This window comes from Streptomyces albireticuli (genome assembly GCF_021228125.1).
GTDB classification, from domain to species: domain Bacteria; phylum Actinomycetota; class Actinomycetes; order Streptomycetales; family Streptomycetaceae; genus Streptomyces; species Streptomyces albireticuli.
This window is the reverse complement of record NZ_JAJQQS010000007.1, coordinates 253,966-311,636: the sequence shown is the minus strand read 5'-3', so window position 1 is coordinate 311,636 and position 57,671 is coordinate 253,966. Positions and strand designations below refer to the sequence as shown.

46 protein-coding genes (2 of these 46 only partly in view) are annotated in these 57,671 nt (G+C 71.4%); 17 read left to right on the top strand and 29 right to left on the bottom strand.

Translation table 11 applies throughout. The annotated features are described in order from the left end of the window. Positions 1 to 160, bottom strand: partial view of a peroxiredoxin gene (locus LUZ64_RS16335; RefSeq protein WP_095584897.1) — the 5' portion only. Its footprint begins 395 nt before the window's first position; the window shows 160 of its 555 coding nt (coding positions 1-160); the start codon lies at positions 158 to 160; the stop codon falls past the left edge of the window. A gap of 133 nt (positions 161 to 293) precedes the next feature. On the opposite strand from LUZ64_RS16335, the gene LUZ64_RS16330 reads away from it, so the two are divergent. Then, positions 294 to 1,298: a hydrogen peroxide-inducible genes activator gene (locus LUZ64_RS16330; protein WP_095584898.1), complete on the top strand. Its 1,005-nt coding sequence runs from the start codon at positions 294 to 296 to the stop codon at positions 1,296 to 1,298. 76 nt (positions 1,299 to 1,374) lie between these two features. Here the strand turns inward: LUZ64_RS16330 and LUZ64_RS16325 are convergent, their stop codons facing one another. The 3 genes from LUZ64_RS16325 to LUZ64_RS16315 form a co-directional block, all read right to left on the bottom strand. Beyond that, positions 1,375 to 3,744, bottom strand: coding sequence for an ABC transporter permease (locus LUZ64_RS16325; RefSeq protein ID WP_095584899.1), 2,370 nt, complete (start codon positions 3,742 to 3,744; stop codon positions 1,375 to 1,377). A gap of 129 nt (positions 3,745 to 3,873) precedes the next feature. Next, positions 3,874 to 4,122 carry a type II toxin-antitoxin system antitoxin gene (locus tag LUZ64_RS16320; protein ID WP_095584900.1) on the bottom strand — a complete coding sequence of 83 codons (249 nt, stop codon included), beginning with the start codon at positions 4,120 to 4,122 and terminating at the stop codon, positions 3,874 to 3,876. Continuing rightward, complete coding sequence (locus tag LUZ64_RS16315; protein ID WP_095584901.1) at positions 4,119 to 5,075, bottom strand: SPFH domain-containing protein; 957 nt, start codon at positions 5,073 to 5,075, stop codon at positions 4,119 to 4,121. The genes LUZ64_RS16320 and LUZ64_RS16315 overlap by 4 nt, the downstream gene beginning before the upstream one ends. Positions 5,076 to 5,335: 260 nt before the next feature. Here LUZ64_RS16315 and LUZ64_RS16310 point away from each other — a divergent pair, with 260 nt between their 5' ends. Further along, positions 5,336 to 7,603: a transglycosylase domain-containing protein gene (locus tag LUZ64_RS16310; RefSeq protein ID WP_095584902.1), complete on the top strand. Its 2,268-nt coding sequence runs from the start codon at positions 5,336 to 5,338 to the stop codon at positions 7,601 to 7,603. A 94-nt stretch (positions 7,604 to 7,697) separates the two neighbouring features. Here the strand turns inward: LUZ64_RS16310 and LUZ64_RS16305 are convergent, their stop codons facing one another. From LUZ64_RS16305 to LUZ64_RS16285, 5 genes are all read right to left on the bottom strand, one after another. Continuing rightward, the gene (locus LUZ64_RS16305) at positions 7,698 to 9,161 is read right to left on the bottom strand and encodes a catalase (RefSeq protein WP_095584903.1); all 1,464 of its coding nucleotides are present in this window, start codon (positions 9,159 to 9,161) and stop codon (positions 7,698 to 7,700) included. Between the two features lie 172 nt (positions 9,162 to 9,333). Next, a complete protein-coding gene (locus LUZ64_RS16300) occupies positions 9,334 to 11,538 on the bottom strand; it encodes an ATP-binding SpoIIE family protein phosphatase (RefSeq protein WP_232390260.1) in 2,205 nt (734 codons plus the stop codon). A gap of 56 nt (positions 11,539 to 11,594) precedes the next feature. Continuing rightward, complete coding sequence (locus LUZ64_RS16295) at positions 11,595 to 12,269, bottom strand: class I SAM-dependent DNA methyltransferase (protein WP_095581083.1); 675 nt, start codon at positions 12,267 to 12,269, stop codon at positions 11,595 to 11,597. 137 nt (positions 12,270 to 12,406) lie between these two features. Then, the gene (gene fomD, locus LUZ64_RS16290) at positions 12,407 to 13,093 is read right to left on the bottom strand and encodes a cytidylyl-2-hydroxypropylphosphonate hydrolase (protein ID WP_095581082.1); all 687 of its coding nucleotides are present in this window, start codon (positions 13,091 to 13,093) and stop codon (positions 12,407 to 12,409) included. A 139-nt stretch (positions 13,094 to 13,232) separates the two neighbouring features. Next, positions 13,233 to 14,627 (bottom strand): class II fumarate hydratase, encoded by a 1,395-nt coding sequence (locus LUZ64_RS16285; RefSeq protein WP_095583552.1) that lies wholly within the window; start codon positions 14,625 to 14,627, stop codon positions 13,233 to 13,235. Positions 14,628 to 14,736: 109 nt separating this feature from the next. Here LUZ64_RS16285 and LUZ64_RS16280 point away from each other — a divergent pair, with 109 nt between their 5' ends. Next, positions 14,737 to 16,263, top strand: coding sequence for a ricin-type beta-trefoil lectin domain protein (locus LUZ64_RS16280; protein WP_095583551.1), 1,527 nt, complete (start codon positions 14,737 to 14,739; stop codon positions 16,261 to 16,263). Between the two features lie 168 nt (positions 16,264 to 16,431). On the opposite strand, the gene LUZ64_RS16275 is transcribed toward LUZ64_RS16280, so the two are convergent. Further along, positions 16,432 to 18,108: a fumarate hydratase gene (locus LUZ64_RS16275; RefSeq protein ID WP_095583550.1), complete on the bottom strand. Its 1,677-nt coding sequence runs from the start codon at positions 18,106 to 18,108 to the stop codon at positions 16,432 to 16,434. 157 nt (positions 18,109 to 18,265) lie between these two features. Between LUZ64_RS16275 and LUZ64_RS16270 the strand changes: the two genes are divergently transcribed. Together LUZ64_RS16270 and LUZ64_RS16265 are read left to right on the top strand one after the other, a co-directional pair. After that, positions 18,266 to 18,958, top strand: a complete 693-nt coding sequence (locus tag LUZ64_RS16270) for a DUF1707 SHOCT-like domain-containing protein (protein ID WP_095583549.1) — start codon at positions 18,266 to 18,268, stop codon at positions 18,956 to 18,958. A 180-nt stretch (positions 18,959 to 19,138) separates the two neighbouring features. Further along, positions 19,139 to 19,495: a WhiB family transcriptional regulator gene (locus LUZ64_RS16265; protein ID WP_087926479.1), complete on the top strand. Its 357-nt coding sequence runs from the start codon at positions 19,139 to 19,141 to the stop codon at positions 19,493 to 19,495. A 156-nt stretch (positions 19,496 to 19,651) separates the two neighbouring features. Here LUZ64_RS16265 and glpX read toward each other — a convergent pair whose 3' ends face one another. Further along, on the bottom strand, positions 19,652 to 20,683 hold the full coding sequence (gene glpX, locus LUZ64_RS16260) for a class II fructose-bisphosphatase (protein ID WP_095583548.1): 1,032 nt from the start codon (positions 20,681 to 20,683) through the stop codon (positions 19,652 to 19,654). Positions 20,684 to 20,882: 199 nt separating this feature from the next. On the opposite strand from glpX, the gene LUZ64_RS16255 reads away from it, so the two are divergent. After that, the gene (locus LUZ64_RS16255; protein ID WP_232390273.1) at positions 20,883 to 21,488 is read left to right on the top strand and encodes a DUF4245 domain-containing protein; all 606 of its coding nucleotides are present in this window, start codon (positions 20,883 to 20,885) and stop codon (positions 21,486 to 21,488) included. Positions 21,489 to 21,593: 105 nt separating this feature from the next. Here LUZ64_RS16255 and LUZ64_RS16250 read toward each other — a convergent pair whose 3' ends face one another. From LUZ64_RS16250 to LUZ64_RS16235, 4 genes are all read right to left on the bottom strand, one after another. Further along, positions 21,594 to 22,184 (bottom strand): malonic semialdehyde reductase, encoded by a 591-nt coding sequence (locus tag LUZ64_RS16250; protein WP_095583547.1) that lies wholly within the window; start codon positions 22,182 to 22,184, stop codon positions 21,594 to 21,596. A gap of 660 nt (positions 22,185 to 22,844) precedes the next feature. Further along, positions 22,845 to 23,093, bottom strand: a complete 249-nt coding sequence (locus tag LUZ64_RS16245; protein WP_095578432.1) for an exodeoxyribonuclease VII small subunit — start codon at positions 23,091 to 23,093, stop codon at positions 22,845 to 22,847. Positions 23,094 to 23,103: 10 nt separating this feature from the next. Further along, entirely contained in the window at positions 23,104 to 24,369 is a 1,266-nt protein-coding gene (gene xseA, locus LUZ64_RS16240; protein WP_095578431.1) for an exodeoxyribonuclease VII large subunit, read from the bottom strand. A 395-nt stretch (positions 24,370 to 24,764) separates the two neighbouring features. Next, entirely contained in the window at positions 24,765 to 26,126 is a 1,362-nt protein-coding gene (locus LUZ64_RS16235; protein WP_095581478.1) for an APC family permease, read from the bottom strand. A gap of 114 nt (positions 26,127 to 26,240) precedes the next feature. On the opposite strand from LUZ64_RS16235, the gene LUZ64_RS16230 reads away from it, so the two are divergent. Beyond that, complete coding sequence (locus LUZ64_RS16230) at positions 26,241 to 27,254, top strand: 4-hydroxy-3-methylbut-2-enyl diphosphate reductase (protein WP_095581477.1); 1,014 nt, start codon at positions 26,241 to 26,243, stop codon at positions 27,252 to 27,254. A gap of 30 nt (positions 27,255 to 27,284) precedes the next feature. Further along, the gene (gene ppgK, locus LUZ64_RS16225) at positions 27,285 to 28,046 is read left to right on the top strand and encodes a polyphosphate--glucose phosphotransferase (RefSeq protein WP_095581480.1); all 762 of its coding nucleotides are present in this window, start codon (positions 27,285 to 27,287) and stop codon (positions 28,044 to 28,046) included. Here ppgK and LUZ64_RS16220 read toward each other — a convergent pair. Next, the gene (locus LUZ64_RS16220; protein WP_095581476.1) at positions 27,943 to 28,542 is read right to left on the bottom strand and encodes a DUF6542 domain-containing protein; all 600 of its coding nucleotides are present in this window, start codon (positions 28,540 to 28,542) and stop codon (positions 27,943 to 27,945) included. The two genes, ppgK and LUZ64_RS16220, sit on opposite strands and share 104 nt — an antisense overlap. Positions 28,543 to 28,724: 182 nt before the next feature. Here LUZ64_RS16220 and ychF point away from each other — a divergent pair, with 182 nt between their 5' ends. Then, positions 28,725 to 29,813, top strand: a complete 1,089-nt coding sequence (gene ychF, locus LUZ64_RS16215; protein ID WP_087926471.1) for a redox-regulated ATPase YchF — start codon at positions 28,725 to 28,727, stop codon at positions 29,811 to 29,813. A gap of 63 nt (positions 29,814 to 29,876) precedes the next feature. On the opposite strand, the gene LUZ64_RS16210 is transcribed toward ychF, so the two are convergent. The 13 genes from LUZ64_RS16210 to LUZ64_RS16150 form a co-directional block, all read right to left on the bottom strand. Beyond that, positions 29,877 to 30,458 carry a Uma2 family endonuclease gene (locus LUZ64_RS16210; RefSeq protein WP_095581475.1) on the bottom strand — a complete coding sequence of 194 codons (582 nt, stop codon included), beginning with the start codon at positions 30,456 to 30,458 and terminating at the stop codon, positions 29,877 to 29,879. Between the two features lie 153 nt (positions 30,459 to 30,611). Next, a complete protein-coding gene (locus LUZ64_RS16205; RefSeq protein WP_095581474.1) occupies positions 30,612 to 31,553 on the bottom strand; it encodes an alpha/beta fold hydrolase in 942 nt (313 codons plus the stop codon). A 111-nt stretch (positions 31,554 to 31,664) separates the two neighbouring features. Next, positions 31,665 to 34,193, bottom strand: coding sequence for a SpoIIE family protein phosphatase (locus LUZ64_RS16200; protein ID WP_095581473.1), 2,529 nt, complete (start codon positions 34,191 to 34,193; stop codon positions 31,665 to 31,667). Positions 34,194 to 34,384: 191 nt separating this feature from the next. Continuing rightward, positions 34,385 to 34,804 (bottom strand): ATP-binding protein, encoded by a 420-nt coding sequence (locus LUZ64_RS16195; protein WP_107426620.1) that lies wholly within the window; start codon positions 34,802 to 34,804, stop codon positions 34,385 to 34,387. Between the two features lie 396 nt (positions 34,805 to 35,200). Next, complete coding sequence (locus LUZ64_RS16190) at positions 35,201 to 35,614, bottom strand: (deoxy)nucleoside triphosphate pyrophosphohydrolase (protein ID WP_095581424.1); 414 nt, start codon at positions 35,612 to 35,614, stop codon at positions 35,201 to 35,203. Positions 35,615 to 35,820: 206 nt separating this feature from the next. After that, positions 35,821 to 36,000 (bottom strand): SPOR domain-containing protein, encoded by a 180-nt coding sequence (locus LUZ64_RS16185; RefSeq protein ID WP_095581425.1) that lies wholly within the window; start codon positions 35,998 to 36,000, stop codon positions 35,821 to 35,823. 246 nt (positions 36,001 to 36,246) lie between these two features. After that, entirely contained in the window at positions 36,247 to 37,911 is a 1,665-nt protein-coding gene (locus LUZ64_RS16180) for an APC family permease (protein ID WP_232390259.1), read from the bottom strand. 344 nt (positions 37,912 to 38,255) lie between these two features. Next, on the bottom strand, positions 38,256 to 39,008 hold the full coding sequence (locus LUZ64_RS16175; protein WP_095581429.1) for a GntR family transcriptional regulator: 753 nt from the start codon (positions 39,006 to 39,008) through the stop codon (positions 38,256 to 38,258). 316 nt (positions 39,009 to 39,324) lie between these two features. After that, positions 39,325 to 41,454, bottom strand: coding sequence for a TPM domain-containing protein (locus tag LUZ64_RS16170; RefSeq protein WP_232390258.1), 2,130 nt, complete (start codon positions 41,452 to 41,454; stop codon positions 39,325 to 39,327). A 101-nt stretch (positions 41,455 to 41,555) separates the two neighbouring features. Then, on the bottom strand, positions 41,556 to 42,323 hold the full coding sequence (locus LUZ64_RS16165) for a succinate dehydrogenase/fumarate reductase iron-sulfur subunit (RefSeq protein ID WP_095581428.1): 768 nt from the start codon (positions 42,321 to 42,323) through the stop codon (positions 41,556 to 41,558). Continuing rightward, positions 42,320 to 44,275: a fumarate reductase/succinate dehydrogenase flavoprotein subunit gene (locus LUZ64_RS16160; RefSeq protein ID WP_232390257.1), complete on the bottom strand. Its 1,956-nt coding sequence runs from the start codon at positions 44,273 to 44,275 to the stop codon at positions 42,320 to 42,322. The genes LUZ64_RS16165 and LUZ64_RS16160 overlap by 4 nt, the downstream gene beginning before the upstream one ends. A gap of 12 nt (positions 44,276 to 44,287) precedes the next feature. Beyond that, on the bottom strand, positions 44,288 to 45,142 hold the full coding sequence (gene sdhC / locus LUZ64_RS16155) for a succinate dehydrogenase subunit SdhC (protein ID WP_095579384.1): 855 nt from the start codon (positions 45,140 to 45,142) through the stop codon (positions 44,288 to 44,290). Between the two features lie 60 nt (positions 45,143 to 45,202). After that, entirely contained in the window at positions 45,203 to 45,487 is a 285-nt protein-coding gene (locus LUZ64_RS16150) for an Rv0250c family protein (RefSeq protein WP_095579385.1), read from the bottom strand. Between the two features lie 307 nt (positions 45,488 to 45,794). On the opposite strand from LUZ64_RS16150, the gene LUZ64_RS16145 reads away from it, so the two are divergent. The 8 genes from LUZ64_RS16145 to LUZ64_RS16110 all read left to right on the top strand — a co-directional run. Then, a complete protein-coding gene (locus LUZ64_RS16145; RefSeq protein WP_095579386.1) occupies positions 45,795 to 47,657 on the top strand; it encodes an ABC transporter family substrate-binding protein in 1,863 nt (620 codons plus the stop codon). 239 nt (positions 47,658 to 47,896) lie between these two features. Further along, on the top strand, positions 47,897 to 49,801 hold the full coding sequence (typA, locus tag LUZ64_RS16140) for a translational GTPase TypA (RefSeq protein WP_095579387.1): 1,905 nt from the start codon (positions 47,897 to 47,899) through the stop codon (positions 49,799 to 49,801). Positions 49,802 to 50,432: 631 nt separating this feature from the next. After that, positions 50,433 to 51,923 carry a peptide ABC transporter substrate-binding protein gene (locus LUZ64_RS16135; protein WP_308251433.1) on the top strand — a complete coding sequence of 497 codons (1,491 nt, stop codon included), beginning with the start codon at positions 50,433 to 50,435 and terminating at the stop codon, positions 51,921 to 51,923. A 94-nt stretch (positions 51,924 to 52,017) separates the two neighbouring features. Continuing rightward, complete coding sequence (locus LUZ64_RS16130) at positions 52,018 to 52,944, top strand: ABC transporter permease (protein WP_087926455.1); 927 nt, start codon at positions 52,018 to 52,020, stop codon at positions 52,942 to 52,944. Further along, entirely contained in the window at positions 52,937 to 53,875 is a 939-nt protein-coding gene (locus LUZ64_RS16125) for an ABC transporter permease (RefSeq protein ID WP_095579389.1), read from the top strand. Before LUZ64_RS16130 ends, LUZ64_RS16125 begins: the two co-directional genes overlap by 8 nt. 11 nt (positions 53,876 to 53,886) lie before the next feature. Beyond that, positions 53,887 to 54,945, top strand: coding sequence for an ABC transporter ATP-binding protein (locus LUZ64_RS16120; RefSeq protein ID WP_095579390.1), 1,059 nt, complete (start codon positions 53,887 to 53,889; stop codon positions 54,943 to 54,945). Next, complete coding sequence (locus tag LUZ64_RS16115; RefSeq protein WP_095579391.1) at positions 54,938 to 56,065, top strand: ABC transporter ATP-binding protein; 1,128 nt, start codon at positions 54,938 to 54,940, stop codon at positions 56,063 to 56,065. The genes LUZ64_RS16120 and LUZ64_RS16115 overlap by 8 nt, the downstream gene beginning before the upstream one ends. A 247-nt stretch (positions 56,066 to 56,312) precedes the next feature. Beyond that, on the top strand, positions 56,313 to 57,671 hold the 5' portion of the coding sequence (locus LUZ64_RS16110; protein ID WP_095579392.1) for a peptide ABC transporter substrate-binding protein. The gene runs 264 nt beyond the window's last position; 1,359 of the gene's 1,623 nt are visible here — the first part of the coding sequence; its start codon is at positions 56,313 to 56,315; its stop codon lies beyond the right edge, outside the window.

Genomic DNA, 57,671 nt, shown 5'->3' with positions numbered 1-57,671 from the left:
CGGTCGGGCACACGAAGGTGAAGTCCTTGGGCCAGAAGAAGACGACCTTCCACTTGCCCTCGTAGGTCTTGTTGTCGATCTGCGCGAAGGCCTTGTCCGCGTCGAGGTCGACGCAGGCGGTCAGGTCGAACTCGGGGAACTTGTCACCGACAGTGAGCACGCGCTCTCCTTGTAACGAGAAACGTCCCATTTCGGGAGCTTCCTTCGGGTTGGACAGACCAACCCTGCCACAGGAGCCATTGATAACGGAAATAGCTAGACTGATGGAAGTTGATCGGAGGTGGTTATCAGTCATGTCTCCCATAGCCCCGGGGAAGGACCCCGGCCAGAGCCCCGCGGGGGGTGCCACGAAGGCCGCGCCGGCCCGGCCGCGCCAGCTCAGCCTCGCCCAGCTGCGTGCCTTCGCCGCCGTCGCGGAGCACCTGCACTTCCGCGACGCCGCGTCCGCGATAGGGATGAGCCAGCCCGCGCTCTCCGGCGCCGTCTCGGCGCTGGAGGAGGTGCTCGATGTCCAGCTTCTTGAGCGTACGACAAGAAAAGTGCTGCTCAGCCCGGCAGGCGAGCGGCTCGCCGCCCGTGCCCGTACCGTCCTCGACGCCGTCGGCGAGCTGCTGGAGGAGGCCGACGCGGCCCGCGCGCCCTTCACCGGAGTGCTCCGGCTCGGGGTGATCCCGACCGTGGCGCCCTATCTGCTGCCCACGGTCCTGCGACTGGTCCACGACGCCTATCCGGCCCTCGACCTCCAGGTGCACGAGGAGCAGACCGCGTCCCTGCTGGACGGGCTCTCCCAGGGCCGGCTGGACCTCCTGCTGCTCGCCGTGCCCCTCGGCGCGCCCGGGGTGACGGAGCTCCCGCTCTTCGACGAGGACTTCGTGCTCGTCACTCCGAGTGACCACTGGCTGGCCGGGCGCGGGGACATCCCGCGCGCCGCGCTGCGCGAGCTGGACCTGCTGCTCCTGGACGAGGGCCACTGCCTGCGCGACCAGGCGCTCGACATCTGCCGGGAGGCGGGCCGCACGGCCGGGCTGCCCGTGACGACCAGCGCCGCCGGGCTGTCGACCCTGGTCCAGCTGGTCGGCGGCGGCATGGGCGTCACGCTGCTGCCGCGTACGGCGCTGCGCGTCGAGGCCGACCGCAACGAGGACCTGGCCACGGGCTATTTCGCCGACCCCGCGCCCTCGCGCAGGGTCGCCCTGGCGATGCGCGCGGGCGCGGCGCGGCAGGAGGAGTTCGAGCAGTTCGCCGAGGCGCTGCGGGCCGCCATGCGCGGCCTTCCGGTGCGGATGCTCCGGGGCTGACGCGAGGCCATGGACGTACGTGCGTACGGGTGGGGGCGGTGCTTTGTCGCACCGCCCCCACCCGTACGTCGTCCGCCTACTCCGTGTGGAGCCCGTCCGGCCGCATCAGCCGCCACATGGGCGGCAGGCTGGCGAGCGTCACCAGCACGATGAGGCCCGCGCCCGCCCCGACCAGCGGCAGGAAGGCGGTCCAGTCCGTCACCGTGCGGCCGATCAGCGCGAGGGTCGCCCGGCCCAGTGCCAGGCCGCCCGCGACGGCGAGGGCCAGGCCCAGGGTGACGGGGATCGCGGTCTGCCAGAGCACCGACCAGCCCACGGTGGAGCGGGGGACCCCGGAGGCGACCAGGGCGGACAGCAGCCGCCTGCGCTCCCGCAGCTGCTCCACCGTGCTGACGAGCATGCTCGCGCCGATCAGGGCCAGGACGAGGACCGCCCCGATCAGCAGGCCCTGCCGCACGGCCGCGTAGTGGTCGTCCTTCACCACGCCGCCCGCCCGCCAGATCCGCAGGGCGGGGTCGATGGCGGCCGCGGTGTTGCGGACCCGCTCGATGGCGTCCAGGTCACCGGGCCGGACCTTCACTCCGAACGTGGTCTCCGCGTCCGGGATCTTCGCGATGTCGACGGCCGACGGCGTGGCCAGCACGCCGAACCGGTGCTCACCGATCGCGTCGGGGCGGGTCGGCACGACGCGTGCCGTGGTGGGGACCGTCCAGCGGAACGTGCGCGCGGACGGCCCCTCCGCCCACTCCTTGATGGTCAGCTCGGTGCCCGGCGGGAACCGGCGGGCCGTGTCGACGTCGCCGTCCGGCTCCTGGGCGACGAAGGTGTCGCCGTCCCGGCACTCCCCGATGTCGGCCAGCTCCCGCAGGGTGGCGCAGTCGCCGATCGTGAGCGTGGTGACGGAGAAGGGCCCTCCGTTCTCCTTGTCGGCGTAGCGCTCCACGAACCCGGTGACGCCCGTGACGCCCTCGGTGGCCTTCAGCCGGTCCACCCAGCCGTGCACCTCCGCGGCCGTGCCGGGGCGGAACTGCCCGTGCAACGCCGAGTGGCTGGGCTCCTCCGGCCTCGGGGGGCCGCTCTGGGTACCGGCGAGGAACATCTGGATCGCGATGGCCCCGGCCACGGCGACGGTGATGCCGCTGACCGCGCGGGCCGCCGGGCCGCTGTTGAGCTGGAGCCGCCGGACGGCCAGCTGCCAGGCCACCGGCCCGCCCCGCAGCCGGGCCACGCAGCGCTCGACGAGCCAGGGCAGCAGGGCCGTGACGCCGACCAGGAGGAGCGCCGCGCCCGCGACGACCCGGCAGGTGTCCACCGAGATCCCGTAGGTCATCGGGTCCGCGCCCGTGAACCCCGGCACCAGCAGCGCGACGCCCGCGGCCGGGACGAGCAGCCGCCACCACAGCCTGCGGCGCCGGGCCGCACCGCCGCGCGTGACGCCCAGCGGCTCCACGGCGACCCGGCGCAGCGCGAAAAGAGTGACGACCACGGCCACGGCGGGCACGCCGAGCGCGACGAGCGCGGTGAGGGGCGCGCTCGGGGCGAGGTCGGCGGGGAAGACCGCGGCCTCCCGGATGGTGACGTCGGCCGCGAAGCGGCGTACGAAGAGGAAGAGGCACGCGCCGACGGCCAGCCCGGCCAGCGCGCCGCACAGTGCCTCACCGGCGGCGATCCGCCGGATCGTCCTGACGTCCGCGCCGATCAGCCGCAGCGCGGCGAGCCGCCGGTCGCGCTCCCCGCCGCCGAAGCGCACGGCGGTGGCGAGGAAGACGGCGACCGGCATCAGCAGGACGACGCAGCCCAGGGCGCCCAGGACGAGGGCCGCCGGGTCCGGGGGCGGCAGGTCCGCGCCGTCGCCGAAGCGGTCGACGCGCACGGCGTGGGCGTCCGTGCCGAGCCGGTCGGAGCCGATGTAGTAGTAGAGCTCGTCGGGGCCGGCGAGACCGGCGTCGGAGATCGTGCCGACGAGCCGGTGGGCGAACCGGTCCCGCAGCAGCGCGCCCGCGTCGGACTTCAGCAGTCGCTCCAGGGCGGGGGAGAGCGCCATCTCGCCGGGGGCGGGCAGTCGGTCCAGGCCGGGCGGTACGGGCGCCTCCGGTCCGTCCGCCCGCACCAGCGTGCCGCGGACGGGCTTGTCCCGGAAGTCCGTCTCGACGGCGCGGACCAGCAGGGTGTCAGCGGCCGGATCCAGCCGTTCCGAAGCCTCGGTGGGCACCGCTCTCGCGGTCTCCCGGTGCGACCGCTGGGACAGCACCTCCGGGACGGACGCCGCGATCAGCAGCAGCGTCACCCCGAGGCCGACGCCCACCGCGGTGAGCGCGGTGCGCAGCCGGCCGTCCCGGCCGCCCGTAAGGGCGAAGCGGGCGCCCGTGGTGAGGTCCCGCAGCCAGGCGGCGACCCCGGTGGGGCCGGCGGGCCGGGGGTTGGTTCCTGTGGGTCCGATCGACATGCCGAGGAATGTACACGGTGTGTATACACGGCATGTATAGACGGAGTTTTGAGTTGTCTGAAAACATTCGCTCAGTAATCGAACGTAAAGGAGACGGAGACCCGGATCCCGGCTTCGGCTCGGTCGCCCTCAGTCCGTGTCGCGCTCCTGGCCGTCACCCTTCGGCGGGCGGCCCCGCCGGGGCAGCGCGCCCGTCCCCTTCGGCAGCCGCCCGGCCTCGGCGAGCGCCTTGCGCAGCAGGAACTCGATCTGTGCGTTGGCGCTGCGCAGCTCCTCGCCCGCCCAGCGCGTGAGCGCGTCGTGGACCAGCGGGTCGAGCCGCAGCAGCACCTGCTTGCGCCGCCGCGGCCCGCGCTCGGGCGGGAGGTCCTCCGTCACTGGTAGAGGGTGCCCGTGTTGAGGACCGGCTGCGCCGCGCGGTCCCCGCAGAGCACCACCATCAGATTGCTCACCATGGCCGCTTTCCGCTCCTCGTCCAGCTCCACGAAGCCCTGCTCGCTGATCCGCTCCAGGGCTTCCTCCACCATCCCGACCGCGCCCTCGACGATCAGCTTCCGGGCCGCGACGACCGCGCCCGCCTGCTGCCGCTGAAGCATCGCGGAGGCGATCTCCGGAGCGTAGGCCAGGTGCGTGAACCGCGACTCGATGATGTGCACACCGGCGGCCTCGACGCGGGCGTGCAGCTCGACGGCGAGCTTCTCGGTGATCTCCTCGGCGTTGCCGCGCAGGGAGAGCGCGTCGTCGTCGTGCGCGTCATAGGGGTACTCGATGGCGATGTGCCGCACGGCCGCCTCGGTCTGGGTGGAGACGAACTCCAGGAAGTCGTCCACCTCGAACAGCGCCTGCGCGGTGTCCTCCACCCGCCAGACCACCACGGCGGCCAGCTCGATGGGGTTGCCGTAGGCGTCGTTGACCTTCAGGACGGCGGTCTCGTGGTTGCGCACCCGGGTCGAGATCTTCTCGCGGCTGGTGAAGGGGTTCACCCAACGCAGGCCCTCGGTGCGGATCGTGCCGCGGTAGCGGCCGAAGAGCTGGACGACGCGGGCCTCGCCCGGGGCGACGGTGTTCAGCCCGCTCATCGCCGTGACGGAGGCGAGGCCGATCAGGATGCCGCAGGCCACGAGCACCGCGCACGGGACCGTACGCCCGGCGTTGCCGAGGGCGACCCCCCAGGCGATCGCGCCGCCGCCGGCCAGCAGTCCGGCCAGCCCCAGCAGCAGGGCGAGGCCGCCGCCGATGTCGTGGGCCGGCTTCTCCCGCACCTGTGGCGCGGGCATCTCCGGTACGTCCGCCGACGTCACGACGTCGGCCGCGCCGATGGTGTCCGGCATGGCGATCCCCCTGTTTCCTCGCTGATTTCACCTGTACCCGACGGCCGCGCGATGGTCGGCGCGCGGTGTCGGCTGTCTAGCAAAGTGATAGCACATTATCGCCCTGTACGGTTTTCCGCACTGCGCCGTACCCGGTTCCCGCCATCCGGGGTGCTGTATGTCACGTGCGTCAAAGCCTTGATCGATGGGCGTTTGGTGACAGTTGCGGTGTTAGCTTCGTGAGCTGGGTTGGGGGCGGACAGAGTGGAGCTACGGGAGAGATGGGCCGAGCGGAAGCGCGACGGGCGCAGAACAGCACCCGCACAACAAAGGGCAAGAAGCCCAAGAAGACAGGCATACGCCGCTTCTTCACGTGGAAGAAGCTGCTCGCCTACTTCGTGGGTCTGATAGCCCTCGGCGCGGGCGCCTTCGTGGCGCTCTATCTGTACGTCGACGTCCCCGACAGCAAGACGGCGACGAAGTTGCAGAGCAACATCTACAAGCTCAGCAACGGCACGGTGCTGGCCCGTACGGGCCAGGTCAACCGTGAGGAAGTCCCTCTGAGCAAGATCCCCAAGAACATCCAGGACGCCGTCGTCGCGGCGGAGAACAAGAACTTCTGGACCGACCCCGGCGTCGACGTCAAGGGCACCGCCCGAGGCATCCTCAACACCGTGATGGGCCGCGGCAAGCAGGGTGGCTCGACCATCACCCAGCAGTACGTCAAGAACTCCTACCTGAGCCAGGAGCAGACCGTCACCCGCAAGGTGAAGGAGCTGATCATCTCGCTCAAGGTGCAGCAGAAGGTCGACAAGAAGGACATCCTCGCCGGGTACCTGAACACCAGTTACTACGGCCGGAACGCCTACGGCATCCAGGCCGCCGCCCGCGCGTACTACAACAAGGACGTCGACAAGCTCACCCTCGAAGAGGGCGCCTACCTGGCCGCGCTGCTCCAGGCCCCGAGCCAGTACGACTGGACCGTGGCGACCGACGACGGCAAGAAGAACGCGCAGAACCGCTGGAACTACGTCCTCGACAAGATGGTCGAGATGAAGTGGCTCACCGCGGAGAAGCGCAAGGACATGAAGTTCGAGGTGCCGAAGGACCCCAAGCCCCCGAAGGGCATGAGCGGTCAGAACGGCTACCTCGTCAAGGCGGCGGAGCAGGAGATCGAGCGGGTGCTGCGCGCGCAGGGCCGCAGCGAGAGCGACCTGGCGGCCGGCGGCTGGACCATCACGCTCAGCATCGACCCGACGAAGCAGAAGGAGCTGGAGAAGGCGGTCTACCAGCAGGTGACCCGCAAGCTGGATCCCCAGGCCCGCAAGGTCGACGCGTACGCCCAGGTCGGCGCCGCATCGGTGGACCGCAAGACCGGCAGGGTCGTGGCCCTCTACGGCGGCCAGGACTACCTCAAGCACTTCAGCAACAACGCCACCCGCGAGGACTACCAGCCGGCCTCCACCTTCAAGCCGCTGATCTTCGCCTCCGCGCTGCAGAACGAGGCCAAGAACGAGAACGGCCAGCGCATCACGGCCGGCACGATCTACGACGGCACCAGCAAGCGGCCCGTCCGCGGCGGCGACACGGCCTTCGCCCCGGAGAACGAGGACGACGTCAGCTACGGCCCGGTGACCGTCCAGGAGTCGATGAACAAGTCCATCAACTCCGCGTTCGCGCAGATGGCGGTCGACGTGGGCCTCGGCAAGGTCAAGAAGACCGCCGTCGACATGGGCATGAACGGCAAGGCCGGCAACTTCGAGGAGGTGCCCGCCATGTCGCTGGGCTCCATGGGCGCGAGCCCCCTCCGGATGGCCGGTGCCTACGCCACTCTCGCCAACCACGGCAAGAAGGTCACCCCGACCCTCGTCGCCTCGGTCACCCGCAACGGCGGCCAGAAGCTGGACATGCCCGACCCGATCGGCAGCCAGGTCCTCGACCGCACCAACGCCGACAACGTCACGCAGATCCTCAAGGGCGTGGTCAACGACGGTACGGCCAAGGTCGTGCAGAACGCGACGTACGCGGTGGCGGGCAAGACCGGCACCTCCGACGACAACAAGTCGGCGTGGTTCTCGGGCTACACCCCCGGCCTGGTCACCACGGTCGGCATGTTCGGTGAGGGCCCCGGCGGCAAGCAGGTCCCGCTGACCAACACCGGCGGCCACGACGGCCGTATCAACGGTGGCGGCTACCCGGCCGAGATCTGGGCCGACTACATGAGCGAGGCCGCGGACGGCGACACCGAGTTCGACCTGGAGACGGACGAGGCGGCCGTGGTGCCCCCGCCGCCCGCCCCGCCGGCCTCCTCGCAGCCCTCCACGCAGCCCTCGCACACGCCGTCGGCCACGCCCTCGCGGCAGTCGCAGTCGCCGACGCCGAGCACCTCCAAGCCGCCGTCCCAGCAGCCTTCGTCCCCGCCGGCCTCGCAGTCCGCGAAGCCGCCGAAGCCGCCCACCCCGTCGAACAAGCCCTCGCCCAGCACGGGCGGCGGCGGTGCCGACGGCGGGACGGTGCCCAACGGCGGGCGCGAGGAACCGAAGAACTGACCCGGCCCGCACCGGACACGAGGGGCGGCCGCCCGCCGCGCGAGAAGCGCGGCGGGCGGCCGCCCCTTTTCCGTCGTTCCCGTCGTTCCCGCCGTCAGCCGCCGTTGACCTCGGTGGCGATGCGGTCGCCGATCTTCTTGTCGATGTTGCGCCAGTACTGGAGCGCCCGGTCGAGGACGGGCCTGCTGACGCCCTGCTTCAGATGGCCGGAGACGTTGCCCACCAGCCGGTCGCGCGCGGCGTCGTCCAGGACCTGGCGGACCATCGTGCCCGGCTGGCCCCAGTCGTCGTCCTCGCGGTGCAGTTTGTACGCCTCGCGGACCATCTCGCCCGCCGCCGCCCAGCCCGCCGGGTCGCCGAAGCGCCCGAAGTCCGCGGCCGGCCCGCCGTAGGAGTTCGGGGCGTACACCGCGCCCGTACGGGACGGCTCGTAGCGCATCGGGCCGTCCTTGGCGTAGGAGTACACCGGGGAGTGCGGCCGGTTCGGCGGCAGCTGGGCGTAGTTCGGGCCGATCCGGTAGCGGTGCGTGTCCGGGTAGGAGAAGAGCCGCCCGAGCAGCATCTTGTCCGGGGACGGGCCGATGCCCGGCACCAGGTTGGACGGCTCGAACGCGGCCTGCTCGATGTGGACGAAGAAGTCCTCGGGGTTCTTGTTCAGCGTCATCCGGCCGACCTCGATCAGCGGGTAGTCGCCGTGCGGCCACACCTTGGTGAGGTCGAAGGGGTTGAAGCGGTAGTCCGCCGCGTCCTCGAACGGCATGACCTGGACGTGCACCGTCCACGAGGGGGCGTTCCCGCTCTCGATGGACTCGTACAGGTCCCGGCGGTGCTTGTCGGCGTCCGAGCCCGCCAGCTCGTCCGCCTCCGCCTGGGTGAGGAAGTCGATGCCCTGGTCGGTCTTGATGTGGTACTTCACCCAGAACCGCTCGCCGCCGGCGTTCACCCACATATAGGTGTGCGAGCTGTAGCCGTTCATATGGCGCCAGGTCTTGGGGATGCCCCGGTCGCCCATCAGCCAGGTGACCTGGTGCGCCGACTCCGGGGACAGCGTCCAGAAGTCCCACTGCATGTCGTTGTTGCGCAGGCCGGTCCGCGGGTGGCGCTTCTGGCTGCGGATGAAGTCCTGGAACTTCTGCGGATCCCGGACGAAGAAGACCGGGGTGTTGTTGCCGACCAGGTCGTAGTTGCCGTGTTCGGTGTAGAACTTCAGGGCGAAGCCGCGCGGGTCGCGCCAGGTGTCGGGGCTGCCCTGCTCGCCGGCGACCGTCGAGAAGCGGGCCAGCATCTCGCAGCGCTTCCCGGGCTGGAAGAGATCGGCCCTGGTGAACTGGCTGACGTCGTTGGTGACCTCGAAGAAGCCGTAGGCGCCGCCGCCCTTGGCGTGCACCACCCGCTCGGGGACCCGTTCCCGGTTGAACTGGGCCATCTTCTCGATCAGGTAGTGGTCCTGGAGCAGGATGGGGCCGGTGTCACCGATGGTGAGCGAGTGTTCATCGCTTTCCACCGGGATTCCCGCGTTGTTCGTGGTGTAAGGAGTCTGCTGCGCCGAGTCGGTCATGGGACGCCTCCCGGAACGGGGGATGGGAGAGGGCGCGTCCGTACCGCCCTCCACCCGAGCCAGTGAACTCCGCCGACAGCGTGTCGGCAACAGGAGTCTGGACACTGTCCAGAATTTCACCTCGTACGGGCGAACGGGCCGCCCCGGACACCCTCGCCGGGCGCCCCGGACCTCACCGGGCGTGCGCGGGCAGCGCCAGCTCGAACCACACCACCTTCCCGGTGGACAGCCGGGTGGCCCCCCACCGCCTGGCCAGCCGGTTCACCAGATACAGCCCCCGCCCGCCCTCGTCCGAGGGCCGGGCCTGGCGCAGCCGGGGCAGCTGCGGCACATCGTCGCCGACCTCGCAGCGCAGGACGTCCGTCCGGAGCAAGCGCAGCGTTATCGGCCGTTCGGCGTACCGCACCGCATTGGTGATCACCTCGCTGACCAGCAGTTCCACACTGTCGGTCAGCTCCTCCAGGCCCCAGCGGGTCAGCGCCCGGCGGGCCAGCCGGCGCGCCTGCCGGGCCGTCTGCGGCCGCGGGTCGAGGAACCAGTACGCCACGTCGCTGGGCGCGATCCCCTCGAAGCGGGCCGCGAGCAGGGCGATGTCGTCGTCCCGGTCGCCCGGGCCGAGCATGCCGAGCACCTCGTCGCACAGCGGCTCCAGCGGCGGCGGGTTCGGGCCCGTCAGCCGGGCCGTCTCGATCAGCCGCTCGCGCAGCTGCTCTATGCCCGTCCACACGTCCCTTATCCGCGACTCCACCAGGCCGTCGGTGTACAGCAGCAGGGTCGCCCCGGCCGGCGCGTCCAGCTCCACCGCCTCGAAGTCCACCCCGCCCACGCCGATCGGCGCGCCCGGCGGGACGCGCAGCACCTCGGCGCGGCCGCCGCGGTGCAGCATGATGGGCGGCGGGTGCCCGGCGTTGGCGATCACGATGCGGTGCGCGACCGGGTCGTAGACCGCGTAGAGGCAGGTCGCCATGCGGTCCGAGCCCAGCCGCTGGGCCTGCTCGTCCAGGTGGTGCAGCACCTCGGCCGGCGGCAGGTCCAGGCCCGCGAGGGTCTGCGCGGTGGTGCGCAGCTGGCCCATGATCGCCGCGGAGGTCATGGAGTGGCCCATGACGTCACCGACCACGAGGGCGACCCGGTTGCCCGGCAGGGGGATGGCGTCGTACCAGTCGCCGCCCACCCGCGCGGTCTCGGCGGCCGGCAGATAGCGGCTGGCGAGCCGGACGCCGGTCGGCTGGGGGAGGGAGTCGGGGAGCATCGTGCGCTGGAGCTCGTCCGCGATGTAGACCTCGCGGCCGTAGAGCACCGCCTTGTCGACGCCGAGGGCCGTGTGCGTCGCCAGCTGCGCCGCGACCAGCAGGTCGTCGCCCTCGAAGGCGGGCCGGTCGGCACGGCGTATGAAGACCGCGGCCCCGATCACCCGGCGCCGCCCGCGCAGCGGCGCGAGGATCGTCCGGTGCCGGTCCGGGACGCACCGGCCCTCGCCCAGCAGTTCCGGGAGCGCCGCCCGCGCGGCGGAGGAGTCGCCGAAGACGGGTCTGACCCCTCGCAGCACCTCCGCGAGCGGCCCCCCTATGCGCACCTCGCAGCGCTCGGCCGCGGCGCCCGCCAGGTCGGTGGCCGGGTCGGAGCGGTCGGGCGCGGCCTCCGCGGGGGCCGCGAAGGCGCCGCCGACCGGCTCGCCCAGGCCGCGCACGTGCTCGGGCAGCTGGTCGGTGCGGCGCAGCCGCAGCACGACGGGGCCCACCGGTCGCTCGTCGCCCACCGGCAGCGGGTCACGGAGGTAGACCAGGATCGCGTCGGCGAAAGTGGGCACGGTGGCCCGGCACAGGCCGAGCACGATCTCGTCCAGGTCGATGCCGCGCGCGATCCGCCGGGTGGCCGCGCCGACGAAGCGCAGCCGCTCGCCGCCGGTGGCCCCGGCCGCCGTGGGGGACGTGGCGGCCGGCCCGCCGCCGTCCGCGCCGCCCGGGACGGAACCGTCCGTACGGCCCGCTGAGGCGGTCCCGGGGGTCGCCGGTGCCCCGGGGGCCCCGGGTGCGCCGTCGGCCTCACCGGCCCCGCCCACGGCCCCGGTGGCGCCCGCCTGACCGTCCGTCCGGCCCGTCCGTCCGGGGCCCTCGCGTGCCGGGGTGGCTCCGTGGGCGTCGCCGCCCGGGCGCCCGGCCGGTTCGGGGTGCGCCTCGGCGCGGCTCCGCTCGCGCGGGGCCTCGGCGCCGGGCGCGGCGCAGCCGCCACCGCCGCCGGGCTGCCGGGGCAGGCGGGCGGTGGCGGCGTCGGGTCCGGGCACGGGCGCGGGCACGCCGGGCACGGTGCCGGGCGGGGCGGGCTGTCGCACCGCCGCGGTCCGCTGTCGTCCGTGGGAGTTGGGATGCTCCGTCACGCGTGGGGTTCCATCCGTCGGGGCCGTACGCCCAGTCGCAGAGGGCGCACCGTGGGTCAGGCGCGTCGCAGATTGAGGAAGAGCTGGATCTCGGGTGGTACGTCCGTACTCGCCGGGGCGTACGCCAGCGAGTTCTCCCCGGCGATCTCGAAACCCGCTTCGCACACGACCTGGCGCAGTTCCTCCCGCAGATATCCGGATACCCGGATCGTGTTGCCCAGGAACGGGATCGCGAAGTCGTCCACGTCGGCCTCGACCATCGACAGGGCCAGCAGCCCCCCGGGTCTCAGCAGGTCGTGCAGCATCCGCAGCGCGTGCGGGATCTCCGCGCGGGGCAGCATCAGCAGGGCGAAGAACGCGGCGACGCCGTCGAAGACACCCAGCCGCCCGTCCCGCAGGTCGGCCAGGTCCGCCAGGCGGAACTCCGCCTTGGGGACGTTGCCGCGGGCCAGGTCGAGCATGCCGGGCGAGATGTCGACGCCCACGACCTGATGGCCCGCGTCGCTCAGCTGCAGGGCCGTCGGCAGGCCCGTACCGCAGCCGAGGTCGAGGATCCGGGAGCCGGGCGGCAGCGCGTCCGCGAGCCAGGAGCCCGCGTCGAGCTGGCCCTCCTTGTGCGGGAACGCCTCGTCGTAGCGGTCGCCGATGCTGTCGAAGGCCTCGGCCTGACCACTGCGGTCCAGCCCTAAGCGGGCGTAGCCGTCGTAGTCCCGCTGGTCGTCACCGCTCACGGCTCCGCCCTCTCTGTGACCTTCGGCTGTGAACGTGTGTCACATGCCGTGCTCTGTTCGTGCCGTGCTGCTGTGCAGTATCGCGGAGGCCGATCCTACGGTTGCCCCGTGGGGGGCCGCCAAGCGGTTCCGGAGGTTCAGCTCCGGACCCGGACCGGGACGCGGTCCCAGTCGGCCGGGAGGGCCGGCACGGCCCAGGCGGGATCCGGCCGCCAGTCCTCCCAGCCCGCGGCGAACGGAGCGGCCCATTCCTCGATGCGCCGGACGGCGTCGTGCCCGGCGGCCCGCACCCGCGCGGCCTGCTCGGCGGGCATCAGGCCGACGCGCTGCGCCTGGGCGAACTCGTCCTCGTCCTTCCACTCCCAACGGCGGTCCGGGTAGACGGCGATGTCGAGGTAGTGGTCCTCGGAGTCCACGCCGCCGGCCCAGCGGGCGAGGGGCTCCTCGAGGTTGACGTACCAGTTCTTGAAGCGCCAGCCCGCGTCCCAGAACAGCCAGACCGACCAGGCCTCGCCGGGCCGGGCGAGCTTGAGGACGCCCGTGCCGTGCCAGCGGTCGACGACGGTGGTGCGCGGCCGGGTGTAGCGGGTGGCGAGCGGCTCCTTGTGGATGGGGGTGCCATCGGCCAGCAGCGGCTTGACGCAGTCCGTGCCCGGGGCCATCCACACGGCCAGCAGGTCGTCGGTGTCCTGGACGACGGTGACGGGGCGGCAGATGTGCACCTGGTCGCTGCCATTGCCCCGGTAGCGCCAGAGGATATGGTCCCCCGGCGCCCAAGGGGCGGTGCCGGCCGTGCCCGTGGTGTCCACCGTGTCCGCTGTCATGCGCAGATCCTAGGTGCCCGGGCCGGGGATGCGCCGTGACGTGCGCCGCAAAAGGTACGGTCCAGGGCGCGTCCCCGGGCACGGGTGCCGAGGGGGCGCGCCCCGGCCGCGGGCGGCGTGGGGGTGGGCCGGGGGCGGGTTACGGGCGGGTCATCCGCAGCACGTCCAGCGCCTCGTCGAGCTGTTCCAGCGTCAGCAGCCCGCGGTCGACGTAGCCCGATTCGAGGACCACCTCGCGGATCGTCTTCCGCTCGGCGAGGGACTTCTTGGCCACCTTGGCGGCCTCCTCGTAGCCGATGTAGCGGTTGAGCGGGGTGACGACCGACGGCGAGGACTCCGCGTACTCGCGGGCGCGCTCGGCGTTGGCGGTGACGCCGTCGACGGTGCGGTCGGCGAGCAGCCGGGAGGCGTTGGCGAGCAGCCGCACCGATTCGAGGAGGTTCTTGGCCATCACCGGGAGCATCACATTGAGCTCGAAGTTCCCGGCCGCGCCCGCCGTGGCCACGGTCGCGTCGTTCCCGGTGACCTGGGCGGCCACCATCAGGACGGCCTCGGGGACGACCGGGTTGACCTTGCCGGGCATGATCGAGGAGCCCGGCTGGAGGTCGGGGAGGTTGATCTCGGCCAGGCCGGTGCGCGGGCCGGAGGACATCCAGCGCAGATCGTTGGCGATCTTGGTGAGGCCGACCGCGATCGTCCGCAGCTGGCCGCTGGTCTCCACCAGGCCGTCACGGGCGCCCTGGGCCTCGAAGTGATCGCGGGCCTCGGTCAGCGGCAGCCCGGTGGCGCGGGCCACCTCGGCGATGACGGCCGCCGGGAAGCCGGGCGGGGTGTTGATGCCGGTGCCCACGGCCGTACCACCGAGGGGCAGTTCGGCGAGCCGCGGCAGGGCGGAGCGCAGCCGCTCCACGCCGTAGCGGATCTGGGCCGCGTACCCGCCGAATTCCTGACCGAGCGTCACGGGCGTGGCGTCCATCAGGTGCGTACGACCGGACTTGACGACCTGTGAGAACTCCTCGGCCTTGCGCTCCAGGGACGCGGCCAGGTGCTCCAGGGCCGGGATCAGATCGCCGGTGACGGCCGCGGTGGCGGCGATGTGGATGCTGGACGGGAACACGTCGTTGGAGCTCTGCGAGGCGTTGACGTGGTCGTTGGGGTGCACGTCCCGGCCGAGGCGCTCGGTGGCGAGGGTGGCGAGGACCTCGTTGGTGTTCATGTTCGAGGACGTGCCGGAGCCGGTCTGGAAGACGTCGACGGGGAAGTGGTCGTCCCAGCGGCCCTCCGCGACCTCCTCGGCCGCGGCGGCGACGGCCTCCGCGATGTCCTTGTCGACCACGCCCAGCTCGGCGTTGACCTTGGCGGCGGCCCCCTTGATCCGGGCCAGTGCCGCGATGTGCGCGCGCTCCAGCCGCTGGCCGCTGATCGGGAAGTTCTCCACGGCCCGCTGGGTCTGGGCACGCCACTTGGCGTGGGCCGGGACCCGGACCTCACCCATCGAGTCGTGCTCGATCCGGTACTGCTCGCTGTCGGTCATCGTCACTTACCTCCTGACAAACAACAGCGTTTGTCTGGTTCACCGTGTTCCCAAAAGTACCTACCGACTAGTAAATACCGCGGGTAACAAAAGAAACCGGGGAGGCACCATGACACGCAGACCCACCCTGCGCTGTACCCTCGCCGCCGTCGCCGCGCTCGCCGCGGCGTTCGGCGGCACGGCCGCGATCGGCCCCACCGCCCAGGCCCAGACCCGCACCACCGCCTCACCCCCTCTCGCGCCCCTCACGCCCGAGCTGGAGAAGATCCGCGCCGCCGAGTCCGTCAAGCTCTACGGCGACGCCGCCGAACGCCCCCTCGACCAGCGCAAGACCTCCCTCGTCTCGCTCGGCGACAGCGAGATCTCCGGCGAGGGCGTCGGCACCTACGAACCCGGCACCAACGGGCCCGCCAACTGGTGCCACCGCTCGCCCGACGCCGCCATCCACCGCACCACCATCCCCGCCGACGTCACCTACAACGTGGCCTGTTCCGGCGCCGCCACCTACAACATCCGGGCCGGCGGCAGCAAGCAGTACGCGGACGAGCTGGTCCAGAGCGACAACCTCGCCGTCAAGGCCCGCAACACCCGCGTCAAGCTGGTGCTGCTCGTCGCCGGCGCCAACGACGACCTCCAGTTCGGCCCCGTGATGACCGACTGCGTCACCCGCTACCTCACCCTCCAGGGCACCTGCGAGCCCAAGTACGCCCCCGGCTGGCAGGCCCGCGTCGACGGCCTCGTGCCCAAGGTCGAGCAGACCGTGCGGGACCTACGGGCCGTCATGACCGGCGCGGGCTACGCCGACACCGACTACCGGCTCGTCGTCATGGGCTACCCCAGCCCCATCGGCCCCGACTTCGAGGACAACCCGAAGTTCCCGGGCAAGCTCGCCGGCGGCTGCGTCGGCTACACCTCCGACGCCGGCTGGGGCCGTAACACCGCCGTCCCCGCCTTCGAGCGCGGCATGCGCGAGGCGGCCCGCCGCACCGGCGCGACCTACCTCGACAACTCCCGCCTCTTCCACGGCCACGAGGTGTGCGCGGACGACACCTGGGCCCGCGGCCTCTACGTCGACGTGACGAACCCGTTCCCGCCGGACTCCAACTCCGTCCGCCAGTCCTTCCACCCCAACCAGCGCGGGCACGGGGCCTTCGCGTCCTGCCTCAGCCAGCTCTACCGCGCCGGCTACCGCGAGGCGGGCTGCGCCGACCCGGGCAGCACGGGGACGCCCGTACTGCGCGAGGGCGCCTGGGACGACTCCTTCCGCCCGCTGAAGGGCGGGGCGACGGGCACCTGCGTCGACGCGTACGGGGCGGCCAGCCGCAACGGCACCGCGATCGGCGGCTGGGACTGCACCGGGAACCGCAACCAGGAGTGGTCGTACGACACGGCCACGGGCGCGCTGCGCACGGCGCTCTCCCACGACCGGTGCGTCGACGTGCCGGAGGGGAAGTACGCGGCGGGGGCGGCTGTGGTGTTGTGGAACTGCCACGGCGGGGGGAACCAGAAGTTCGTGACGGCCGGTGGCGTGTTCCGGCCCGCCGCGGCGCAGGGACTCTGCCTGACGCTGGGGTCGGCGAAGGATCCCGTGCGGCTGCAGAAGTGTGACGGCTCGGCGTCGCAGCGCTTCGCGTAGCCCCCACCCCGCCCCTTCCCGAAACCGGGGGCTTCGCCCCCGGGCCCCCTTTTCCGCGCTGACGCGCGGTGTCCTCAATCGCCGGACGGGCTGAATTTCAGCCCGTCCGGCGATTGAGGACCGGGGTCCGGGGCGGAGCCCCGGTTCGGAAAGCCGCCCGCGGGGCTACTACCGCCGCACCGGAATGCTCGTGAACGTCGGCGCCGGCGCCGGATCCACGAAGAAGTCGTTCCCCTTGTCGTCCACCACGATGAACGCTGGGAAGTCCTCGACCTCGATCCGCCAGACCGCCTCCATGCCCAGCTCCTCGTACTCCAGGACCTCGACCTTCTTGATGCAGTCCTGCGCCAGCCGCGCCGCCGGGCCGCCGATCGAGCCCAGGTAGAAGCCGCCGTGCTCCTTGCACGCGCTGGTGACCTGCGAGGAGCGGTTGCCCTTGGCGAGCATCACCTTGGAGCCGCCCGCGGCCTGGAACTGCTCGACGTAGGAGTCCATGCGGCCGGCCGTCGTCGGGCCGAAGGAACCGGAGGCGTAGCCCTCGGGGGTCTTGGCCGGGCCCGCGTAGTAGACCGGGTGGTTCTTGAGGTAGTCGGGCATCGGAGCGCCCGAGTCCAGCAGCTCCTTGATCTTCGCATGTGCGATGTCACGGGCCACGACGAGCGTGCCGGTCAGCGAGAGCCGGGTCTTGACCGGGTGCTTGGTCAGCTCCGCGAGGATCTCGTCCATCGGCCGGTCCAGGTCGACGGCGACCGCGTCGAGGTCGGCGCCCGCGCCCTCGGTCAGCTGCTCGTCGGTGGTGTCCGGCAGGAAGCGCGCCGGGTCCGTCTCCAGCTGCTCCAGGAAGACGCCCTCGGGCGTGATCTTGGCGAGCGCCTGGCGGTCGGCGGAGCAGGAGACCGCGATGGCCACCGGGCAGGACGCGCCGTGCCGCGGCAGGCGGACCACGCGCACGTCGTGGCAGAAGTACTTGCCGCCGAACTGGGCGCCGATGCCGATCTTCTGCGTCAGCTCGAAGACCTTCTCCTCCAGCTCCTTGTCACGGAAGCCGTGGCCGAGCGGGGAGCCCTCCTCGGGCAGCTCGTCGAGGTAGTGCGCGGAGGCGTACTTGGCGGTCTTCAGGGCGTACTCGGCGGAGGTGCCGCCGACGACGATCGCCAGGTGGTACGGCGGGCACGCGGCGGTGCCCAGCGAGCGGATCTTCTCCTCCAGGAACTTCATCATGGAGCCCTCGTTGAGGACCGCCTTCGTCTCCTGGTAGAGGAAGGACTTGTTGGCCGAGCCGCCGCCCTTGGCCATGAAGAGGAATTTGTACGCGCCGCCGTCGGTGGCGTAGAGCTCGATCTGCGCGGGCAGGTTGGAGCCGGTGTTCTTCTCGTCCCACATGGTCAGCGGGGCCATCTGCGAGTAGCGCAGGTTGAGCTCGGTGTAGGCGTCGAAGATGCCGTGCGAGAGCGCCTTCTCGTCCTGGCCCTCGGTGAGGACGTTCTGGCCGCGCTTGCCCATCACGATGGCGGTGCCGGTGTCCTGGCACATCGGGAGCACGCCGGCGGCGGCGATGTTGGCGTTCTTCAGCAGGTCGAGGGCGACGAAGCGGTCGTTCGCGGACGCCTCGGGGTCGTCGAGGATGCGGCGCAGCTGCGCGAGGTGCGCGGGCCGCAGGTAGTGCGAGATGTCGTGCATCGCCTCGGCGGCCAGCTTCCGCAGCGCCTCCGGCTCGACCTTGAGGAACGTACGGCCGTCGGCCTCGAAGGTGGACACGCCCTCGGAGGTGACCAGGCGGTACGGAGTGTGGTCCTCGCCCAGGGGCAGGAGGTCGGTATAGGCGAACTCAGACGGGGCAGACATTGCGGCGATTCCTCACTCGACAGTGGCTTCGGCTGGCACCTTCGGCAGCGCGTCTCAAGCGTAGGCGGCCGCCGTGCGTCCGGGCTTGTGAGGTAAGGCTCAGTACATCTCGACTTTCCCCTGGTCGCGATCTATCGCGTTTCGCTACGCTGCTGTCGTGGACAAGCCATCGTTCGAGAAACGGCCCGTGGCGGGGTCCGGCGCGCCCGGGCTCCGCGCCTCCGACGCCGACCGCGACCGGATCGCGGACATCCTGCGCGAGGCCCTGGCCGAGGGCCGCCTCACCGCGGAGGAGCACGGCGAGCGGATCGGCGCCGCCTACGCGGCCCGGACGCTCGGGGAGCTGGAGCCGCTCGTCGCCGACCTGCCCCGCGCGGGCGGAGCCGGCCCGGACGTCGGCCGCGGGGCCGCCCCGGCCCACCCGCGCCCGTACGGGCACGACGCGGCCCGCCCCGGCGGCGCGGGCCCGGAGGGCCCCGGGAGCACGGAGAACCTGGTCGCCGTCTTCGGCGGCGCCGGCCGCAAGGGCCGCTGGCGGGTGCCGTGCCGGACCAACGCCCTCGCGCTGTTCGGCGGGGTCGAGATCGACCTGACGGAGGCGGTCTTCGAGCGCCGGGAGATCGTCGTCCACGCGGTCGCGGTGTTCGGCGGCGTCGACATCAAGGTCCCCGAGAACGTCACGCTGCGCACCACGGGAGGCGGCGTCTTCGGTGGCTTCGACGTCCGTACCCAGGAGGCGCCGGACCCCGACGCCCCGGTCGTCTCCGTCACCGGCTTCGCGTTCTTCGGCGGAGTGGAGGCCAAACCCCGGCGGGGCAAGCGGCTCAAGAACCTCCGCGCGGCGGGCTGATCGCGCCCGGCGGCGGCTGACGGCGTTCCGCTCATGGCAACGGTGTGAATAAGCACGCGCACAGCGGGTAAAGCTTGGTGCATCGTCTCTCGTACGGCTGCCGGTGCGAATGGCCGTGCGCAGTGGAGGCGGGCAAAGGTGACTCAATCGGCCCAGCAAAGCCGTCGTCAGGAGTAGACCGTGCTGCTACCGCATCAGCCCCTGCAGGAAGCCGCCGTACCGTCCCAGCGGATTTCCGCCAGGGATCAGGCCGGCCCCTGGCATTCGGAGGCGGTGTGCCGCCGGGATGAAGCCGGGCTGTTCTTCGCACCATCCAAGGAACCCACGGCCGCGCGGCTTTCCCGTGAGGAGGCCGCCAAGCGGGTCTGCGCCCGCTGCCCCGTGATGGTCGAATGCCGGGAGCACGCCCTGCTCCAGCCGGAGCCCTACGGGGTGTGGGGCGGTCTCACCGCGGCCGAGCGCCGGGTGGTGCTCGCCCGCCGGCGGCGCCGCGAGGCCGAGCTGGCGCGCACGACGCGTATCGCCGCAGCGGGCTGAGCCGTGCGGGCCCGGGTCCGTCCGGGGCGCACGGTTCCGCGCTCGCGGCACACGGACGGGCCGAGACCGGCCGGGACCGGCCGCTCCCGGCCCGTCCGGTGACCGAGGCCGGCCGGTCGGAGCCGGTGCGTGGAGCGGGAAAGGCGCCCCCGGGCGTCAGCTGGGGCGCTCGAAGTCCACCGTGCTGTACGCGCGCAGCTTGGACAGCCGGTGCGTGGAGTCGATCTGCCGGATCGTGCCCGACTTGGACCGCATGACGAGCGACTGCGTGGTCGCGGTCTCCGCGCGGTAGCGCACCCCGCGCAGCAGCTCGCCGTCGGTGATGCCGGTGGCGACGAAGAAGACGTTGTCACCGCGGACGAGGTCGTCGGTGTGCAGGACCTTGTCGAGGTCGTGACCGGCGGCCAGGGCGCGCTCGCGCTCCTCGTCGTCCTTGGGCCACAGCTTCGCCTGGATGGTGCCGCCGAGGCACTTGATCGCGCAGGCCGCGATGATGCCCTCGGGCGTACCGCCGACGCCGAGCAGCAGGTCGATGCCCGTGCCCTCGCGCACGGCCATGATCGCGCCGGCCACGTCACCGTCGGAGATGAACTTGATGCGGGCGCCGGCTTCGCGGATCTCCTTGACGATCCCGTCGTGGCGGGGACGGTCCAGGACGACGACCGTGACGTCCTCGGGGGAGGAGTGCTTGGCCTTCGCGACGCGCCGGATGTTGACGGCCACCGGGGCGTCGATGTCGACGTAGTCGGCGGCCTCGGGGCCGGTGACCAGCTTGTCCATGTAGAAGACCGCGGACGGGTCGAACATGGAGCCGCGGTCGGCGACGGCCATCACGGAGACCGCGTTGGCCATGCCCTTGGCGGTGAGGGTGGTGCCGTCCACCGGGTCCACGGCGACGTCGCACTCGGCGCCGGTCCCGTCGCCCACGCGCTCACCGTTGTAGAGCATGGGGGCGTTGTCCTTCTCGCCCTCGCCGATGACGACGACACCGTTCATGGAGACGGTGCCGATGAGGGCGCGCATGGCCTTGACCGCGGCGCCGTCCGCGCCGTTCTTGTCGCCGCGACCGACCCAGCGGCCCGACGCCATGGCGCCGGCCTCGGTGACCCGGACGAGCTCCAGGGCGAGGTTCCGGTCGGGGGCCTCGGGGCTGACTTCCAGCGGGGACGGCAGGTGATGATCGGTCATCGGAGCGCACCTTTCTGTACGGCGACGGCCGTGGGGCCCCTCGTCCCCTTGGCGGGGCAGAGGGTGAGGGTGCTGATGACTTTATCTGCTTACTGCGAGAGTGAGCAGGGCGCCCCACGCATGAGCGTCATCAAGGTTCACGGCGCCCGGGAGGCCCGTGCGCGGCGCACCCCCCTCCGGCGTCAAGATCGGACGGGCCATGGTGGACGATGGTGGGGTGGCAGCTAGGAGTGCAAAGGCGCAGACCGTTCGGAACATGATGCTCTCGCTCGCGGTGGTGGTCCCCGTGGCCTTCGTGAGCTATGTCTTCATTCCGCACGACGAAAGCAACGACCCGGTGAAGACGGTCGGCTACCGCGTGGAGCTCGACACGGCCCGGCGCGCCGCGCCGTACGCCGTCGCGGCGCCCGAGGGGCTGGCCGAGGGGTGGCGCGCGACCTCGGTCTCGTACCGGGCGGGCGGCAAGGAGGGCTCGCTCTGGCACCTGGGCTTCCTCGACCCGCAGAAGGAGTACGTGGCGGTCGAGCAGAGCGACGGCCCGGCGGCCGAGTTCATCGACGAGGTGAGTCAGCGGGCCGAGCGGACGAGCGGGACGCAGAAGGTGGGCGACTCCACCTGGCGCCGTTACGCGGGTGAGAAGTACAACGCTTTGGTGCGCGAGGAGCGCGGGGTGACGACGGTGGTCACCGGGACGGCCTCGTACGAGCGGCTCGGGGAGATGGCGGCGGCGCTGAAGGCGGAGAAGAAGGCCCTGCCGGAAGAAGCGGGTAAGAAGAACCAGCCGGAAGGGGCCGGGAAGGCCTGATCGGCCTCTGTGTTCCTGTGCTCGCGTGTTCACGGCGGAACGGCCCGTCCGCCCCGGTGCTCCGGGGTGGACGGGCCGTTCTCGTCGCTACGGGTGTCCCGTCCGTCAGACGGTCGTGACGACCTGCTCGTAGGAGAGGCGCGGCGAGCGGGGGAACCAGGGGTTCTCGCCCGGCTTGCCGATGTTCACGATCATCAGCGGGGTGTGGTCGCCGTCCAGGAACTCCTTCTGGACGCCCGCGAAGTCGAAGCCGGTCATCGGGCCCGCGGCCAGGCCGGCGGCGCGGACGCCCATGATGAAGTACGCGGCCTGGAGCGCGCCGTTGAGCGCGGCCGACTGCTCACGGACCGGACGCTCGGCGAAGAACACGTCCTTGGCCTGCGGGAAGTGCGGGAACAGCGCCGGCAGCTCCTCGTGGAACTCGTTGTCCGTGGCGAGGATCGCGACCAGCGGCGCGGTGCGGGTCTTGGCCTGGTTGCCCTCGGCCATGTGACCCACCAGGCGCTCGCGGGCCTCCTCGGAGCGGACGAGGACGACGCGCAGCGGCGACTGGTTGAAGGCGGTCGGGGCGTACTTGACCAGGTCGTAGACGGCCTGGATCTGCTCGTCGGTCACCGGTTCGGCGGAGAAGGTGTTGGCGGTGCGGGCCTCGCGGAAGAGGAGGTCCTGGGCGGTGGGGTCGAGGGCGAGAGTCATGAGGAAACACCTTCTATTACGTGCAGAGGGTTGTGCTGATGTCGTCCACTGTACGCGAGATAGATGAAAGTTCAACCAAAGGGGGTGTGGGGCGGCTCACGGGTGGGGTGGGTGCCGGGGTGAGCTGCCGGGGTGGGGGTGCCGCGGCGCGGGGCTCTGTCCCCTACCCGCCCCTTCCCGATGCCGGGGCTCCGCCCCGGACCCCGGTCCTCAATTGCCGGACGGGCTGATTGGTGCCCGGAGCCGGGCGGATTCAGCCCGGCCGGCGTTTGAGGCCACCGCGCGTCAGCGCGGAACGGGGGTCCGGGGAGCTCCCCGGTTTCGGGAAGGGGCGGGTAGGGGAAAGGCTCCGCCGGACGCGCGAACGCCGGACGCGCCGCAAGGGCCCGTCCGGCGTTCGTGGTCCGGGTTCGGGGCGGAGTCCCGCCACGCCACGTGGCGGAGCCGCGCATCGGATGCAGTGGGTGGGGGCAGGACTGGGGAACAGCCCCGCCGGATGCGCTGACGCGCTGACGCGCTGACGCCGGACTACGGGCAGGGGCTCGTCCGGCGTCCGTGGTCCGGGGTGGAGCCCCGCCCGAGGTGCCCTACGCGGCGGAGCCGCGCGTCGGACGCCGCGGGAAGGGGTGGGGCCGGGGCACAAGCCCACGCCCGCCCCCGTCAGCCTTCGGCCGCCGCGTCCTCGGAAGCCAACGCCGCGTCCAGCCGCGCCCGCGCCCCCTCGAGCCAGTGTCGGCACACCTTCGAAAGCTCCTCGCCGCGCTCCCACAAGGCGAGGGACTCCTCCAGCGTGGTGCCGCCCGCCTCCAGGCGGCGCACCACCTCGATCAGTTCGTCCCGCGCCTGCTCGTACCCCAGCACGCTCTCGCCGGAGCCGTTGTCCTCGCCCGCCGCACCCGTCTTCGCCATGTCGTCCAGCCTATGCGGGGGGAGTGACACCGGGCCGCACGTCCGCGGACGGCTCCGCGGGCGGTCCCGCGGACGTGACCCGCACCGCGAACTCGCCCTCCGCGACCCGCGCCCGCAGCTCCTCCTCGGCCGTCACCTCGGCCGCGTCCCGCACCACCGAGCCGTCCGCGTGCTGGAGCACCGCGTAGCCACGGCGCAGCGTCGCCGCCGGGGACAGCGCGACCACGCGCGCGTGGGTGTGCGACAGCTCGGACTCCGCCCGGTCCAGCAGATGGCCGAGCGTGCGCCGCGCCCGTTCCGCCAGCGCCGTGACCTGCGCCTCCCGCTCGTCCACCATCCGCTGCGGCCGCTCGACGCACGGGCGCGCCCGGACCGCCGCGAGCCCCCGCTCCTCGCGGTCCAGGAAGCCGGTGACGCAGCGCAGCGCGCGGTCGCGCAGCTGCCGCACCCGCAGCAGCTCCTCGCCGACGTCCGGCACCACGCGCTTGGCCGCGTCGGTGGGAGTGGAGGCCCGTAGGTCGGCGACCAGGTCCAGCAGCGGGGTGTCCGGCTCGTGCCCGATCGCCGACACCACCGGCGTACGGCACCCGGCCACCGCGCGTACGAGCCGCTCGTCCGAGAACGGCAGCAGGTCCTCCACGCTGCCGCCGCCCCGCGCCACGATGATCACGTCGACGCCGGGCATCCCGTCCAGCTCCGTGACCGCCTCGATGACGGACGGCACGGCGTGCACGCCCTGCACCGGGACGTTGCGCACCTCGAAGCGGACCGCCGGCCAGCGGTGCCGGGCGTTCTCCAGGACGTCCCGCTCGGCGGCGGAGGCGCGGCCGCAGACCAGCCCGATCAGCTGCGGCAGGAACGGCAGCGGCCGCTTGCGGTCGGCGGCGAACAGGCCCTCCGCCGTCAGCGACCTCTTCAGCTGCTCCAGCCGCGCCAGCAGCTCGCCGACGCCGACCGGCCGGATCTCGGTGGCCCGCAGGGACAGCTGGCCGCGCGGCGCGTACCACTCGGGTTTGGCGTGCACGACGACGCGCGCGCCCTCCGAGACGATGTCGGCGACCTGGTCGAAGACCGCGCGGTAGCAGGTCACGGACAGGGAGATGTCGTGCGACGGGTCGCGCAGCGTCAGGAACACCACCCCCGCGCCGGGCCGCCGGGACAGCTGGGTGATCTGCCCCTCGACCCATACGGCGCCCAGGCGGTCGATCCAGCCGCCGATCAGCCGGGACACCTGGCCGACGGGGATCGGGGTGTCGGGGGACGTGTTCAGAGCCATGGCGCGAGCGTAGTCGCGTGCGCTGACAGTGCGGGGGCCTCGGCGGCCGCGACGTTGCCGGGGGCGTCCGGCGGCGTGGGACGGGCACGTGGGCGGGTCTGCCCAGTCTGCCGTCTGCCCGGGCGCGTCGCGGGGGCGCGCCGGGCCCGCCCCGGTACGTCGTGGGGCGGGGCCGGGCCGTCCGGTACGTCGCGGGGCGGGGCCGGGCCGCTCCGGGGTGTCGCGGGGCTGCTTCGCTTTACGCCCCGCGACACCCCTGCGCGGCCCGGCCCCTCAGGCCGGTGGTCGCCGCCTCCGTACGGTGCGACGGGGGCCTCACCCGGCGCCCGCGCGGCAGCGGGGCGTGACGGCCCGCGCGGCCGATCGTGCGCCCCGCGTCGTGCCGGGCCGGGACCTCAACCCATGCCGGCGGCCCGCCCGCGGAAGCGTTGGGTGATCAGCACGCCCAAGCCCACCGCCAGCCACACCCCGCCCACGATCTGGGCCGTCGCCGCCGCCTTCACCACGACCGCGATCACCACGGCCAGGCCCAGCAGCGGCACCACCACGTGCCGTACGGGGCTCGCCGGCCCGCCCCGCTTCCGTACCGCGAACCAGCCGATCACCGACAGGTGCAGCAGCGCGAAGGCGACCAGCGCGCCCACGTTCACGACCGAGACCAGGCGGTCCAGGCCGTCGTCGCGGCGGGCCGCCCAGACCGCCGCCACCAGCGTCACCACCGCCGCGCCCAGGAGGGCCGGGCGGGGGACGCCGGAGCCGCTGTCGACCTTGGCCAGCGGGGCCGGCAGCCGGCGGTCGCGGGCCATCGCGAACAGGAGGCGGCCGGCCGCCGCCTGACCGGCCAGGGCGGCGAACGCGGCGCCGATCGCCTTGCTGGCGGCCACCAGGTCGTGCAGCCACGTGCCCGTCGCCGCGTCCACCGTGTCGTAGAACGCCGAGCCCTGGGCCGCCGGGTCCGCCGCCAGCTCGGCGGGGGTCATGGGGGCGAGCAGCGCCGCCAGGTACGTCTGGGCGACGAACAGCACGCCGGCCACCGCGAGGCACGTCATCACCGCCCGGGCCACCCGCGCCGAGCCGCCCGCGGACTCCTCCGCGAACGCGGCGATCGCGTCGAAGCCCAGGTACGACAGCACCGCCACGGACACCGCGGCGAAGACCGCCCCCGTGGTGAGCCCGCCGTCGCCGGTCAGGGGCGACAGCCAGTCGCGCCGGGTGCCCTTCTCGGCGAGCGCGAAGACGGCGGAGGCCACGAAGACCAGCAGGACGGCGATCTCCATGGCCAGCACCAGGAACCCCACGCGCGCGGCGGCCCGTACGCCCCACAGGTTCAGTCCGGTCGTGACGACCACCGCGACGGCCGTCCACACCCACCGGGAGACCTCGGGGACCAGCGCGTTCATGGCGATGCCGGAGAAGAGGTACGCGACCGCGGGGATCAGCAGGTAGTCGAGCATCGCCATCCAGCCGGCGACGAACCCCGGCCCCTCGCCGAGGCCCACCCGCGCGTAGGTGTAGACGGAACCGGCCTGCGGGGCGACCCGGACCATCTGCGCGTAGGAGAAGGCGGTGAACGCCATCGCGACCGTGGCCACCACGTAGACGAGGGCGACCGCGCCGTGCGACTTCGCGTCGAGGGTGCCGAAGACGCCGACCGGGGCCATGGGCGCGATGAAGAGGAGGCCGTAGACGACCAGGTCCCGGAAGGTGAGCGTGCGGCGGAGCCCGGTGCGGCCGCGCTCGTCGGCGGGCTGTGCCATGGAATGCCCCTCGCTGGTCCGTGCCGTCCGGCCCGTTCCGGCCTTGCCGACATCGTGCCCCAGCTACGGCCGGGACGCCGGTCAAGCGGAACGGGCGGGGCCCGGGCCCGTACGATGGACGGCATGACTGCAACGACCTCCCGCAAGGTTCTTCTCGCCGCCCCCCGTGGCTACTGCGCGGGTGTGGACCGTGCCGTGATCGCTGTCGAGAAGGCTCTGGAGCAGTACGGCGCGCCCGTCTACGTGCGCCATGAGATCGTCCACAACAAGTACGTGGTCAAGACCCTGGAGAAGAAGGGCGCCATCTTCGTCGAGGAGACGGAGGCGGTGCCCGAGGGCAACATCGTCATCTTCTCGGCGCACGGCGTCGCCCCGGTCGTCCACGAGGAGGCCGCGCGCGGCAAGCTCGCCACGATCGACGCGACCTGCCCGCTGGTCACCAAGGTCCACAAGGAAGCCGTCCGCTTCGCCAAGGAGGACTACGACATCCTCCTCATCGGCCACGAGGGCCACGAGGAGGTCATCGGCACGAGTGGTGAGGCGCCCGACCACATCACGCTGGTCGACGGCCCCGACGACGTGGCGGGCGTGACCGTCCGCGACGAGTCCAAGGTCGTCTGGCTCTCCCAGACCACCCTTTCCGTCGACGAGACGATGGAGACCGTCGACGCGCTCAAGGACCGCTTCCCACAGCTGATCAGCCCGCCGAGCGACGACATCTGCTACGCCACGCAGAACCGCCAGATCGCGGTGAAGCAGATGGGCGCGGAAGCCGATCTGGTGATCGTGGTGGGCTCGAAGAACTCCTCCAACTCCGTCCGCCTGGTCGAGGTCGCCCTCGGCGCGGGCGCCAAGGACGCCCACCTGGTGGACTACGCCGACGAGATCGATGAGGCGTGGCTGGAGGGTGTCCGGACGGTCGGTGTGACCTCGGGCGCCTCGGTGCCGGAGATCCTCGTCGAGGGAGTCCTGGACTGGCTGGCCGAGCGCGGTTACGACGACGTGGAGACCGTCACGGCGGCCAAGGAATCGATCACCTTCTCGCTGCCCAAGGAGCTCCGCCGCGATCTGCGCGCGGAGGCGGCAGAGCTGGCCGCGGGGCCGGAATCCGGCGCTGCGAACGGGTGACGCCGGGCCCGACCCCTTAGCGTGGTGGCCATGAACGTATTCGGCGTGGACATCGGCGGATCGGGCATCAAGGGCGCACCGGTGGACGTCGCGCGGGGCGAGCTCGTCGAGGAGCGGTTCAAGGTCCTCACCCCGCACCCGGCGACCCCGGACGCGGTCGCGGACCGCGTCCGGGAGGTCGCGGACCACTTCGGCTGGTCCGGGCCGGTCGGGGCGACCTTCCCCGGCGTGGTCGTCGGCGGTACGACGCGGACGGCCGCCAATGTCGACAAGGGCTGGATCGGGCGGGACGCCGCCGCGCTGCTCGGGGAGCGGCTCGGGGCGCCCGTGACCGTGCTGAACGACGCGGACGCGGCGGGGCTCGCCGAGATGGCGCACGGGGCCGGGCGCGGGCGGCGCGGCACGGTCGTCGTGCTCACCTTCGGCACGGGCATCGGCAGCGCCGTCTTCACGGACGGCAGGCTGGTGCCCAATACGGAGCTGGGCCATCTGGAGCTGCACGGCCATGACGCGGAGACCCGCGCCTCGACCCGTGCGAAGGAAGAAGAAGGCCTGAACTGGCAGCACTGGGCCCGCCGGGTGCAGCGCTACCTCGTCCATGTGGAGAAGCTGTTCTCGCCCGAGCTGTTCGTGATCGGCGGCGGGGTGAGCCGTAAGGCGGAGAAGTTCCTGCCGCTGATCGAGGGGGTCAGCGCCGAGATCGTGCCTGCTCTGCTCCAGAACGACGCGGGGATCGTGGGGGCCGCGATGGCCGCCTCCGCTGCCGGTTCCGCTGCTTCCGGCGCGCCCTGACCAGCATGATCCTGCGGACGAGCGCGAGCGCGCCGGCGAGCAGGGTGCCGGCGTAGAGCCACCCGGCGTTCAGCGACAGCAGGGTGATCATGCCCATGGCCTGGCCGGCGAAGCCGCCGTCGCCGTCGGTCAGGGGCACGGCTCCCGCGGTGAAGGCGATGGGTGCCGTCACGGGCGCGGTGACCAGGTCGGCGGGGCGCACCCACAGGGCGCAGGCCGCGGCGCCGAGCAGGAAGGCCATCCCGTAGAGGGTGGTCGAGCCGCCGGCCATGACGGAGTCCAGCCAGCCCGCCCCGATCATCGCCAGGATGGTCAGCAGGCCGCTGCCGAGGCCGGTCAGGCGGGTCCCCGGCCCGCCCGGCGGGGGAGAGGCCCGCCCGGACCGGCCGCGGAGGAGGAACGGGCTCTCACCGGGCCCCACGGGGGCCGAGGGCCGGGGTACCGGGGACGCGCGGCGGGCCTTGCGCTGCGGGATACGTGTGCTGGGTTGCTCCACCCGACCAAACTAGGTCGAGAAGTGGGAGGAATCCGACGTTGGACACGCCGTTTGGGCCACCTTGGGCGTGCGTTCGACTGATAGTCCGTCCGGGGCCGCCTCCGGGCGGGGACCCGTAGACTGGATGACCGGCCCCGCAGCGGGCCGCGAACCCTTCACATCTCGCTACGGGAAGTCGCCACGTGTCGCTCACGATCGGAATCGTCGGTCTGCCGAATGTCGGCAAGTCGACCCTGTTCAACGCCCTGACCAAGAACGACGTCCTGGCGGCCAACTACCCGTTCGCCACCATCGAGCCCAACGTGGGCGTCGTCGGCGTCCCCGACCCCCGGCTCCAGAAGCTGGCCGAGATCTTCGGTTCGCAGAAGATCCTTCCCGCCACGGTCGACTTCGTCGACATCGCCGGCATCGTCCGGGGCGCCTCGGAGGGTGAGGGCCTGGGCAACAAGTTCCTGGCGAACATCCGTGAGTCCGACGCGATCTGCCAGGTCATCCGGGCCTTCAAGGACGAGAACGTCGTCCACGTCGACGGCAAGGTCTCGCCGAAGGACGACATCGAGACGATCAACACCGAGCTGATCCTCGCGGACCTCCAGTCGGTCGAGAAGGCGGTCCCGCGCCTGACCAAGGAGTCCCGCCTCCAGAAGGAGAAGGTCGCCGTCCTGGCCGCCGTCGAGGCCGCCAAGGAGATCCTGGAGTCCGGCCAGACCCTGTTCTCCGCGGGCATCACCAAGGGCACCGAGCGCGGTGACCTCCTGCACGAGCTGCACCTGCTCACCACCAAGCCCTTCCTCTACGTCTTCAACGTCGACGAGGACGAGCTGGTCGACGAGGACTTCAAGAACGAGCAGCGCGCCCTGGTCGCCCCGGCCGAGGCGATCTTCCTCAACGCCAAGATCGAGTCCGAGCTGATCGAGCTGGACGACGAGGAGGCGCTGGAGCTCCTCCAGTCCATGGGCCAGGACGAGCCCGGCCTCGCCACCCTCGGCCGCGTCGGCTTCGACACCCTGGGCCTCCAGACCTACCTCACGGCAGGCCCCAAGGAGACCCGCGCCTGGACCATCAAGAAGGGCGCCACGGCCCCCGAGGCGGCCGGTGTCATCCACACCGACTTTCAGAAGGGCTTCATCAAGGCCGAGGTCATCTCCTTCGAGGACCTCGTCGCCACGGGCTCGGTCGCCGACGCCCGCGCCGCCGGCAAGGCGCGCATGGAGGGCAAGGACTATGTGATGGCGGACGGCGACGTGGTGGAGTTCCGCTTCAACGTCTGATCAGCGCGTGAGAGAGGGCCGCGCTCGTCGGAGCGCGGCCCTTTTCGCGTACCCGGGCCCGGGTCAGCCGCCCGTGCGTGGTGTGAGCTTGTCCAGGTCGAGGCCGATCTCGAAGGGGACCTCGCGCTGGAGGGCGTGGCGGAAGATGCCCGCGGGGGCGTAGGCGCCGGTCGGCTCGTCCAGCTCGTAGACGTGGACGACGGGGGAGCCGTCCTCGTCCTCGACGATCCAGTAGTGCGGGATGCCGGCCTGCGCGTACTTGCGCAGCTTGACCGTGCGGTCGCGGTGCGCGGACTCGGGGGAGACCACTTCGAGGACGAGTCGGACGTCCTTCGGCGCGAACCACGTCCGTTCGGGTACGTACGGGGCCGTGCTCACCAAGAGGTCGGGTTCGGGGCGGTTGCGCTCGTCGAGGCTGACGGTCATCTCACGCTCCACCTCGAACCCCTCCGGCGCCTGCTGCCTGATGGTGTAGGTCAGGGCGTCGAGGACACGGCCGTGCCAGGACCGCTGTGGCGACATCATGAAGACGAGGGCTCCATCGATCAGCTCGGTGTGGCGAGGGGCGTCCGGGAGGTTGTCCAGGTCCTCCGCCAGCCAGCCTTCCTCGCGAGGCGGCTGCATCCAGTCGGGCAGGGCGGTCATGTCTCCACCGTAGCGACCCGGATCCCTCGTGGTCATGGATTGGACCGGTCCGGGGGTGAACGTCCCACATGGAGGCTTCGGCTGTGCTAACGCGTGCCGACGTCCCTCCCCTGGAGCCGGGGAAGGGCACGGCGGCCCCCGCCCCGCCCCGCCTCAGGCGAAGAACGACAGCAGCTCCCGCGCCACCGCCTCCGGCTGTTCCTCGACCAGGTAGTTGCGGGTGTTCTCGATCTCGACGACGCGGACGTCCGTGCCCTGGGCCGGGAGGGCCTCGCGCATGTAGTCGTAGAAGGTGCCGTAGGCCAGGCCCAGCATGGGGGCCGTGACCGGGGCGTAGGCGTTGAAGTCCTCGATGTCCCGCTGGTACGCCTGGAACCAGGCCTTGCTGGCGCGGATCGCCTCCGCCGAGGAGTACGCCCGGGCGTAGACGTCGCGGTCGTACGGGGTGATCGCGTCCGGGTTCACCAGGCTGAGGTCGAACATGTAGTCGATCAGATGGCGGTAGCGGCCCTCCAGGAGTTGCTCCGGCAGGTCGTTGACCTGGTTGAAGGCCAGCCACCAGCGGTGCGGACCCTTGTCGCCGGGGCGCGGGACCATGGGGAAGTCGTAGTAGCTGTTGTCGATGTGGGTGGTGTTGAGGATGGCCACCTTCTCCGTGGCCTCCGGGTGGTTGTTGGCGTACGCGAAGGCGATCATCGCGCCGATGCCGTGGCCCGCGATGTTGATCCGGTCATGGCCGAGGTGGCGGGCCAGCTCGCGGATGTCGGCGGCCATCGTCTTCTTCTCGAAGCCGGACGCCGGCTTGTCCGAGCCGCCCATGCCGCGGAAGTCCACGGCCATCACGCGGTGGTGGGCCGCGAGGGCGGGCATGACCTTGCGGTACTCCCACCAGGTCTCCGGCCACCCGGGAAGCAGGACCAGCGGAGTGCCCCGGCCGCCCGTCACATAGTGCAGACGGACGCCGTTCACCTCCGCGTATTCGCTGCTGAAGGAGCCGTCCAGGGACGCCGCGAGCCGGGAGTCGAGCGACTCCCCGGTCCCGCTGTCCTCCAGGATTCCGCCCGGCGTCGGCGTCTGGATCCCGTTCGGCGGCATGCGCTTCCCCCTTCGTCGGCCGGAGGCCGCTACCGGCTGTAGTGGATTTGAATATCCAACCCTCCGGTTGCCGCGACGATAACAAGATCCAGTCCGCTCGGCCACCCTGGATCAGTAAAGGCTCAGCAGCGCCTCCACCGCGTCCGGAGCCGGGGAGTCCCCGTCGGGCAGGGCCAGTTCGAACCAGACGGTCTTGCCGTGCGGCGTGCGCCTGCTGCCCCACGCGGCGCTGAGCAGGCCGACGAGCTGGAGCCCCCGGCCGCCCTCGTCCGTATCGCGGGCACGGCGCCGGCGCGGCTGGACCAGGCCGCCGTCCCAGACCTCGCACACCAGCGTCCGGTCCAGCAGCAGCCGCAGCCGGATCTCCCCCTCGCCGTACCGCAGCGCATTGGTGACCAGCTCGCTGACCAGCAGCTCCGTCGTGTCCACCAGGCTCTCCAGGCCCCACGCGAGGAGCTGGTCGCGGGCCGTCTCCCGGGCGCGGGCGACCGAGCGGGGCTCCGGCGGCAGCGTCCAGTCGCCGACGCGGTCCTCGGGCAGGCCGCGCAGCCGCGCCATGAGCAGCGCGATGTCGTCCTCGCCGTGGTGGGTGTCCAGCGCGCCCAGGACGTGGTCGCAGACCTCCTCCAGCGGCCGCGCCGGGTCCGTCAGCGCCTCCCGGAAGGCGTTCAGGCCCTCGTCCAGCGGATGGTCGCGGGACTCCACCAGGCCGTCCGTGTAGAGGGCGAGGAGCGCGCCGTCCGGCAGATCGATCTCCGTCTCCTCGAACGGCTCGCCCCCGACGCCCAGCGGCATCCCCGGCGGCACGTCCAGCAGCGTCGCGGGCCGGCCCGCCTCGACCAGGACCGGCGGCAGGTGCCCGGCGTTGGCGACCGTGCAGCGGCGGGTGACCGGGTCGTAGACGGCGTAGACGCACGTCGCCAGATAGACCTCGGAGAGGTCCGCCGCCCGCACCCCGCCGCGGACCCCGCGCGACGCGGACTGCTTGCCGCCCGGCCTGCCGAGACCGTGGGCGATCTCGTCCAGCGCGGAGAGCACCTCGGCCGGCTCCAGATCCAGCATGGCCAGGGTACGGACGGCCGTGCGCAGCTCGCCCATGGCCACGGCGGCCCGCAGCCCACGGCCCATCACATCGCCGACGACCAGGGCCGTCCGGTGACCGGGCAGCTCGATCACATCGAACCAGTCGCCGCCCACCTCCGTCGCCGCGTTGGCCGGCAGATAGCGGCAGGCGATGTCGAGCCCGGCCGCCTCGGGGTCGCCCGGCGGCAGCAGGCTGCGCTGGAGGATCAGCGCCCGCTCGTGCTCCCTCCGGTAGAGCCGGGCGTTGTCGATGCAGACCGCCGCGCGCGCCGCCAGCTCCACGGCCAGGGCGGTGTCCCGCTCGCCGAAGGGCTCGCTGCCCTTCGTGCGGGAGAACTGGGCCAGCCCCACCACCACGTCCCGGGCGACCATCGGGACGGCGAGCGTCGACCGCACCACCGCGCCCAGCTCCGGCCCCTCCTCGCGCTCCCGGCGCGGCACCACCTGCGCCTGCGCGGTGCGCAGCGCCCCGGCGCACGGCGAGTGGAAGGGGTAGCGGTGCACCTCCCCCACCTGGATGGGCTTGTCACCGCCGTCGACCGGCGCCCCCGAGACCGCGCTGGCGTACGCGACGCGGCGCAGCTCCCCGCTGCCGTCCGCGAGGCCGGGCGGGGCCTCGTCGCCGGCGAGCAGGCCCTGATAGAGGTCCACGGAGGCCAGGTCGCAGAACTGCGGCACGGCGACGGCCAGCAGCTCCCGCGCCGTGGTCTCCAGGTCCAGGCTGTTGCCGATCCGGGCGCCCGCCTCGTTGAGCAGCGCCAGATTACGGCGTACGCCCGCGGCCTCCCGCTCGGCGCGGCGGCGGCCGGTGACATCGGTGGCGAGCGCGGCCACGCCGATCGGCCTCCCGCTGCCGCTGTGCAGCCGGTAGAGCGAGACCGACCAGCGGCGGCGCTCGTTCTGGCCGGGCACGGGCCCGACGAGCTGAATGTCCGACACCGGCTTGCCGGTGGCCAGGACTTGGCGCAGGGCGGCCGTCAGCCGCTCGGCCTCGCCGCGCGGCAGGAAGTCGTGCGGGGTACGGCCCCGGTGCCAGGCGGCCGGGCGGCCGAAGGTCTGGGCGAAGCTCTCGTTGACGCGCAGCAGGGTGAGATCGGTACCGAAGAAGAAGAAACCCAGCGGAGATTGGCCGAAAACGGCTTCGGACGCCGCGATGTCGGTCTCTATGCCGCGCAGCGCCCGGACGTCGACGGCGACGCAGAGCGCGGCGCGCTCCCCGCGGCCGGTCTCGGTGGGCATCACATAGATCTCGGCGAGCCCGGACGGCTGCCGGTGGTCGCGCGGGCCGCCGCGCCGGTCGCCGCGCTGGTACGGGACGATGCCGGTCCACTCCCGGCCGTCCGGGCCGCCCTCGCCCAGGAAGGGGACGAGCGGACGCCCGGGCTCCGGGGCGGCGAAGAGCTCCGCGGGGTCCTTGCCGACGGCCTGCCGCGCCGCTATGCCGAAGAGCTCGGCCGCGCGCTCGCTCCACTGCTCGATCCGCCCGTCGGGACCCAGGGCGAAGGAGGCCACGCGAATGTAGTCGTAGAGGGATCCGGGCGGACTGTTCTGCCACATCACATCGGCGTGGAGTGCCTCCGGCGTGCTGTCCGCCGTACCCGCTGGCTTTTCGCTCACGTGCCCGTCCCCTCCGGCTCATGTGCTCGCACCGGCATCAGAAGGCCGAGTATCCAGCACAGGGGCCCTTCGGAACACGGACTTCACGATCACAGCACGGTCTCAACCCGCTATGTCTCCTCACCGGGTTCCTAACCGGGCAGACTGAGCTCGAACCACACTGTTTTGCCGGTGTTTCCCCGGCGGGTTCCCCAGCGACGCGAGGCGCATGCCACCAATTGCAGGCCCCGGCCGCCCTCGTCGTCGGGGTGGGCGACGCGCTCGGTGGGCGGATCGGGCAGCGGATCGGACACCTCCACCAGCAGTGTGGGCCCGGCGTGGGAGTACATCCGTACGCCGATGGGCCCGCTCGCGTACCGCAGGGAGTTGGTGACGAGCTCGCTGACCAGCAGCACCGTCACATCCGTGACCGAGCCGAGGCCCCACTCCTCCAGGGTGGTGCGCACCAGGGTGCGCGCGGTCCGTACGGCGCCGGGCTCGGCGGGGAAGCTCCACTCGGCGAAGCCGGGCGTCGACGCCAGGGCCCTCGCGCTCTCGCTCACGCCGATCACTTCCCAGACCCGCTGCGGCCCCGCCCGGGAATAACCGGGTACGGGGAGAATAATCAGCACATACCCGATATGGCGGGCTGACTATCTTCTTCGGCGGTCCGGGGTCGTCGGCTGTGACACGGATGGCGTAACCGGGCCGTTCGCGCGAGGGGTACGCGGGGCGGGTGACGGCCCGGGGCGGCGGTGGGGGCCCGGGGCTGGGGAAACCTCCGGGCCCGGGGCGGGGGAAACCTCCCGGCCCGGGGCTGGGGAAACTCCCCGGTCCGGGCCCCACGAGCCGCTTCCGCGCGGCCCCGCGGCCTCTTTCCGCGCGGCCCCGCGATCTCTTCCCGCGCGGCCCCGCGACCTCTTCCCGCACCGTCGCGCGGTGTCCCCGCGCCCTGCCGCGCGGTGTCCTCAGACCCCGGACGCGCCGGCCCGGCCGAGCAGGCGGGCCGCGGCCGCCACCGCCGGGCGGTCCTGGTCGAGCCAGTCGACCTCGTCGACACGGTCGGGGGTGAGCCAGCGCAGCTCGTCGTGGTCCTGGAGCGGGCGCGCCTCACCGTCGATCAGCCGGGCCGTCCAGACCTGGAGGACGTACGGCGGCCGCAACGGCCACTCGCCCTCGATCCGCTCCAGGGGCTCGACCTCCACGCCGAGCTCCTCACGGAGCTCCCGCACCAGCGCCTGCTCGGCGCTCTCGCCCGCTTCGAGCTTGCCGCCGGGCAGCTCCCAGCGTCCCGCCAGCTCGGGCGGGGCACTGCGCCGCGCCGCCAGCAGCCGGCCCTGGTCGAAGACCGCTCCGCCCACCACCACACGCACCGTCGTCATGAGGGGCAAGCCTAGGTGGTCGCGGGGGCCCGGCGACCGGGGGAGGGTCGGTGGGCGGGCCTCCCGCCCGCGGCGTGGCCCCGCCGCCGTCCCTCGCCGAAGGCGGCATGCCGACGAGCCGAGGCGGAAGTCCCGCTGTTCGAGGCACGCAGGCGCCGGAGAGGGCACACCGGCCGCGCCTCAGGAGTGGGCGCGCCGGCCCCGCCTCAGGAGAGGGCGCGGCCGACCCGCTCGACTATGTAGAGCCCGCTGCGGGCGCGGGCGTCCAGCCGCTCGGCCACCTGATCGGCCTCCGTCTTGGTGGCGTAACGCCCGACGCGGTAGCGGTTGCCGCTTTCGTCCTCGCGGATCACCAGCCAGGGCAGGATCGGTCCGCTGTCCGTCATCGCCCCTGCCCTTCCGCCGGTGCGCGCACCGGCGCACACCTTTCGGCGTCTCCCCGAGAAACCGCAGTCCGCATATGCCCGAGCGTACGCCCGACCTTTACGCAGCGGATACGCTTTTTCACGAAGAGGTACGCATTCGGCCATCAGGGTGGTCCGGGGACGCACGAAGGGGCGGCCCCGGGCCCGTTACGGACCCTGGACCGCCCCTTCCTGCTGAAGGAGGCCGGTCAGGCTGTCAGGCAGCCGTCAGGACTTCGCCAGCGACGGCTCGGAGCGGCCGTCGGACTCGTCCGCCCCGCCCTCCGACTCCGCGAGCTCGGTCATCTCCTTCTCGACCTGGACGAGCGTCGGGTTGCGCCAGGCGCTCTTCACGCCCCAGAAGTAGAAGGCGACGGCGATCAGGGCGACGACCACGATGTCCCAGCCGGGGGCCAGGTAGCCCTTGCCGCCGAACTCCTCGCCGCCGGCCCAGGACACGAAGGCCATGACGAGCAGGTAGGCGACCATCCAGGCGCCGGCCATCAGGTGCGGCTTCAGCTCGGCCCACGGCTTGCGCAGCTCGTACCAGGCCCAGATCGGCAGGCCGATGGCCATGATGAAGATGACCTTGCCGGTCAGCGGCCAGCGGGCCCAGTACATGACCAGGGAGCCGAAGATCATCGCGATGGGCGCGATCACCGGCATGGCCTTCAGCCTGACCGGGCGCTTCATGCCGGGGGCGATGCGGCGCAGGGACATCACGGCGACGGGGCCGGTGATGTACGAGATGACCGTGGCCACACCGACGATCTCGGCGATCGAGCCCCAGCCGCGGAAGACGGCCAGGAAGATGAACGAGATCACCAGGTTGAGCAGCAGGGCCGGCTTCGGCACACCGGTCTTGGGGTCGACCTTGCCGAAGACCTTCGGCAGGTGGCCGTTCTCCTGGACGCCGTGGATCATGCGCGAGGTGGTGGCCGCGTAGATCATGCCGGTGCCGGACGGGGAGACGAAGGCGTCCGCGTAGAGCAGCAGCGCGAGCCAGTTCAGGCCCCAGGCGATGGAGAGGTCGGCGAGCGGGGACTTGTAGCCCAGCGCGTTCCAGCCACCGCTCGCGGTCAGGTCCTGGGCCGGGACGGCCATCAGGAACGCGACCTGGAGGGCGATGTAGATCACCAGGGCGATCAGGATGGAGCCGATGACCGCCTTCGGCAGCGACTTGCCGGGGTTACGGGCCTCGGCGGCCATGTTCAGCGGCGACTGGAAGCCGTTGAAGGCCCAGACGATGCCCGCGACCGCGACCGCGCTGAAGACCGCGCTCCAGCCGTTCGGGGCGAAGCCGCCGTGGTCGGTGATGTTGCTGGTGTCGAAGTGGGCGAACATCAGCGCGCCCGCCGTCAGCACGGGCACGACGACCTTGAACACGGTGATCGCGTTGTTCGTCTTGGCGAACAGGGTGATCGCGAACCAGTTCAGGAAGAAGTAGAAGACCACCAGGATGCTGGCGAGCGCGAGACCGGTTCCGGTCAGCTCCTTGCCGTCGTACAGGTTCTCGGCCCAGGAGAAGTCCCACGAGCTCATGTACTGGATCGACGCGGTCGCCTCACCGGGGATCACGGAGACGATCGCGATCCAGTTGGCCCAGGCGGCCATGTAGCCCGCCAGCGAGCCGTGCGAGAACTGGCCGTACCGCACCATGCCGCCGGCCTTGGGGAACATCGAGCCGAGCTCGGTGTAGGTGAGGGCGATGGTCAGCGCCACGACGGCGCCGATGACCCAGGCGAGGATGGCGGCGGGGCCGGCGAGCGCGGCGGCGCGCTCGGCACCGAAGAGCCAGCCGGAGCCGATGATCGACCCGAGGCCCACGGCGGTCAGAGCCGTCGTGCCAAGCGTCCGGCGGTAGTTGGAGTTAGAACCCTGTTCGGTACTCAAGCCCCGGATCTCCTTTTCTTTCTTCTCCCTCACGGCAGGACACAAACCGCGCCATCGTATGAGTGATTTGGACGCCCACATTCCGCGAAAAGCCTCTGACCTGGCCGTATGTGAGTTTTGCAACACAAAGACCCGCCCTGCCTTATCGGGGCAGAGCGGGACATAGTGCGCACTTCCTACCCGCCGGTACGAAGCGGCGGGTAGTGCGTCATGGCCGGTTCACGGTGGCGTCACACGTGCTTCACCGGAAGGTGGTACCCGGCTGCCTCGCCGGAAGGCGGCACGCGGTCACGTCACCGGAAGGCGGCGGCCGGTGGCGCTTCACCGGAAAGTGGTAGCCGGTGTCACTTCACCGGAAGGTGGTACGCGACGCGGTACCGCTCGGCGAGGACGACGATGTCCGCCGTCTCCACGGGGCAGCCGCCCGCGAAGTACGTGCGCGAGACGACCACCACGTAGTGGCCGGGGACGCCGCCGAGGGCCAGGACCTCCTCCGCGAGGCCGGGGCGGGCGCTGACCTCCTCCGCGACGTTGTCCACGATCAGATCGATGGCGGCCATCCGCTCGACGACGCCGCGCCCGGCCAGCGGGCCCTCCTCGGGGAGCATCACGGGCGTCCGCCCCGTGACGGCCAGCGGCTCCCAGGAGGTCGAGAGCATCACCGGCTCGCCGCCGGCCCGGAAGAGGTAGTCCGTCCGCATGGCGCGGTCGCCCGTGGCGATCCGCAGCCGGCGGGCCAGGGCGGTGTCGACCGCCACCTGCTCGCTGCGGGACTCCCAGGTGCCCTTCACCCGGCTGTCGGCCTGCTCCTGGCGGAAGGGGGTGGACTCCCCGGCCGTGCGATAGCCCGTACGGGCCAGGGCGCGCGGCACGGGCTGCTCCCGCACATAGGTGCCGGAGCCGGACCGCCCCTCGACCAGTCCCTCGGCCATCAGGACCTTGCGGGCCTCCAGGGCGACGGTGTCGGAGACGCCGTACTGCTCGCGGATGCGGGCCTGGGAGGGGAGGCGGGTGTGCGGCGGCAGCTCGCCTGCGACGATCTTCTGTCGAAGATCGCCGGCGACTCGAAGGTATGCGGGCTGGTCACCGAAGGCCACGTCCACTCCCAAGGGGTTGACAGTCCGCAACAGCTTGGCAACCCAGGGTTGCGGTGCGCAACTTCTGGCCAGAGTTTCACTAGATGTAGTGAATTGCAGTTCAGGGACGTGTGATCGGGGTGGCGTACGCACATGCGGACGCCGCCCTTCCAGGGCGCGTCTGCAATTATGCGCGCGCGGTGCACGGCGCGATACACCGCGTCACCACTCTGAGTGACCGGCCCGCCGTGCGCGGACGGCGCGCGGAGTCGGCGCGAGCGCCTCACCGAGGGGCACGACGGCGGCCCCGGACGTGTCCTCGGGGCCCGGGCCGGCACTACGTCTCCGTGCCGCCCGCCAGCCGTCCTCGCGTCGCCCCGCCCCCGAAGGTGGCCGGCAGCAGGCCCGCCATGATGACGCCGCCCAGCAGCGCGCCGCCCAGGGCGCGCGCGGGCCGGGGCGCCTCGGGGTCGTAGGCGGCCGGCCTCCCCGTGCCGGTCCCGGTCAGATAGTCGGTGACATCGTGCTCGGCCAGCGCGCGGGCCTGACGCGCCAGCGAGTCGGCGTGGCCGGTCGCCGACAGGATCTCCTTGCCCTCGTCGGCCGGCAGGCGGCGGGCCCGGGCGAGGTGGCGCTCCGCCTCGGCGAGCCGGGTGCGGGCCCGGCAGCCGACGGCGCCGCGGTGGGTGCTGACGAAGTCCCGGGCCGCCGCCACCTCGCCGCGCGCGGCGAGCACCGCCCGTTCGACCCGCCGCCTGGCCCGCCGCTCGTCCGCCCGGCTGCCGCCCGCCCGTACCGCCTCCGCGTCGAGCGAGGCCGCCGCCTCCTCGACGCGCCGCAGCACCGCCCGGGGGTCGTACCGCCCGCCCGCCATGTCGCGCCGCACCTCGGTCAGCACCCGCCCGGCGGTGGCCGCCCGCCGGGCGCCCTCCGCCGAGGTGGGGCCGCTCCGGGCGGCCGCCAGCCCCGCCTCGGCGTCCAGCACGGCGGCTCTCAGCCGGGCCGCCGTGCCCGTCAGCTCGTGGGCCCGCCGCAGGGCCGCCGTGGTGAGGGTGCGGGCCTGGGACAGGGCGGCCTCGGCGGCGCGCAGGGAGACCACCGCGCCGTCCGCGTCACCGGCCTCCAGGGTCCGGCGGGCCTCGGCCAGCCCCGCCGTGGCGAAGGCCAGCCGGTCCCGGGCCTCCGCGGGGTGCCGGGCGAAGGCGCTGAGCGCCGTGCCCGCGCAGCAGCCGGTGAGAGCGGTGAGCGCCGCCTCGGCGGTGTCGACGCGGGGTGCCAGCGCCCGGGCCGCGGCCTCGGCGTGCGCGAGGACCCCCGCCGCGTTGGCCCGCAGTCCCCGCAGCCGGTCGAACGCCTCGGACTCGGCGTCCAGCCGGCGGTTGGCGCTGGTGCAGTGGGAGCAGATCTCGTCCAGCACGCGGCGGCGCAGCTCCGGGTCCTCGTACGGCGCGTCGTCGAGCCGCTGCCGCAGCCGGAAGGCGTCGGCGAGCTCGCCCTTGGCGTAGCCGACGGCCTCGGCGAAGGGCCGGGTCGCCGCGCCGCCCAGCTGGGCGGTGGCGAAGAGCAGCTCCTCGGCGCTGGTGCGCACGGCGTCGTCCGTACCGACCAGTGCGCGGGCGGCCTCGGCCTCCAGGGCGGGCAGCGGCGTCAGCGGCTGGACCATCCGGGTGAGCCCGGGCTCGGTCGACGTGCCGACGGCGGTCCGGTCGATCCGGACGGTCCCGTTGATCCCGTCGATCCGGTCCACCCGGCCCGTGCGGGCCGCCCGGGCCGCCGCCCTGCGGGCCCGCCGGTCCGCCCGGCGCCGCGCCGCCCGCCGGGAGCACAGGCAGAGGACCGTCAGACAGACCGCGGCGGCGACGGCCACGGGCAGCCACACCGCGCGGTGCCGGGGCACCAGCCCGCCGCCCGGGTCGCTGTCGCCGGGGGAGATCGCGGGCGGCCGGACCGGTTCGCCCCGGAGTACGGAGCCGTAGCCGTCCGCCGCGCCGATGGCCGCCCCGGCCCAGTCGTGCTGGGACACGGCGGGCGCGATCGCGGTGGCCGCGACGGCGTCGAGCTGGGCGCGGCGGAAGCCGGAGTCCCCGGCGGCGGAGACGGCGTACTGCTGCCGGTGCGTGGCGACGGCGAGCAGCACGTCGCGCGGGCCGAGACCGTTGCGGTCGGCCGTGGCGTCCGCCCAGTCGTGCCCGGAGCGGCCGGAGAAGTCCCGTACATAGGTGACGTAGAGCTGGATGCGGTGCGTGCTGTGCAGCTTGTCGAGCGCCGAGATCACCTGGGCGCGGCGGCGGCCGAGCGCGCCCACGGTGTCGGTGATCCGGCCCCCGGTGTCCAGGTCGAGGGGGGTGTCGGCGCGGGCGGGCGGGCCCGGCAGCAGCAACGCGCACAGCGTGAGGAGGGCGAGGAGGGCCCTGACCCTGGCCCCGCCCGGCGCCGGCGGACGGTACCGCCTCGAAAGCCGCGTCACATTTGTGAGCGTATGGCGGTAGTGTCCGACCCGCTACCGGGAGCGCGGGGCCATTTACGGTCTGTATTCGCGCCTGCTCGCGCCCCTTCTCGCGCCCCCTGTCACGCTCCGCGCCGGCGGATCTTGCTGCCGAGCCAGACCAGCGGGTCGTACTTACGGTCGACCGCGCGCTCCTTGAGCGGAATCAGGGCATTGTCGGTGATCTTGATGTGTTCGGGGCAGACCTCCGTGCAGCACTTGGTGATGTTGCAGTAGCCCAGTCCGTGCTCCTCCTGCGCGGCCCGCTTGCGGTCCAGGCCGGTCTCGGCCGCGGCGTCCAGGGGGTGCATGTCCAGCTCGGCGACGCGCATCAGGAAGCGGGGCCCGGCGAAGGCGGTCTTGTTCTCCTCGTGGTCGCGCACCACATGGCAGGTGTCCTGGCACAGGAAGCACTCGATGCACTTGCGGAACTCCTGGGAGCGGCCGACGTCCTCCTGCCGCATCCGGTACTCCCCGGGCGCCAGGCCGGGCGGCGGGACGAACGCGGGGACCTCGCGCGCCTTGGCGTAGTTGAACGACACGTCCGTCACCAGGTCCCGGACGACCGGGAAGGCGCGCATCGGGGTGACGGTCACGGTCTCGCCGGGGGGCAGGGACGACATCCGGGTCATGCACATCAGCCGCGGCCTGCCGTTGATCTCCGCGCTGCAGGAACCGCACTTGCCCGCCTTGCAGTTCCAGCGGACGGCCAGGTCGGTGGCCTCGGTGGCCTGGAGCCGGTGGATGACGTCCAGGACGACCTCGCCGTCGTTGACGGCGACGGTGTGGTCGGCGAGCTCCCCGCCGGACGCGTCCCCTCGCCATACCCGGAAGTGGGCGTCGTAGCTCACGGTGCGGTCAGCTCCTCGTCGGTCAGGTACTTCATCAGCTCGTCCTTCTCGAAGAGCGCCAGCAGGTCGCCCCGGATCGGCGGCATCGCGCGCCGCTCCACCTCGATCAGCCCCAGCAGCGGATCGGCCTCGTCGCTCTCCGCCAGCAGCCGGCAGACCAGGTTGACCTGGCGCCACCGCCGGTCCATCGCCGGATGGTCGTCGCGCGTGTGCCCGCCCCGGCTCTCGGTGCGCTCCAGGGCCGCGCGCGCCACGCACTCGCTGACCAGCAGCATGTTGCGCAGGTCGATGGCCAGGTGCCAGCCGGGGTTGAACTGCCGGTGCCCCTCCACGCCCGCACGCCGGGACCGGCCGCGCAGCAGCGCCAGCCGGCGCAGCGCCTCCGTCATCTCCGGTCCCTTGCGGATGATGCCCACCAGGTCGTTCATGGACTGCTGGAGCTCCTGGTGCAGGGTGTACGGGTTCTCGGCCGGGCCGGGGGCGCCCTCGGCCCCTCCCGCCCCGCCGGCCCCACCGCCTTCCGCGCTGAACGGGCGCAGCGCCTCGGCCTCCGCCGCCTCGACGTCGGCGTCGGTGACGGCGGGCCGGCCGGGCCCGGTGAGGCCGGTCGCGTACCGGGCGGCGTGCAGCCCGGCGCGGCGGCCGAAGACCAGCAGGTCGGAGAGGGAGTTGCCGCCCAGCCGGTTGGAGCCGTGCATCCCGCCCGCGACCTCGCCGGCGGCGAACAGGCCGGGCACGCCGGTCGCGGCCGCCGTGTCCGGGTCGACGTCCACGCCGCCCATCACGTAGTGGCAGGTGGGGCCCACCTCCATCGGCTCCGCCGTGATGTCCACGTCCGCCAGTTCCTTGAACTGGTGGTGCATGGACGGCAGCTTGCGGCGGATCTCCTCGGCCGGCAGCCGGCTGGAGATGTCCAGGAAGACCCCGCCGTGCGGGCTGCCGCGGCCGGCCTTGACCTCGGAGTTGATGGCGCGGGCCACCTCGTCGCGGGGGAGCAGCTCGGGCGGCCGGCGGTTGTGGTCGGGGTCCTTGTACCAGCGGTCGCCCTCGGCCTCGGACTCCGCGTACTTCTCCTTGAAGACGTCCGGGACGTAGTCGAACATGAACCGCTTGCCGTCGCTGTTGCGCAGCACCCCGCCGTCGCCGCGGACGGACTCGGTGACGAGGATGCCCTTGACGGACGGCGGCCAGACCATGCCCGTCGGGTGGAACTGCACGAACTCCATGTTGATCAGCGAGGCACCGGCGAGCAGCGCCAGCGCGTGGCCGTCGCCGGTGTACTCCCAGGAGTTCGACGTCACCTTGAAGGACTTGCCGATGCCGCCGGTGGCCAGCACCACGGCGGGGGACTCGATCACGAAGAAGCGCCCGGACTCGCGTTCGTAGCCGAAGACGCCCGAGATCCTGTTGCCGTCCTTGAGCAGGCGGGTGACGGTGCACTCCTGGAAGACCTTCAGCCGGGCCTCGTAGTCGCCGTGCTCCCGCAGGTCCTCCTGCTGGAGGGCGACGATCTTCTGCTGGAGGGTGCGGATCAGCTCCAGGCCCGTACGGTCGCCGACGTGCGCCAGCCGGGGGTACTCGTGCCCGCCGAAGTTGCGCTGCGAGATCTTCCCGTCCTTGGTGCGGTCGAAGACCGCGCCCCAGGTCTCCAGCTCCCAGACCCGGTCGGGGGCCTCCCTGGCGTGCAGTTCGGCCATCCGCCAGTGGTTGAGGAATTTGCCCCCGCGCATGGTGTCTCTGAAGTGCACCTGCCAGTTGTCGCCCTCGTTGACATTGCCCATGCTGGCGGCGATGCCGCCCTCGGCCATGACCGTGTGGGCCTTGCCGAAGAGCGACTTGCAGATGACGGCGCAGCGCAGGCCCTGCTCCCGGGCCTCGATGGCGGCCCGCAGTCCCGCGCCGCCGGCGCCGACCACGACCACGTCCCAGTCCTGTCGTGCCGTACGCGACATCAGTAGCCCCTCCTAGAAAAAGCGCGGATCGTCGAAGGCGCCACTGGCGACCAGATAGACGTAGAAGTCGGCGGCCGCCACGCTGATCAGGGAGGCCCACGCGAGCAGCATGTGCCGGGCGTTGAGCGCGCTGACCCAGCCCCACATGCGGTAGCGCACCGGGTGCTTGGAGAAGGTGCGGATCCGGCCGCCGACGATGTGCCGGCAGGAGTGGCAGGAGAGGGTGTACGCCCAGATCAGCGCGATGTTCGCGAGGAGGACGAGGGTGCCGAGGCCCATGTGGCCCCATTCGCCCCGCTCGTCGCGGAAGCCCAGGGCCGTGTCATAGGTGAGGATGCCCGCGACGATCACCGCGAAGTAGAAGAAGTAGCGGTGGACGTTCTGCAGGATCAGCGGGAAGCGGGTCTCCCCGGTGTACTTCGCGTGCGGCTCGGCGACGGCGCAGGCGGGGGGCGAGGCCCAGAAGCCGCGGTAGTACGCCTTGCGGTAGTAGTAGCAGGTCAGCCGGAAGCCCAGCGGGAAGATCAGGATCAGCAGGGCGGGCGAGAGGCCCCACCAGGCGCCGAAGACCTCCCAGTCCGCGCCGCCCTTCATGGGGACGCAGTTCTCGGCGATGCAGGGGGAGTAGAAGGGCGAGACGTAGGGCGCGGCGTAGTAGGCGTCGTTCGCGAAGGCGCGCCAGGTGGAGTAGACGACGAACGCGAACAGTCCGGCGGCGGTGACCGCGGGCGCCAGCCACCAGCGGTCCGGGCGCAGGTGACGGGCGCCGATCGCGGCGCGCGAGGGGTGGTTGACGCCGCCGCGCGCGGGGGCGGCTCCGCCGGCGGCGGGGGCGGTGCCTGCTTGGGGGTCGGTACCAGTGGCCAAAGGGGACTCCGGTGAGGAGCGGGGATGGTCGGTGCCTGGCTGCCGCGGTGCCCGTGCCCGTCAGGGGGCGCGCCGGTCGCGGGCCCCGAGGCCCTCCTCGTCGGCGTCCGTCCACAGGGAGGCGTCGTACGGGGTGTCGGGGACCGGCACGGTCTCGGGGCGCGGGCGTTCCGCGGGGTGGATGTCCCGCAGGAGAGTGACGCTCTCGCGCAGGTGTGCGGCGTCGGTGCGGACCCGCCGCAGGTCCAGATCGCGGTTGCCCAGATGGCTCTCCAGACGGGTCAGCGCCCGGCCGAGCTCGTCCAGGCAGCGCTGAACTGCCGTCACTTCGTCGTTCAGGGACATGTCTTGCCCTCACTTCCGCGGTCGGCGGTTGCGGGTGGCGACGCTCATGCGACAGAGAGTGTCGCGCGTCACACCCCTCCAGCGGAAGATAGCGGTCACGATCGCGGCTTCGCGGGAGCGCATTCGCGCAGCGCCCGGGGGCCGCCGCACGTTCGGCCACGTGGGTGGCGTGTCCCCGCGGGGCGCCGTGTCGCCGGGGGTTCGAGCGGACTGTCACATTCAGTGGTGAGCAGTAGATGCGATCAGCGGCTCATCGCGCCGGACGCGCGCGATCCGGCAGCCGTCCCCGTCCCGGCGGAGGTATCCCATGGCCCCCCTCTCGATCCGCACCCGGCTCCGGCGCCGCTCCGCCGCCCTGCTGGCCGCCGGGATCCTGCTGCCGCTGCCCGTGCTGGCCGGCTGCGGCCTCGACGGGGACGACGCGGACGAGGGCGTGATCACCCCGCAGGACATCAACGCCCTGCCCCGCGACAAGGTCGCCGACAAGGGCACCCTGCGCTGGGCCGTGGACGCCCTGCCGGCCACCCTCAACACCTTCCAGTCGGACGCCGACGCCGCGACCCGCCGCGTCGCCGCGGCCGCCCTGCCCGCCCTCTTCACCCTGGACGACCACGGCCGCCCGCGCCGCGACCCCGACTACCTGGCCTCCGCCGAGGTCGTCCAGCGCGCCCCCCGCCAGGTCGTGGTCTACAAGCTCAACCCCCGGGCTGCCTGGAACGACGGCAAGGCCCTCTCGGCCGCCGACTTCCAGGCCCAGTGGCAGGCGCTGCGCGGCCGGGACAGCGGCTACTGGACGGCCCGCAACGCCGGCTACGACCGGATCGACCGGGTCGAGCAGGGCGCGGACGCCCACGAGGTCAAGGTCACCTTCGCCCGTCCCTGCGCCGACTGGGCCGCCCTCTTCACCCCGCTCTACCCGAAGTCCGTCATGGGCGACGCCAACGCCTTCAACGACAGCGCCCGCAACGAGCTCAAGGTCTCGGCCGGACCCTTCAAGGTCGGGCCGCGCGACAACGGCCAGGGCACCCTCACGCTCGTCCGCGACCCGAAGTGGTGGGGCGACCGGGCCAAGCTCGACCAGCTGGTGCTGCGGGCCGTGCCCCGCGGGGAGCGGGCCGCCGCGCTGGCCGCCGGCCGCCTGGACCTCGCCGACGTGGGCACGGCCGACGCCGACCGCATCGTGGCCGCGAACCGGCCGCGCGGGAGGAAGGGGGAGAACGGCAAGAAGGGCGAGAAGGGCGAGAAGGCGGAGAAGGGGGAGAAGGGGGAGAAGCGCGCCGCTCCGCCCGGGCCGCTGCGCGGCACGGCCGTCCGCCGGTCGCTGGAGCCCGCCTACACCCAGCTCGCCCTCAACGGCTCCTCGGGTGCCCTCGCCGATGAACGGGTGCGCCGCGCGGTGGCCCGCGCCCTCGACCGCAAGACCCTCGCTGAATCGGTTCTGCGCCCACTGGGCCTGCCCGCCGCGCCACAGGGCAGCCACCTCTTCATGGCCGGCCAGCAGGGCTACGAGGACAACAGCGACGCGATCGGCGGCACCGACCCCAAGGCGGCGGGACGGCTCCTCGCGGACGCGGGCTGGCGGGAGCACGGGCCCGCGCGCGGCACGGACGGCAAGCCGGCCCGCGTCGCGCCGCCCGTGCGGATGAAGGACGGCAAGAGGCTCACGCTCCGCTTCGTCCTGCCGGAGGGCTCCGCCGCCGAGCCGCTGCGGGCCGTCGGCGACCGCGTCGCCCGCCAGCTCGACGCCGTCGGGATCCACACGGAGATCACCAAGGTCGCCGACGCGGGCTACTTCAAGGACCACATCGCCGCCGGCACCTACGACCTCGCCCTCTACTCCTGGCCCGCCACCGCCTACCCCTCGACGGACGCCCGCCCGGTCTTCGCCAAGCCGCAGCCCGCCGCGGACGGCTCGCTGCTGGTCGAGCAGAACTACACCCGGGTGGGCACGGACCAGATCGACCAGCTCTTCGAGCAGGCGTCCACCGAGCTGGACACGGAGGTCTCCCGCGACCTGGTCGGCCGCGCGGACGCCCGGATCTGGGCGGCGGCCGGTTCGATCCCGCTCTACCAGCGCCCGGAGCTGGTGGCGGCCAGGGGCACGGTGGTGAACGCGGGCGCGTTCGGCCTGGCGACGCCGCGCTACCAGGACATCGGGTTCCGGCGCTAGGGCCCGGGCGGATCCGCCGCGTGTCCGGAAGGCCCGGCCGCGGCCCCGCCCCGGAGGGCTGAAACGGTCCGTCTTTCCCGAAGTAATCGCAGGTCAGAGGGTGCGCCAGCAGCCTGGGGCGGCCGAAGTCGGCGCGGCCCCGTACCATGGAGTGGATAGGCCGTGGCGTGTCCTGCCCGGCAGGCGCGCGTACCGGACCGTACGCGCTGCCATCCACGATTCCGGGAGAAGCGCCGCAAGTGCCCACGCGCCACGACATTCGAAACGTCGCCATCGTCGCCCACGTCGACCACGGCAAGACGACCATCGTCGACGCCATGCTCAAGCAGGCCGGCGCCTTCGCCGCGCACCAGCTCGACTCCGTCGACGACCGCGTCATGGACTCGAACGACCTGGAGCGTGAGAAGGGCATCACGATCCTCGCCAAGAACACGGCGGTGAAGTACCACCCCAAGGACGGCGGGGACCCGATCACGATCAACATCATCGACACCCCCGGCCACGCCGACTTCGGTGGCGAGGTCGAGCGCGGTCTGTCGATGGTGGACGCGGTCGTGCTGCTGGTGGACGCCTCCGAGGGCCCGCTGCCGCAGACCCGCTTCGTGCTCCGCAAGGCGCTCCAGCAGCGGAAGCCGGTCATCCTCTGCATCAACAAGACGGACCGCCCGGACTCCCGCATCGACGAGGTCGTCAACGAGACGTACGACCTCTTCCTCGACCTGGACGCGGACGAGGACCAGATCGAGTTCCCGATCGTCTACGCCTGCGGCCGTGACGGCATCGCCTCGCTGACCAAGCCGGAGGACGGCACCGTCCCCGCGGACAGCACCAACCTGGAGCCGTTCTTCTCCACGATCCTGGAGCACGTCCCGGCTCCGGCGTACGAGGAGGACGCGCCGCTCCAGGCCCACGTCACCAACCTCGACGCCGACAACTTCCTCGGCCGCATCGCGCTGCTCCGCGTCGAGCAGGGCGAGCTGCGCAAGGGCCAGACGGTCGCGTGGATCAAGCGTGACGGCACCATCTCCAACGTCCGCATCACCGAGCTGATGATGACCGAGGCCCTCACCCGCAAGCCCGCCGAGGTGGCCGGCCCGGGTGACATCTGCGCCGTCGCCGGTATCCCCGACATCATGATCGGTGAGACCCTGGCCGACCCGGAGAACCCGGTCGCGCTGCCCCTGATCACGGTCGACGAGCCCGCGATCTCCATGACCATCGGCACCAACACCTCGCCGCTGGTCGGCCGCGGCGGCACGGGCAAGGGCGCGGACGCCAAGTCCGCCGTCAAGGACCGCAAGGTCACCGCCCGCCAGGTCAAGGACCGTCTGGACCGCGAGCTGATCGGTAACGTCTCGCTGCGCGTCCTGGACACCGAGCGCCCCGACGCCTGGGAGGTGCAGGGCCGCGGTGAGCTGGCGCTGGCCATCCTGGTCGAGCAGATGCGCCGCGAGGGCTTCGAGATGACCATCGGCAAGCCGCAGGTCGTCACCAAGCAGGTCGACGGCAAGACCCACGAGCCGGTCGAGCGCCTCACGGTCGACGTGCCCGAGGAGCACATGGGCGCGGTCACGCAGCTCATGGGCACCCGCAAGGGCCGTATGGACAACATGTCCAACCACGGCTCCGGCTGGGTCCGTATGGAGTTCGTCGTCCCGTCCCGTGGTCTGATCGGCTTCCGCACGGAGTTCCTGACGAACACCCGCGGCACCGGTATCGCCCACTCCATCCACGAGGGCCACGAGCCGTGGTTCGGCGAGCTGAAGACCCGTAACAACGGCTCCCTGGTCGCCGACCGCGCCGGTGCCGTCACCGCCTTCGCGATGACGAACCTCCAGGAGCGCGGCGTGCTCTTCACCGACCCGGGCACCGAGGTGTACGAGGGCATGATCGTCGGCGAGAACTCCCGCGCCGACGACATGGACGTCAACATCACCAAGGAGAAGAAGCTCACCAACATGCGCTCCTCCTCCGCCGACTCCTTCGAGGCGATCGTCCCGCCGCGCAAGCTGTCGCTGGAGCAGTCCCTGGAGTTCTGCCGCGACGACGAGTGCGTCGAGGTGACCCCGGAGGCCGTGCGCATCCGCAAGGTCGTCCTGGACCAGAAGGAGCGCGGCCGCACCGCGTCCCGCGCCAAGCGCTAAGCGCTGAGGGGGCGCACTCCTTGGGGAGTGCGCCCCCGGGTAGCCGAAGAGGCCCGGAATCCCCGCTTCCGTAGCGGTGGGCTCCGGGCCTCTGGCATGCTCTGCGGTGCTGCTCGTGATGCGGCCGTGTTTCGGTCCCGTCAACGGATTATCCGTCAGTTTTCTTCGCCCTCTGTCCGTATAGCGGACAGAGGGCGTCTGTTGTTGTGTTAACAGTCCGTTTCGCGGGTGTCTGTCTGCACTCCCTTTGTCCGGATTTCGAACAACTCTGCTCGGCCGATGTGACCAAAGCGAGACCCTTTAAGTGTGGTTTACAAGGCGGACGTACTTAATAGTTGGGTTCACTGAGCTCGGGTCAACGGGTCACGCGCTGTGGGGAGCGCCGACTCACGAGCACACTCGAGGTGCCGGTTCCGTCTCCGCTGTCAGGGGTGTCAGCGTGGGGCCGGCGCCTCTCTTGTAGTGATAGTGGACTCCTGAGGAGGGCATACCCATGCGCGGTGCCAAGAGCGCTACCTGGGTCGCAGGTGCGATAGCCGTTGCGTTGACAGCTACGGCCTGTGGTGGCGGTGGAAACGACAGTGATGACAACGCGGCTGTCAATCCCGACGGCACCTACACGTACTACAACGTGGAACCGCAGAACCCGATCATCCCGAGCAACACCAATGAGGTCGGCGGCGGTTACATCGTCAAGAACCTCTTCCGCGGCCTCGTCGACTTCGACGAGAAGTCCAAGCTGCGCCTGGTGGCGGCCGAGAGCATCGACACCGCCGACAACCAGACCTTCAAGGTCAAGCTGAAGCCGGGCTGGAAGTTCCACAACGGCGAGGACCAGACCGCCGCCTCCTTCGTGGACGCCTGGAACTGGGCCGCCAACGCCAAGAACAAGCAGCTGAACGCCTCTTGGTTCGAGCCCATCAAGGGTTACGACGAGGTCCACCCGGCCGAGGGCGACCCGAAGGCCGAGAAGATGGAGGGCCTCAAGGTCACCAGTGACCTCGAGTTCACCATCGAGCTGAAGAAGCCGGTCTCCACCTTCAAGGAGCAGCTCTTCTACGACGTGTTCTCCCCGCTGCCCAAGGCGTTCTACAAGGACACCAAGGCGTTCGGCGAGCACCCGATCGGCAACGGCCCGTACCAGCAGGACGGCGACTGGCAGCACAAGGTCGAGTTCAAGACCAAGAAGTTCGCCGACTACAAGGGCGACGACAAGCCGAAGAACGGCGGCGTCGTCTTCAAGTTCTACAACAAGGACGACGCGGCCTACAACGACCTCGTCTCCGACAAGCTCGACATCATGTACCAGGTCCCCAACTCCATGGCGGGCCAGTACCAGAACGACCTCGGCAAGCGCGCCATCAGCCAGATGTTCGGTGGCAACACCAACATCTCGTTCCCGCTGTACGAGGCCGAGTGGAACAAGCCGGAGAAGGTGAAGGTCCGTCAGGGCCTCTCCATGGCGATCGACCGCGAGACCATCGCCAAGACCGCGCTCAAGGGCAGCAAGGACGCGGCCGACGGGTACACCCCGAAGGTCGTCGAGGGCTACCAGGCGGGCTCCTGCGGCGAGTTCTGCAAGTTCGACCCGGCCAAGGCCAAGGAGCTGATCAAGGCCGGCGGCGGTGTCCCCGGCAACAAGATCACCCTCACCTACAACGCCGACGGCGCCAACAAGGAGTGGGCCGACGCGGTCTGCAACGACATCCGCCAGAACGGCGGCGTCGAGTGCGTCACCGACCCGAAGCCGACCTTCCAGCAGGCGCGCGCCGACATCACGGAGCGCCGCATGAAGAGCGCCTTCCGTATGGCCTGGGTGCAGGACTTCCCGAACATCCAGAACTTCATCTCCGCCCAGTACCGGACCAAGGCCGGTGCGAACGACATGGAGTTCAGCGACAAGGCCATCGACGAGCTGATGGACAAGGCCGACGCCTCGAAGACCATCGAGGAGTCGAACAAGCTCTACGCCGAGGCCGAGAAGAAGATCATCCAGGAGCACATGCCCTCCATCCCGCTCTTCTTCGACCACACGCTCGCCGGCTACTCCAAGAAGGTGCAGAACGTGAAGTTCGACTCCTTCCGCCAGGCGATCTGGACCGACGTCGAGGTCAAGAAGTAACCGGGACAGGCTTGCAGTGACGTAGGCCCGGCGGCCGCTCTCCCCCACAAGGACCCGGGGGCGGCCTCCGGGCCCGTCGGCGACAGGAGGAACCATGGGGCGCTTTGTCGCGAGGCGACTGCTCCAGATGATCCCGGTCTTCATCGGGACCACTTTGCTTATCTTTCTGATGGTGTATTCGCTGCCGGGCGACCCCATCAAATCGCTCTTCGGCCCCAAGGCGGCCGACCCGGCGACGGTCGCGAGACTCCGCCATGAGTACGGCCTCGACAAGCCCTTGCTCGAGCAGTACTGGAACTACATCTCCGGCCTGTTCCAGGGTGACTTCGGGCAGAGCTTCACGGGGCGGCCCGTCGCCGACCTGATGTCCGAGGCCTTCCCGGTGACCATCCGCCTGGCGCTCCTCGCCTTCGGCTTCGAGGTGATCGTGGGCATCGCCCTCGGTGTCCTGACGGGCATGCGGCGCGGGAAGTTCCTGGACCAGTTCGTCCTGGTACTCACCCTGATCGTGATCTCGATCCCGGTGTTCGTCATCGGCTATGTCACCCAGTTCCTGCTGGGACTGAAGTGGAAGGTCATCACCCCGACGGTCCAGGACTCGGAGAACCTCGGGCAGTTGATGATCCCGGCCATCGTGCTGGCCGCGCTGTCGCTGGCGTATGTGATCCGGCTGACGCGCACCACCGTGGGGGAGAACCTCCGCGCCGACTACATCCGCACCGCCGTGGCGAAGGGTCTGCCGCGGAAGCGCGTGGTCGGGGTGCACCTGATGCGCAACTCCCTCATTCCTGTCGTCACGTTCCTCGGCACCGACCTCGGTCTGCTCATGGGCGGCGCCATCGTCACCGAGGGCATCTTCAACATCCAGGGTGTGGGCTTCACGCTCTTCAAGGCCATCCAGACCAGTGAAGGCCCCACCGTCGTCGGCATCGTGACCGTGCTGGTGCTCGTCTACCTCCTGACCAGCCTCCTCGTCGACCTGCTGTACGCCGTCCTGGACCCGAGGATCCGCTATGCCTGAGAAGACGCTTCCTCACGAGACCACCGTGCCCGAGGCGGTGTCCACGGCCATGAAGTCCGGCGCCGGCAAGCCGCGCAGCCTCGGCCAGGACGCCTGGCGGGAGCTGCGGGGCAGCTGGCTGTTCTGGTCCTCCGGCGTGCTGCTGGTCCTGTTCATCGTCATGGCGGCCTTCCCGACGCTCTTCACCGGCGTCGACCCCCGTCAGGCCGACCTCCGCGGCCACTACCTGGCCCCGCCGAACTGGTCCCACTTCTTCGAGGCGGACTGGTTCGGTTACAACGGGCAGGGCCAGAGCGTCTACGCGCGTACCGTCCACGGTGCCCGCGCGTCGATCATCGTCGGTGTCTGTGTGACGCTCGCGGTCACCGTGATCGGCGGCCTCGTCGGCATGCTGGCCGGCTACTTCGGTGGCTGGGTCGACGCCCTGCTCTCGCGTCTGACCGACATCTTCTTCGGCATCCCGCTGCTGCTCGGCGCGCTGACCCTGCTCCAGGCGTTCACCCACCGCACCGCGTGGACGGTGTCGCTCGGTCTGGCCACCTTCGGCTGGATGCAGATCGCGCGTGTCATGCGCGGTGCCGTCATCACGCAGAAGCAGGCGGACTTCGTGACGGCGGCGCGGGCACTGGGTGCGGGCACCGGCCGGATCCTCTTCCGGCACATCCTGCCCAACGTCATCGGCCCGGTGATCGTCGTCGCCACCATCGCGCTCGGCGGCTACATCTCCACCGAGGCGACCCTGTCGTACCTCGGTATCGGTCTCCAGGACCCCGTGGTCTCCTGGGGCGTGGACATCTCCGCCGCTCAGTCGCAGCTGCGTGACGCCCCCCACGTCCTGCTGGTCCCGGCCAGTTTCCTGAGCCTCACCGTGCTCGCGTTCATCCTGCTCGGCGACGCGGTGCGCGACGCCCTCGACCCCAAGCTGCGCTGAGGGAGGCGTACGTGACCACCATGGAGAAGACCGCGAACGTCCCCGAACCCCGGGCGGCGGACGGCGACGGCACCCCGCTGCTGCAAGTCCGTGACCTGCACGTGGAGTTCCACACCCGGGACGGCGTCGCCAAGGCCGTCAACGGCGTCAACTACTCGGTGAACGCCGGCGAGACCCTCGCCGTGCTCGGCGAGTCCGGCTCCGGAAAGTCCGTGACCGCTCAGGCGATCATGGGCATCCTGGACATGCCGCCCGGCAGGATCCCGCAGGGCGAGATCCTCTTCCGCGGCCAGGACATGCTGAAGATGTCCGCCGAGGAGCGCCGGAAGCTCCGGGGCAGCAAGATCGCCATGATCTTCCAGGACGCCCTGTCCTCGCTGAACCCTGTGCTCAGCGTCGGCTACCAGCTGGGCGAGATGTACCGCGTCCACCAGGGCCTCTCCAAGAAGGAGGCCAAGGCCAAGGCCGTCGAGCTGATGGACCGGGTGCGCATCCCGGCCGCCAAGGAGCGGGTCGACGACTACCCGCACCAGTTCTCGGGCGGTATGCGCCAGCGCATCATGATCGCGATGGCGCTGGCCCTGGAGCCGGACCTGATCATCGCGGACGAGCCGACCACGGCGCTCGACGTGACGGTGCAGGCGCAGGTGATGGATCTGCTGGCCGAGCTCCAGCGCGAGTACAACATGGGCCTCATCCTCATCACCCATGACCTGGGTGTCGTCGCGGACGTCGCCGACAAGATCGCCGTGATGTACGCGGGCCGGATCGTCGAGACCGCCCCCGTGGACGAGCTGTACCAGCGCCCGGCGCACCCGTACACGCGTGGTCTGCTGGACTCGATCCCGCGCCTGGACCAGAAGGGCCAGGAGCTCTACGCGATCAAGGGTCTGCCGCCCAACCTGCTGAACATCCCCTCGGGCTGTGCCTTCAACCCGCGCTGCCCCAAGGCCCAGGACATCTGCCGCACCGAGACGCCGGCCCTGGCGCCGGTCACCGAGCGGGACGGCGCTCCGCTTGCCGGACGTGGAAGCGCCTGCCACTTCTGGAAGGAGACGATCCATGGCTGAGACCGCCAAGAACGAAGAGGTCTCCGACGTGGTCCCGTCGACGGCCGAGACGACCGCCGAGGTCGAGGCCGTGCTCGACGCCCCCGTCGACCGCGGTGAGCCGATCCTCCAGGTCCGCAACCTCGTCAAGCACTTCCCGCTGACGCAGGGGATCCTCTTCAAGAAGCAGATCGGCGCGGTCAAGGCCGTCGACGGGGTCTCCTTCGACCTCTACAAGGGCGAGACCCTCGGCATCGTCGGCGAGTCCGGCTGCGGCAAGTCCACGGTCGCCAAGCTGCTGATGACGCTGGAGACGGCGACGTCCGGCGAGGTCTTCTACAAGGGCCAGGACATCACCAAGCTGTCCGGGCGCGCGCTGAAGGCCGTACGCCGCAACATCCAGATGGTCTTCCAGGACCCTTACACCTCGCTCAACCCCCGGATGACCGTCGGTGACATCATCGGCGAGCCCTTCGACATCCACCCCGAGGTGGCGCCCAAGGGCGACCGGCGCAAGCGCGTCCAGGAGCTGCTGGACGTCGTGGGCCTGAACCCGGAGTACATCAACCGGTACCCGCACCAGTTCTCGGGCGGTCAGCGGCAGCGCATCGGCATCGCCCGCGGCCTGGCGCTCAACCCCGAGGTCATCATCTGCGACGAGCCGGTCTCGGCGCTGGACGTCTCGGTGCAGGCGCAGGTGATCAACCTGATGGAGAAGCTCCAGAACGAGTTCGAGCTCTCCTACGTCTTCATCGCGCACGACCTGTCCATCGTCCGGCACATCTCCGACCGGGTCGGCGTGATGTACCTGGGCAAGATGGCCGAGATCGGTACGGACTCGGAGATCTACGACCACCCGACGCACCCCTACACCCAGGCGCTGCTGTCGGCCGTCCCGGTCCCCGACCCGGCCGCCCGAGAGGGCCGGGAGCGCATCATCCTCACCGGTGACGTGCCCTCCCCGGCCAACCCGCCGTCCGGCTGCCGCTTCCGCACGCGCTGCTGGAAGGCGCAGGACAAGTGCGCCGAAGAGGTGCCGCTGCTGGCGGTGCCCGAGGTCTTCGCCGGCAAGAAGACCCTCGCGGCGCACGATTCGGCGTGCCACTTCGCCGAGGAGCGGGACGTCGTGCACGCGGCGTGACGTGACATGACGTGAGGGGCGCGTGCGTACGCACGCGCGTACGAGCGTGAGGAAGGGGCGTCCGGGCCGTTCGGTCCGGGCGCCCCTTCGGCGTTCCGGGCGCGGCGCCGGTGCCCCTTCACGCTCAGTCATCCGGGCGGTTTCTGCCTCCGGACGCGCACAAACAGCGGCCATAAAGATGCAGAGTGTCACCGAATGGGGTGTTATTTGGGCCTAAGTGGGACTTGGGACCTTGAGGAGGCACTCCATGCGCGGAGCCGTGCGGGCCAGGTGGGCCGCCTGCGTGCTGTCCGCGGCCCTGGCCGGCACCGCCGCGGGCTGCGGCGGCGGGGGTGGCGACGAGGCCGGGCTGGTGCGCGCCTCCTGGGGGGACCCGCAGAACCAGCTGGAGCCCGCCAACACCAACGAGGTCCAGGGCGGCAAGGTGCTCTCCATGGTCTTCCGGGGGCTCAAGCGCTACGACCCCCGCACCGGCGCCGCCGAGAACATGCTCGCCGAGAAGATCGACACCACCGACCAGCAGAACTTCACCATCACTCTCAAGGACGGCTGGACCTTCAGCAACGGCGAGAAGATCACCTCCCACTCCTTCGTGGACGCCTGGAACTACGCCGCGCTCGTCGACAACAAACAGAAGAACGCCTCCTTCTTCGAGTACATCGACGGCTACGACAAGGTCCACCCCGACGACGGCTCCCCGACCGCGAAGACCCTCTCCGGCCTCACCGTCAAGGACGATCGCACCTTCACCGCCAGGCTGCGGACCAAGTTCTCCACCTGGCCCGACACCCTCGGCTACACCGCCTATGTCCCGCTCCCCAGGGCCTTCTTCGACGACCACGAGGCATGGCTGAAGAAACCCGTCGGCAACGGCCCGTACGGCATCGAGTCCTACCAGCGGGGCTCGTCGATGCGGCTGCGCAAGTGGGAGGGCTACCCCGGCGAGGACAAGGCCCGCAACGACGGCGTGGAACTGCGCGTCTACACCGACAACAACACCGCGTACACCGACCTCCAGGCCGGCAACCTCGACCTCGTCGACGACATCCCGAGCGCCCAGCTGAAGAACGTCAGGAAGGACCTCGGCGACCGCTACATCAACCAGCCGGCCGGCATCATCCAGACCCTGGCCTTCCCGATGTACGACGAGAAGTGGGCCGGGAGCGGCATGGAGAAGGTCCGCAGGGGCCTTTCCATGGCGATCAACCGCGACCAGATCACCGACCAGATCTACCGGAAGACCCGGACGCCCGCCACCGACTGGACCTCACCGGCCCTCGGCGACAAGGGCGGCTACAAGGGCGGCCTGTGCGGCGACGCCTGCCGCTACGACGCCTCCGCCGCGAAGAAGCTGATCGAGGAGGGCGGCGGGCTGCCGGGCGGCAGGGTCACCCTCACCTCCAACGTCGACACCGGCTCCCACCGGGTCTGGATGGACGCCGTCTGCAACAGCGTCAACAACGCCCTCGGCCAGGACAAGGCCTGCACCGTCAACCCCATCGGCACCTTCGCCGACTTCCGCAACCAGCAGTCGAACCAGCGGCTGACCGGCCCCTTCCGCTCCGGCTGGCAGATGGACTACCCACTGATCCAGAACTTCCTCCAG

Excerpts from the sequence above, each read along its gene's own strand:
- LUZ64_RS16330 (WP_095584898.1), top strand. The coding sequence starts at position 294 with ATGTCTCCCATAGCCCCGGGGAAGGACCCCGGCCAGAGCCCCGCGGGG.
- LUZ64_RS16325 (WP_095584899.1), bottom strand. The coding sequence starts at position 3,744 with ATGTCGATCGGACCCACAGGAACCAACCCCCGGCCCGCCGGCCCCACC.
- LUZ64_RS16315 (WP_095584901.1), bottom strand. The coding sequence starts at position 5,075 with ATGCCGGACACCATCGGCGCGGCCGACGTCGTGACGTCGGCGGACGTA.
- LUZ64_RS16310 (WP_095584902.1), top strand. The coding sequence starts at position 5,336 with ATGGGCCGAGCGGAAGCGCGACGGGCGCAGAACAGCACCCGCACAACA.
- LUZ64_RS16305 (WP_095584903.1), bottom strand. The coding sequence starts at position 9,161 with ATGACCGACTCGGCGCAGCAGACTCCTTACACCACGAACAACGCGGGA.
- fomD (WP_095581082.1), bottom strand. The coding sequence starts at position 13,093 with ATGACAGCGGACACGGTGGACACCACGGGCACGGCCGGCACCGCCCCT.
- LUZ64_RS16285 (WP_095583552.1), bottom strand. The coding sequence starts at position 14,627 with ATGACCGACAGCGAGCAGTACCGGATCGAGCACGACTCGATGGGTGAG.
- LUZ64_RS16280 (WP_095583551.1), top strand. The coding sequence starts at position 14,737 with ATGACACGCAGACCCACCCTGCGCTGTACCCTCGCCGCCGTCGCCGCG.
- LUZ64_RS16275 (WP_095583550.1), bottom strand. The coding sequence starts at position 18,108 with ATGTCTGCCCCGTCTGAGTTCGCCTATACCGACCTCCTGCCCCTGGGC.
- glpX (WP_095583548.1), bottom strand. The coding sequence starts at position 20,683 with ATGACCGATCATCACCTGCCGTCCCCGCTGGAAGTCAGCCCCGAGGCC.
- LUZ64_RS16255 (WP_232390273.1), top strand. The coding sequence starts at position 20,883 with ATGGTGGACGATGGTGGGGTGGCAGCTAGGAGTGCAAAGGCGCAGACC.
- LUZ64_RS16250 (WP_095583547.1), bottom strand. The coding sequence starts at position 22,184 with ATGACTCTCGCCCTCGACCCCACCGCCCAGGACCTCCTCTTCCGCGAG.
- LUZ64_RS16245 (WP_095578432.1), bottom strand. The coding sequence starts at position 23,093 with ATGGCGAAGACGGGTGCGGCGGGCGAGGACAACGGCTCCGGCGAGAGC.
- xseA (WP_095578431.1), bottom strand. The coding sequence starts at position 24,369 with ATGGCTCTGAACACGTCCCCCGACACCCCGATCCCCGTCGGCCAGGTG.
- LUZ64_RS16235 (WP_095581478.1), bottom strand. The coding sequence starts at position 26,126 with ATGGCACAGCCCGCCGACGAGCGCGGCCGCACCGGGCTCCGCCGCACG.
- LUZ64_RS16230 (WP_095581477.1), top strand. The coding sequence starts at position 26,241 with ATGGACGGCATGACTGCAACGACCTCCCGCAAGGTTCTTCTCGCCGCC.
- ppgK (WP_095581480.1), top strand. The coding sequence starts at position 27,285 with ATGAACGTATTCGGCGTGGACATCGGCGGATCGGGCATCAAGGGCGCA.
- LUZ64_RS16210 (WP_095581475.1), bottom strand. The coding sequence starts at position 30,458 with ATGACCGCCCTGCCCGACTGGATGCAGCCGCCTCGCGAGGAAGGCTGG.
- LUZ64_RS16205 (WP_095581474.1), bottom strand. The coding sequence starts at position 31,553 with ATGCCGCCGAACGGGATCCAGACGCCGACGCCGGGCGGAATCCTGGAG.
- LUZ64_RS16200 (WP_095581473.1), bottom strand. The coding sequence starts at position 34,193 with ATGTGGCAGAACAGTCCGCCCGGATCCCTCTACGACTACATTCGCGTG.
- LUZ64_RS16190 (WP_095581424.1), bottom strand. The coding sequence starts at position 35,614 with ATGACGACGGTGCGTGTGGTGGTGGGCGGAGCGGTCTTCGACCAGGGC.
- LUZ64_RS16185 (WP_095581425.1), bottom strand. The coding sequence starts at position 36,000 with ATGACGGACAGCGGACCGATCCTGCCCTGGCTGGTGATCCGCGAGGAC.
- LUZ64_RS16160 (WP_232390257.1), bottom strand. The coding sequence starts at position 44,275 with ATGTCGCGTACGGCACGACAGGACTGGGACGTGGTCGTGGTCGGCGCC.
- LUZ64_RS16150 (WP_095579385.1), bottom strand. The coding sequence starts at position 45,487 with ATGTCCCTGAACGACGAAGTGACGGCAGTTCAGCGCTGCCTGGACGAG.
- LUZ64_RS16145 (WP_095579386.1), top strand. The coding sequence starts at position 45,795 with ATGGCCCCCCTCTCGATCCGCACCCGGCTCCGGCGCCGCTCCGCCGCC.
- LUZ64_RS16130 (WP_087926455.1), top strand. The coding sequence starts at position 52,018 with ATGGGGCGCTTTGTCGCGAGGCGACTGCTCCAGATGATCCCGGTCTTC.
- LUZ64_RS16125 (WP_095579389.1), top strand. The coding sequence starts at position 52,937 with ATGCCTGAGAAGACGCTTCCTCACGAGACCACCGTGCCCGAGGCGGTG.
- LUZ64_RS16115 (WP_095579391.1), top strand. The coding sequence starts at position 54,938 with ATGGCTGAGACCGCCAAGAACGAAGAGGTCTCCGACGTGGTCCCGTCG.